Raw genomic sequence first — 57671 nt, 5'->3', positions numbered from 1 at the left:
CAGCCTGACGGCAACCTGCGCCGGGCGGCCCATGTGGCGCCGGAAACGGAGCTGGAGCGGCGCATCGCAGCGGTATGGGCTGAAGTTCTTGGCCTGGAAAACGTATCTCTTACCGACAACTTCTTCGAGCTGGGGGGCCACTCCTTGCTGGCAACCCAGGCGGTAGCACGACTGCAGATCGAACTGGGTACGAACCTGCCACTCGCGTTGTTGTTCCAGACAGAGAACCTGAAGGCCTTTGCACAAGAGGTCGGCAGTCTCGGTACCCGAAACGACGGAGACCTGGATGAGCTCCAGGACTTCATGGCAGAGCTCGAGGCGGTTTGAGATGCACATGGACAACAGAAACGCAGACCTGGTTTATCGCTTTATCCGTCTGCCCCTGGCGCAGCAGAAGCTGTTTCTCGAAAAACTGGCGTCCAAGGGCGTCACGCTCGCGCAACTGCCCATCCCGGTGGCCAGGCACGATGTCGAACGCCCTGTGCTGTCCTATGCCCAGCAACGCCAGTGGTTTCTCTGGCAGCTGGAGCCCACCGGCTCGGCCTACAACATTCCGACCGCGCTCAGGTTCAGGGGGCAGCTCGACCTGGCAGCCCTGCAGCGCAGCTTCGCGACGCTGATCCAGCGTCATGAAGCCCTGCGCACGACCATTGCCGAGGAAGATGGCCAGCTGATGCAGGTCATCCACCCGAACCAGCCTTTCCAGCTGGCCCGCCAGGCCTTGGGGGCCGTGGAGGAGCAGGTTCTGCAGGCGCAGGTCGTGCTTGAGGTCCAGCAGCCGTTCGATCTGGTCCATGGGCCGCTGCTGCGGGTAAAACTGCTGGAACTGGCGCAGGACGAGCACGTGCTGGTGCTCACCTTGCACCATATCGTCGCCGATGGCTGGTCGATGCCCTTGCTCATCGATGAGTTGGTGCAGCTTTATGAGGGCTATAGCCAAGGTCGGCAGGTGGCGCTGGCCGAACTGCCGATCCAGTACGCCGATTATGCGATCTGGCAGCGTGCCTGGATGGACGCCGGCGAGCGTGAGCGTCAGCTGGCGTACTGGATGGCGCAGCTGGGCGACGACCACCCGGTGCTGGAACTGACCACCGACAGGCCACGCCCGGCGCTGCAAAGCTACCGCGGTGAGCGGATCGACGTTGACCTGGGCGAAGCGTTGAGCCAGTCACTCAAACAGCTGGCGCAGCACCAGGGGGCGACACCCTTCATGCTGCTGCTGGCGAGTTTCCAGGTACTGTTGCACCGCTACTCCGGGCAGGCCGATGTGCGCGTGGGCGTGCCCATCGCCAACCGTAACCGCGTAGAGACCGAGCGGCTGATCGGCTTTTTCGTCAATACCCAGGTGATGCGTGCCGAGTTCGATACGCAGCTGACCTTCACCGAGCTGTTGGCGCAAGTGCGGCAACGAGCCTTGGGCGCGCAGGTGCATCAGGACCTGCCATTCGAACAGCTGGTCGATGCCTTGCAGCCTGAACGCAGCCTGAGCCACAGCCCGTTGTTCCAGGTGATGTACAACCACCAGACCCGGGGCAAGGGCGAGCGCCGCAGCTTGCCCGGCCTGGAGGTGGAGAGCCTGCAATGGAACGTGCACGCGGCGCAGTTCGACCTCACGCTGGACAGCTTCGAACATGAGCTGGGCATCAGCGCCACGCTGACCTTTGCAACCGACCTGTTCGATGCCTCGACCATACAGCAGATGGCGCGGCACTGGCTGAACCTGCTACAGGGCATCGTCGGCAACCCAGGCCAGCGAGTGGCTGAGCTGCCATTGCTGGATGACGGGGAGCGGCAGCAGATCGTGCATGGCTGGAATGCCACGCAAACCGATTACCCAGGCGAAGCCAGCATCCACCAGCTGGTCGAAGCCCAGGTACTCGCCACCCCGGATGCCCCGGCGCTGGCCTTTGGCGAGCAGACCCTGAGCTATGCCGAGCTAAACCGCCGTAGCAACCAGCTGGCGCACAAGCTGCGCGAGCAGGGCGTGGGCCCGGACGTGCTGGTGGGCATCGCCATGGAGCGCAGCCTGGAGATGGTCATCGGTTTGCTCGGCATCGTGAAGGCCGGCGGCGCTTATGTGCCGCTGGACCCGGAATACCCCCAGGATCGCCTGAGCTACATGTTCGAGGACAGCGGCATCGCCTTGCTGCTGACCCAGTCGCACCTGCACGAAGCCCTGCCGATCCCGGCCGGCCTGCGCAGCCTGGACCTGGATACCGAGAACTTCGACGGCTACAGCGATGCCAATCCGAATGTCGACGTGGCCCCGTTGAACCTCGCCTACGTGATCTACACCTCCGGCTCCACCGGTCGCCCGAAGGGCGCTGGCAACAGCCATCAGGCGCTGGTCAACCGCCTGTGGTGGATGCAGAAGGCCTACGGCCTGGACGCCAGCGACAGTGTGCTGCAGAAAACCCCGTTCAGCTTCGACGTGTCGGTGTGGGAGTTCTTCTGGCCGCTGATGACCGGCGCGCGCCTGGTCGTGGCCCAGCCGGGCGCGCACCGCGACCCGCAGCTGCTGGTCGAAACCATCAACCATTACGGCATCAGCACGCTGCACTTCGTGCCGTCGATGCTGCAGGCGTTCATGACCCACGAAGCGGTCGAAAGCTGCGTCAGCCTCAAGCGCGTGGTGTGCAGCGGTGAAGCGTTGCCGGCCGAGTTGGCCCGCCAGACCCTGCAACGCCTGCCGGCGGCGGGCCTGTACAACCTGTACGGCCCGACCGAAGCGGCGATCGACGTGACCCACTGGACCTGCCAGCCGGACGAAAGCATCAGCGTGCCGATCGGCCAGCCGATCGACAACCTCAAGACCCATATCCTCGAAGGCAGCCTGCAACCGGCGGTACGCGGCAGTGCCGGCGAGCTGTACCTCGGTGGTGTCGGCCTGGCCCGTGGTTACCACCAACGCCCGGCGCTGACCGCCGAACGCTTCGTGCCGGACCCGTTCAGCGACAACGGCGGGCGCCTGTACCGCACCGGCGACCTGGCGCGCTACCGCGCCGATGGCGTGATCGACTACGCCGGGCGCATCGACCATCAGGTGAAGATCCGCGGCCTGCGCATCGAGCTGGGCGAGATCGAGGCGCGTCTATTGGAGCTGCCGAGTGTGCAGGAAGCCGTGGTGCTGGCCCAGGACGGGCCAAGCGGCAAGCAGCTGGTGGGTTATGTGGTGCCTGCCGACAGCACGCAAGACGAAGGCGCATTGCGCGACAGCCTGCGCGAGGCGCTCAAGGCCGGTTTGCCGGATTACATGGTGCCGGCGCATCTGCTGCTGCTCGGCAAGCTGCCGGTGACGCCGAACGGCAAGCTGGACCGCAAGGCCCTGCCGCAGCCGGATGCCAGCCAGTTGCAGGGCGAGTACATCGCGCCGCAGAGTGATCTGGAGCAGCAGATCGCGGCGATCTGGGCGGATGTGTTGAAGCTGGAAAAGGTGGGCCTGACCGACAACTTCTTCGAACTGGGCGGCGATTCGATCATCTCGTTGCAGGTGGTCAGCCGTGCGCGCCAGGTGGACATACGGTTCACCCCCAAGGAGCTGCTGCAGCATCAGACCGTGCAGGGGCTGGCCTCGGTTGCCCGGCGCAGCGAAGCACAAGCGCTGGAGCAGGGCGTGGTCACCGGGCCTCTGCCACTTGTTCCGGTGCAGCACTGGTTCTTCGAGCAAGCGGTTGTAGCACGTGACCACTGGAACCAGTCGGTGTTGCTCGAGCCCGGTGAGGCACTGGATGCGCAGCTGTTGAGCATGGCGCTGGGCAACCTGCATGCCCATCACGACCTGCTGCGGCTCAATGCCTGGCAGAGTGCCGGGCGCTGGCAGGCCACGATCGGCGCGCCGGTATCGACCGAGCTGCTGTGGGTACGCGAATGCGTTGATGCCGAGGCGCTGGAACGCTTGGCCGATCAGGCCCAGCGCAGCCTGAACCTGGCTCAGGGGCCATTGTTGCGCGCCGTGCTGGCAACGCTGGCAGACGGCAGTCAGCGGCTGCTGCTGGTCATTCATCATCTGGTGGTCGATGGCGTGTCATGGCGGATCCTGCTAGAAGACTTGCAACAGGCCTACCAGGCTCTTGTCCTCGGCCAGCCGTTGAAGTTGCCGGCCAAGACCAGCGCGTTCAAGGTCTGGGCCGAACAGCTGCAGGCCTATGCCAGCAGCCAGGCACTGCAACATGAACTGCACTACTGGCGTGATCAACTACAAGGCGCCAGCGATGCTTTGCCTTGCGATCATCCCCAGGGCGAAAACCTGCAGAAGCATGCAACGTCGGTCAGCACTCGCCTGGACCCGCTCTGGACCCGCAAGCTGTTGCAGCAGGCACCGGCAGCCTATCGCACGCAGATCAACGACCTGTTGTTGACGGCATTGGCCCGTGTGGTCAGCCGTTGGACCGCTCAGCCGCAGGTACTGGTGCGCCTGGAAGGCCATGGCCGCGAGGAACTGTTCGACGGTATCGACCTGAGCCGCACGGTGGGTTGGTTCACCAGCATGTACCCGGTCAACCTCAGCCCTCAGCCCGAGCTGGCCAGCTCGATCAAGACCATCAAGGAGCAACTGCGCGCGGTGCCCCACAAGGGTCTTGGCTATGGTGTGCTGCGTTACCTGGGGGCTGGTGAAGCTCGGCAGACGTTAACGGCGCTGGCCCAGGGGGCGATCATCTTCAACTACCTGGGGCAGTTCGATGGCAGCTTCGACCAGCAGGCGAGCCTGTTCAGACCGGCCAGCGAGAATGCCGGGCTGAACCAGGATGAGGATGCGCCATTGAGCAGCCTGCTGGCGCTCAATGGCCAGGTGTACGGCGGCGAGCTGACACTGGGCTGGACGTTCAGCCGTGAAGTCTTCGATACCTCGACCATCCAGCAACTGGCCGATGCCTATGCAGAAGAACTCAAGGCCTTGATCAACCATTGCTGCCAGGATGACACCCAAGGCCTCACGCCATCGGACTTCCCCTTGGCCCGTCTGAACCAGGCGCAACTGGACGACCTGCCGGTACCTGCTGCTCAGATTGCCGATATCTACCCGCTGTCGCCGATGCAACAGGGCATGCTGTTCCATACCCTGCAGGAGAGCGACGCCGCGCTGTACATCAACCAGACTGCGGTCGATGTGCACGGCCTGGACATAGACCGCTTCGTCGCGGCCTGGAACCAGGTGATCGCCAGCCACGACATCCTGCGCACGGTCTTCCTGTCATCGGCCCGGTGGGCGGAGCCCTTGCAGGTGGTTCAGCGTCAGGCCAGCCTGCCGCTGCGCGTGCTCGACTGGCGTGGGCGTGAGGTGACCAGCGACGCCTTGCAGGCGCTGGCCGCCGAAGAGGCCGCCGAAGGCTTCGACCTGGCGTGTGCCCCCCTGATGCGCCTGACACTGGTTCGAGTGGATGAGCAACGCCTGCACCTGATCTGGTCCCGCCACCACATCCTCATGGATGGCTGGAGCAATTCACGGTTGCTGGGCGAGGTGTTGCAGGTTTATCACGGCCGGCCCGCCAGCCATGCGGGGGGGCGCTTCGGTGACTACATCCGTTGGCTCGCCGAGCAGCCGATGGGCAAGCTGGAGCAGTTCTGGAGCGAGAAGCTGCGTGCCCTGGAGGGGCCGACGCTGTTGGCCGACAGTGTTGCACCGCAGGCGGACGGCAAGCTTGTCGGGCACCATGCGCTGTACCTGCATTGGGATGCGCAGCGCACGCAACACCTGCGTGACCAGGCCCGGCGCCTGAGGGTTACGGCCAATACCCTGGTCCAGGCCACCTGGCTGTTGCTGCTGCAACGCTACACCGGCCAGGCCAGCGTGTGCTTCGGCGCCACAGTGGCCGGGCGCCCCAGCAGCCTGGCCGGTGCAGGCGAGATGCTGGGGCTGTTCATCAACACGCTACCGGTGGTGCAGGCGCCGCAACCCCAGCACATTGTCAGCGACTGGCTGCACCAGCTGCAGCACTACAACCTGGAACTGCGCGACCACGAGCATGCAGCGCTGGCCGATGTGCAACGCTGGGCCGGGCGGCCAGGGCAGGCGCTGTTCGACAGCATTGTGGTGTTCGAGAACTACCCGGTTGACGACCGCCTGCGCGAGGGCGGCGGCGGAACGTTGCGCTTTGGCGAAGTACGTAACCGCGACGTCACCAACTATGCCATGGACCTGGCCGTGCAATTGGGCGAAACCTTTTCGGTAGAGTTCCTGTACCTGCGCAACCGCTTTACCGAAGCCGCTGTCGAGTGCCTGCGCGGCAGTTTCGAAAGCCTGCTGAGCGCCATGCTGGACAATCCCCAGGCCACGCTGGGCAGCCTGGGCATGCTGACGCCGGCGCAGGCAAGGCACGCCGACCTGCGCAACCAGCTTGCGGCACCTGGGCGCGAGCAGCCGCTGCTCGCCGAGCGTGTCGCCGGGCATGCCCGTGAGCGTGGCGAGGCCATGGCGGTAGTCTGCGGCGGCCAACAGTTGACCTATGGCCAGCTGGACGCGCGCGCCAACCGCCTTGCCCACCACCTGATCGCGCAGGGCGTGCGCCCGGAAAGCTGCGTGGGTATTGCCCTGGAGCGGTCGGTGGAGGTGATCGTGGCCTTCCTGGCGGTGATGAAGACCGGCGCAGCTTATGTGCCACTGGATATCGACTACCCACAAGAGCGCCTGCAGTGGATCGTCGAGGACTCGGCAATGCACCTGCTGGTCACCAGCAGTGGCCTGCGCCAGCGCTTTACCCAGGTAGCGCGGTGCGTCGAGCTCGACCAGCAAGCGCTGGACCATCTGCCTGCTACTGCACCTGAACAGCGCGCGTGTGCGGATAACCTGGCCTATCTGATCTACACGTCTGGTTCTACCGGCAAGCCCAAAGGTGTGGCGGTGAGCCACGGCCAGATTCGCATGCACTGCCAGGCCATCGCCGGGCTGTACGAGATGGACCTGCAGACCCGCGAGCTGCTGTTCATGTCGTTCGCCTTCGACGGGGCGCAGGAACGCTGGCTGTCGACGTTGTCCTCGGGTGGTTGCCTGGTGGTGCGTGACAACCGGCTATGGACGGCAGAAGAAACCTGGCAGACCTTGCATGCCCAGCGTATCGATATCGCCTGCTTCCCGCCGGCCTACCTTCAACAGTTGGCCGAATTCGCCGATAGCCAGCAGCAGCCCGCGCCAGCGGTGCGGGTGTACTGCTTTGGCGGCGATGCGGTACCGGACGCCCTGTTCGAGCACGTCAAGCGCACGCTGCGTCCGCGCTGGTTGACCAACGGCTATGGGCCGACGGAAACCGTGGTTACGCCTCTGCTGTGGAAAGTGCCGGTGCAACGAACCTGTGAGGCTGTGTACGCGCCGATTGGCGACCGCGTGGGCGAGCGCACGCTGCACGTACTGGACCCGCACCTCAACCCGCTGCCCGATGGTGTGGCCGGTGAGCTTTACATCGGCGGAGAGGGCGTGGCGCGTGGCTATCACCAGCGGGCCGCACTCACGGCCGAGCGCTTCGTGGCCGACCCGTTTGCCCCGGGTGGCCGCCTGTACCGCACCGGTGACCGGGTGCGTCGCCGCGCCGATGGCGTCATCGACTTCCTTGGGCGCCTGGACAACCAGCTGAAGATTCGCGGATTCCGCATCGAACCGGGAGAAATCGAGGCACGCCTGCGCAACCTGGTTGGCGTGCGCGATGCCGTGGTGGTGGCGCGTGACATCAGCACGGGCAAGCAACTGATCGGTTACGTGGTGACGGACAATGCCGATACCCGCGCCGAGCAATTACGTGATGCCCTGCGCGCCGACCTGCCGGATCACATGGTGCCGGCACAGCTTGTACTGATGCCGGAGCTGCCGCTCACACCCAATGGCAAGATCGACCGCAATGGCCTGCCGGCACCCGAGTTTGCAGGCCGGGCATGGGTTGCCCCGCGTAATGCAATCGAGCAGGCGCTGGCAGCGATCTGGCAGGAAGTGCTGCAAGTCGAGCAGGTCGGTGTTGATGACAACTTCTTCGAACTGGGTGGTGACTCGCTGCGCGTGCTGAAGATGCTGTCCAAGGTCCGTGCCCGTGAGGATTTGCCGATCGAACTGAAACTGCGTGATGTGATTGCCCGGCCGACCATAGCCGAGTTGTCGGGTTATGCCCCCGACGATGCAAGCCTGGACCCGCTGTTGTTGCTGAACAGCCGAGTGAGCGCGAGTACACCGCTGTTCTGCCTGCATGCCGGGTTTGGCACGGTGTTCGATTACGAGCCATTGGCGCGCCGGCTGGAAGGCCGTTGCACGGTTTATGGCCTGCAATGCCGGATGCTGCTGGATCACGCCTGGGTGGATGATTCGCTGGAAACGATGGCTATCGATTACGCACAGTACATTCGCCAGAAGCAACCCGAAGGCCCTTATCAGCTGGCAGGTTGGTCGCTGGGCGGCACCCTGGCGGTGTTGGTGGCCAAAGAGTTGGAAAGCCAGGGGCAGCGGGTTGCGGTGCTGGCCTTGGTGGACAGCTTCGTGCCCTCGGCCAGGCAAGCCGTGCAGGAAAGTGACTGGAGCGCCGACCTGCGTGGCTTCCTGGCGGTGATTCTCGGGGTTTCGGCCGATGCACTGGTGCTGCCGGTCGTGCCGGTCGGCAGTACTCAGGATGCCCTGGAGCGCGTGATCGAAACGGCACGGGCCGCACAGGTTGCACAGTCGGCCTATGCCGAAATCGGCAACGCTGATCTGGCGCAGACCTTTGTCGTGGCCATGAAACTCAAGGCGCTTTCGCGTCAGTTGCGCCAGCTACCGTCTACCGAGGCAGCGGCAAGTTGCTGGTGGGCGGGGGAGGGCGCGCACGTGGGTGGCATCTCGGGTAGCTGCCAGGACATTGCTGTTGACGCCGGGCACTATGACATCCTTGAGCAGGTGGATGTCCTTGAGGGGGTGATTGCCAGGCTGTTGCTGGCAGATACGATCAGCCAGTAAACCTGCTCACTCTTTGCAGGAGCGGCCTTGTGTCGCGAAAGGGCCGCAACGCGGCCCCAGGGGCTCAGCAGTGATGCAGGAATTGCCGGGGCTGCCTTGCAGCCCTTTCGCGACACAAGGCCGCTCCTACAACGGACCGCGTACCGAAGCGAAGACCATGCAGGCATGAAAAAGGCGACCTCCAGGGTCGCCTTTTTTCGTTCTGCTGATCAGAAATCGTAGCGCAGGTTCAGCGTCGCGTTCCTCGGCGCGCCATAGTGGCCATAGTTGCCGGCCAGGCCTGCGTAGTATTTCTTGTCGAACAGGTTATCCACGTTCAGCGTGGCGGCCAGGTGCTCGCTGATCTTGTAGCGGGCCATCAGGCTGGCCACGGCGTAGTCTTCCTGGGTGATGCGCGTGTTGTAGCGGGTGGCCAGGGATTGCTGGGAGTTCCAGTTGACCCCACCACCAACAGTCAGGCGCTCCCATTCGCCGGGCAGGCGGTAGGTAGTCCACAGGCGGAATGTATCCAGCGGCAGTTGAGACGTCAGCCGAGTGCCATTGGCATCTTCCGTGCGGGAGTGGCTGTAACCGGTATGAACTTCAAGCCCGCGAGCCACTTCGCCGGACAGTTCAAGATCAATGCCCTTGGTTTCGGCGCCGCTGACCGCGCGGTAAGCGGTGGAGTTAGGCACGCCCGGTACGCTGAAACCGGTGTCTTCCTCTGCAAGGTTGTCGCGCTTGATGAGGTAGATCGCCGCGTTGGCGTTCAGGCGACCATCGTAGAATTCACCTTTCCAGCCCATTTCATAGTTCTGCCCGATCACAGGGTCCAGCACCTTGCCGGTACGGTCGCGGCTGGTCTGGGGCTTGAAGATATCGGTGTAGCTGGCGTACACCGATTGCTCATCGGTCAGGTCGTAGATCAGGCCGGCGTACGGTGTTACCTCTCCGTGCTCCTTAAGTTGCGTGGGGTTGCCAGTGCCAGTGGTCAATACCACCTGGTTCGAGTCCGAACGGTAGTTGGTGGTACGGGCACCGAGAATCATGTGCAGGTCGTCGGTGAAGTTGAGCCGGGTGGCAATGAAGTAACCGGTCTGGCGGATGGTCAGGTCGTAGTCCAGCAGTGGCGAATAGTTGCCAGGTTGCGGTATGCGGTTGCCCCAGGTGTAGAAGTTGAATGTGGCTTCCCCAGCTCTGCCGGTGAAGTGGTTGTTCTCGTAATCCATGTAGTCGAAGCCGGTAACCAGTTCGTGGGTCTGGCCAAACAGCTCGAAAGGCCCCTGCAGCGTGATGTTCATGCCCCGCTGAACCTGGTGGGCATCGACTTGCAGCAGGTCGGACTTGGCGTTGCCGGTGGCTTGATCGAGGGTAGATACGCCCGCACCGGTGCGGTAGAACGCCGACAGCGAGTCGCGATCGACATCCATGTAGTTGCCGGCCATCTTCAACTGCCAACCATTGCCAAGCTCCTGGTCCAGGCCGAAGGAGTAGTTCTTGGTGGTGTAGTCTTCATACATCCAGCGCGGCCCGGAACTGGTCGAGCGGGAGAAGTTGGTGGGCTGGCCATTGCTGAAGAACAGCGGCACACCTGGCGCGCCATTGGCGTCGTAGGTCTGGTAGTCCATGCCGAAGCGCACGGTGGTGGTATCGGTCAGGTCTGCTTCGAGCACGCCGTAGACCAGGTCACGGTCCTGGCTGTACCAGTCCATGTAGCTCTGGTTGCTCTGCTTGGCGGCCACCAGGCGGCCGCGCAGCTTGCCGCTTTCGATCAGTGGGCCGGACACGTCGGCCTCGGTGCGATAGTAGTCCCACGAGCCCACACCGGCCTGCACATACGACTGGAATTCACGCGTGGGGCGCTTGCGTACCATGTTGACCACACCGTTGGGCTCGCCCGCACCGGTCATCAGGCCAGTGGCACCGCGGACGATCTCGATGCGGTCGAACATGGCCATGTCCATCAGGGTGTTGGGCATGTTGCGCGTCAGGTAGTCCTGCGCGGTGTTCACGCCATCGAGCTGGTAGGTGCTGATTTCCGAGCCGCGCGAATAGATATGAAAGCGCTCGCCACCGTCCTGGGACATGGTGATGCCCGGGTTCTGCTTCAGCACGTCGGTAATGGTCGCCAGGTGCTGGTCGTCCATTTGCTGGCGGGTGATGACGCTGATGCTTTGCGGTGTTTCGCGTATCGACAGGTTCATGCGGGTGGCCGTGCTGGTCACGCCGGTGGTGTAGGAACCCGTGCCTTCGGTAGTGGCCCCCAGGCCCACGCTATTGACGTTGGTCGCCGAAAGCTCGACCTGGCCGTCCTTTGCGGCTGAACCCGCTGTTACCGTCACGGTGTTGCCGTCGATCTGATAACGCAGCCCGCTGCCGCCCAGCAGGATGCGCAGGGACGAAGCGAGGTCGTGGCGCCCTTTGAGTGCGGAGGAGCGCAGGCCACCGATATCTTCCGGGCTGTACAGCAACTGGGTATCGGTCTGCCTGGCCAGTGCCTGCAACGCCGAGTTCATCGACTGCGCGGGAATATCCAGTGTCCACTCCTGCGCCTGCACCTGGGCAACCATCGCAGCGGATATCGCCAGGCCCAGGCCGATGCGTGTGAACGCGCGCTGGGGACGAAGGGAATGACGGATCAGTAGTGCTTTGGCAAGCGGGTTGAGCGAGCCGGGGAGGGACTTGGACATCTATTGCGGTCTCGTTGGCAGAGGGGTTTTTTACTATGTCAGCTATATGACGCAGCACCTGTGAAAAACCGGAACGATTCTTATTGGCGATTTTTTTGGGCGATGCTGCGTTAACCGCGTCACAACTTCACAGTTCACGTGCTACGCGAAAGCCGAGGAAGTCACCGCGGGTGGTCTTGAGGCGGTCGTTGCGGTTGGCCGAGCGGGAGAAGATCGGCGGCTCGCCCCAGTCGTTGCCGCGCATGTGCGCGCGGATGCACTTGGGGTCCTGGATCCAGGCACTGCCGTCGGTGGGGGCGCCTTCGTAGCTGTCGTGGTAGCAGTCGGCGACCCATTCGTAGACGTTGCCGTGCATGTCGTACATGCCGAAGGCATTGGGCGGGTAGCTGCCCACCGGGGCGGTGAAGGTATGCCCGTCCTTGGGGCCATAGGTGTTGGCGTGCTTGCTGATCTCGTACTTGCCAGGTTCGTCGAAGGGGAAGGGGAACGGGCCGCTGGAACCGGCACGGGCGGCATATTCGCGTTCGGCTTCGCTGACCATGCGGTATGGCTTGCCGGTGGTTTCAGCCAGCCATCGGGTGTAGGCCTGTACTTCGTCGTAGTCGATGCATACCGCCGGCTGGCGGGGGCCTTGCTTGTAGCTGGGCTTGCTGGCTTCGCACCAGCGGCCGGGGCGGTCGTCGCCGCTCTTGATGACGGTGCCGGTGGCCTTGATATAGGCGTCCAGTTCGCCGGCGGTGACCTGATAGCGGCTCATGGCGAAGGGCTTGGCGAAGGTCACGGTGTGCAGCGGGCCCTCGTCGGGCTGGCGGCCGACTTCGTCGTCAGGGGCCCCCATCACGTAGCTGCCGGCGGGCAGCACGACCATTTCGGGGCAGTCCTTGCAATCCTTGAACACGTCGCCGGGCTTGGCGGCATGGGCGTAGGCGCTGACCAGCAGCAGGCAGGTGATCTGGGCTGGCCGGTAGAGCCAGGCGGATACGTTCATCGGTGGTCCTCGAAACGGGTGAATGCGGGCTGCGTTTCGCATTCAGACGAATCGGGGCGGTGACAAATTAGCCAACATCCAAGGTAGCGCGGTCTTCTTGTGGGAGCGGCCTTGTGTCGCGAAAGGGGCGCGCAGCGGCCCCGCACTCTCAGCTTCGCCGCAGATATTGCTGGGGCCGCTCTGCGGCCCTTTCGCGACACAAGGCCGCTCCCACAAAAGCTGTTCCCGCGAGTACCGTAGGCACTGGTTGCAAGGCATGGGGCACCGGGCTATAGTCCAGCCCACTGCATTCTTCCCGAAGACCTGTTCATGCCAGCCAGCCCATCCACCACAAGCTTTGCCATCGCGCCAGTCGCGGGCATGGTCGTGCGTGGCTGCCAGCAGCCGGCGATGATCAGTCACTATCCACCACCACCTGTCAGTGGCGTCGTAGGCGGCGTAGCTCCGCCTCCTTGCGTGGTCGTGTTGGGCTGATCGGCTTCTGGCCGCATCCCTTCGCACACGCAACCTACTGAACACGGTCGGCGACTTCCCACGCTGAAGCGCACGCCGTCCGTCTGGCTTATTCGCCTTGAATCAGGTGGCAATACATGTCTGTCTTTAGCAAAGCATCCGTGGCCTCGGCGGCCACTACCAGCCTGTTCGTCCTGCTGTGGAGCAGCGGGGCGATCGTCTCCAAGCTCGGCCTGGCGCATGCCAGCCCGTTTGCCTTCCTGCTGTTGCGCTCGGCGCTGGCCCTGGCCGGGCTGCTGTTGATCGGCCCGTTGCTGGGGTTGCGCTGGCCGCGCAGTCGCGGGGCCATCCTGCGGGCCCTGGGCACTGGCTGTGTGCTGCTCGGCGCTTACCAGATCTTCTACCTGCTGGCGCTCGATACCCATGTCACCCCCGGCATCATGGCCACGGTGATGGGGGTACAACCGATCCTGACCGTGGTGCTGATGGAGCGCCAGCGCTCCTGGAGCCGCTTGTTCGGCCTCGGGTTGGGGCTTGGCGGGTTGATCATGGTGGTCTACCAGGGCATCAACCTGGGCGGGGTATCGCTGGCGGGGATGTTGTTCGCCTTGCTGGCGCTGGGCAGCATGACCTTCGGCTCGATCCTGCAGAAGCGCATCACCGACAACCCCATGGGCACGCTGCCGCTGCAGTACCTGGCCGGCTTTGCCATGTGCGCGCTGTTCGCGCCGCTGCAGCCGCTGCATGTGGAGTGGACTGGCGGTTTCGTCGGCGCGCTGCTGTGGATGGGGCTGGTGGTCTCGCTGCTGGCGACCCTGCTGCTTTACCGGCTGATCGCCAAGGGTAACCTGGTCAATGTCACCAGCCTGTTCTACCTGGTGCCGGCAGTGACCGCGGTGATGGACCTGCTGATCTTCGGCAACCGCCTGGCGCCGCTCAGCCTGCTGGGCATGGGGCTGATCGTGGTGGGCCTGCTGTTCGTGTTCCGCAAGCCCGCCGCGCGCCTGGCCGAGGCGTAGGCCCTAGCGGAATTCTTCGGGGATGGCGTGGCGCAGTACGCCTTCCTCGAAGTCCAGCAGGCCGGCTTCGCGCTGGGTGAGCAGGTAGTAGAGCAAGGTGTCGAGCGTGCGCTGCGGCGGGACCTCGACCGCCAGCATCTTCACCGCCTGCTCGGTTTCGCAGTTGCAGCCGAAGTCGTGCAAGGCCGCGCATACCTGGTCCAGGGTTTCCGGGGGCTTGACGATCACCCGGAACACCGAGCTGCCGCTGCTGCGGCGTAGTTCGGCGAACCAGGTTTCGCCGGCTTCCTCACGGGTGCCGATCACGTCGCCCGGGGCGATGCCGTAGACATGGAAGGGAATGTTGTCGACGGCATAGCCGCCTTCCACGGCCTTGGCCCACAGGCCCTCGACCGAGGCGGGCGGGTAGCCGTTTTCGTCCTGCTCCAGGCGGAACAGGACCTTCTTGTACGCGTCGTTCATCCTGTACCCCGCTTCAGCTGCGTGCCGGGCGCAGCACCAGCCACAATGCCAGGCCAATCAGCAGGCCGCCATACAGGTGCGCCATCGACAACGGTTCGTCCAGCAGCCACGCCCCCCACAATACGCCGAATACCGGGATCAGGAAGGTCACGGTGCTGGCCTTGACCGGGCCGATCTCCTCCAGCAGGCGGAAGTACAGGATGTAGGCGAACGCTGTGCACAGCAGGCCCAGGCCGAGCAGCGACAGCCACACCTGCCAGCCGCCCCAGCTGGCGGGTGGCTGGCTCAGCGCGCTCCAAGCGAACAGCGGGCTCAGCATCAGGGTGGCGCCGAGCATGCTGCCCAGTGCCGACAGGCGGCTGTCCAGCCCGCTGACCCAGCGGCGGGCGAGGAAGCCGGCAAAGCCGTAGCAGGTGGTGGCCGCCAGGCAGGCGAGGGCGCCTTGCAGCAGGGCCAGGTCCAGGGCCACCGGGCCGGCACCGCTGAGGATGCCGACGCCGAACAGGCCCAGGAAGATGCCGCAGAGCTTGGCCAGGGTCATCGGTTCGCGGAAGAACAGCACGCCGACCAGCACACCCATCAGCGGTGTGGTGGCGTTGAAGATTGCCGAGTAGCCGGCGGGCAGCACCTGGGCGGCCACGGAGTAGAACGTGGCGGGGATACCGGAATTGATCATGCCCAGCACCAGGCAGGCCCCGAGCTTGCCCTGGAAGTCCCAACGCACGCGGGCGGCAGCGAGCAGTGCCACCAGGCCCAGGCAAGCGATGGACACGCGGAAGAACGCCGTCGGCACCGTGCCCAGTTCGGGGGCGATGATGCGCATGAACAGGAAGCTCGCCCCCCAGACGGCGGCAAGGGTCAGCAGGCGGGCTAGGGCGATGGGGCTCACAACGGTCTCCGGAGGCAGGGCAGGGGCGCGAGTGTACGCCAGGGGGGCTGGGGATTCTTGTGCTTTCTTGCGGTGTAAACCTGTGCCGGCCTCTTCGCGGGTAAACCCGCTCCCACAGGATTTCCACAGGGCCGAGCACTGCACAGAACCTGTGGGAGCGGGTTTACCCGCGAAGAGGCCGGTACAGGCGCCGTATTCCGGACAGGCAGACTAAGCTCTGTATCTCACCCCTGCACCGAGGTCTTCGCATGCCCCAGCCCTGGCCCGCTGTCGAAATCGCCCGGACGATCCTTGCCGGCTTCGACGACTACCGCGACCACTTCCAGCGCATCACCCTCGGTGCCCGCCAGCGCTTCGAGCAGGCGCGCTGGCAGGATATCCAGCGTGCCGCCGCCGCCCGTATCAATCTCTATGAAGAGAAGGTCGCCGAGGTCAACGGCTGGCTGCGCCAGAGCTTTGCCGAGGAGGTGCTGCTGGATGTGGAGCAATGGCCGTTGGTGAAGAACGCCTATATCCACCTGATCGACCCAAGGCTGGACGACGAGCTGTCCGAGACCTGGTACAACTCGCTGTTCTGCAGCCTGTTCAGCCACGACCTGATCAGCGACGGCTGCATGTTCATCCACACCACCCGACCGTCCATGCGCAGCCGTGAGCGCGCCGCGCAAACCCGTACCTATCGGCCTGACGGTGGGCTCAAGGGCCTGCTGCGAGCGGTGTTCAGCGATTACCCGTTCGATGTGCCGTACGGCGACCTGGAGGGCGACCTGGTGCGCCTGGAGGATCAACTGCGCGACTGCCTGCCGGACTGGGTATGCAAGGATCCGACCTTGGCGTTGGAGCTGTTTGTGCCGGTGCTTTACCGCAACAAGGGTGCCTACCTGGTCGGCCGTCTGTTCAACAGCGATGAGCAATGGCCGCTGGTAATCCCGCTGCTGCACCGCGAAGGGCACGGTATCGAGGCCGATGCGCTGATCACCGACGAGGCCGAGGTGTCGATCATCTTTTCCTTCACCCGCTCGTACTTCATGGTCGATGTGCCGGTGCCGGCGGAGTTCGTCAACTTCCTCAAACGCATCTTGCCGGGCAAGCACATTGCCGAGCTGTATACCTCCATCGGTTTCTACAAGCATGGCAAGTCGGAGTTCTACCGGGCGCTGATCAACCACCTGGCCAGCAGCGACGACCGCTTCGTCATGGCGCCCGGGGTGCGCGGCATGGTCATGAGCGTGTTCACCCTGCCGGGCTTCAACACCGTGTTCAAGATCATCAAGGACCGTTTTTCACCGTCGAAGACGGTCGACCGTGCCACGGTGATAGACAAGTACCGGCTGGTGAAAAGCGTCGACCGCGTCGGGCGCATGGCCGATACCCAGGAGTTCGCCGATTTTCGATTCCCGCGCAGCAAGTTCGAGCCGGAATGCCTGGCCGAACTGCTGGAGGTGGCGCCATCGACCGTGGCGCTCGAGGGTGACACGGTGCTGATCCGCCACTGCTGGACCGAGCGGCGCATGACGCCGCTGAACCTGTACCTGGAACACGCCAGCGAGGGCCAGGTGCTGGAGGCCCTGGAGGATTACGGCCTGGCCATCAAGCAGTTGGCGGCGGCGAATATCTTCCCTGGCGACATGCTGCTGAAGAACTTTGGCGTAACCCGCCATGGCCGGGTGGTGTTCTATGACTATGACGAGATCAGCTTCCTGACCGAGGTGAACTTCCGCCATATCCCGCCGCCGCGTTATCCGGAGGACGAGATGTCGGGCGAGCCGTGGTACTCGATCGGGCCGCATGACGTGTTCCCCGAGGAGTTTCCGCCGTTCCTGTTTGCCGATATCGGCCAGCGGCGCTTGTTCAGCCGCCTGCATGGGGAGTTGTACGACGCAGATTACTGGAAGGGGCTGCAGGCGGCGATTCGTGACGGGAAGGTGATCGATGTGTTTCCGTATCGGCGCAAGGGGCGGTGACTGTGCTTTAACAGGCCTGGCCCCTTCGCGGGTAAACCCGCTCCCACAGGTACGGCTCAGGATTCGAAACCAGTGGGGGCCCTGTGGGGGTTTACCCGCGAAGAGGCCAGGCCTGCTTTTCCCAGTTACCCCTTCAAACACTTCAATTCACTGAAATCGGTACGCACCTTGCCCAACCGTTCCTGCAGGTACCGCCGCTGCTGCGGGGTACTCTGGTGCACCAGGTCCACCAGCAAGCTGCGCGCCTGCTGCTCGGTATTCTGATACGCCGCCCGGTACTCCGGCGTCCACAAACTCTCCTTGCGCTGCAACAGCGTTGCCAGGCGCGGCTCGAAGCTGGCGTCGTTGCGCTGGTTCATCGCCAGCAGCAATTGCTGCTGCCAGTGCGCGCGGTTGGCGATCCATTCGCGGTTCTGGTCGCCCAGCGCCTGGGACCAGGCCTGCACGCGCTGCTTCTGTATCGCGGTCAGCTCGCCAAACCACGGCGTCAGGCGTTTCTCCATGCGTTCGGTACGGCGGGCTATCTGCTTGTCCAGCGGCGTATCCACATACTTCTTCTGCCGTTCGCTGATGTCCTCGCGGAACGCCTCGCGCATCTCCGCCACCTGGGCATCGCTCATGCCGCGCAGCAGCTCGGTGGCCGAAGGGGTGATTTCCTCGGCTACCCGGCCAATCGCCTCGCGGGCTTCGCGGGTACGCTGCTGCAGGGATTGGTCGGTCACCTGGTCGTCGGCGACCATGCCGCGTACCCGGTCCAGCCAGTCGAGGTAACCAGGCAGCTGGGTCTTGCAATGCCAGGCCAGGTGCTCCCGCAGGCGGTCGTCAAGCATGGCCTTCTGCTCGCTGTTCATGGCCAGGTAGTCGCCCAGCGACCACGGCACCAGGCGGTCGAGGTTGCGGTAGGCCAGGTCGATACGGCTGCAGGCGGCCAGGGCCAGGGCGCAGCCGATGGCGACGAGCAGGGCTTTGGACAGGCGTAGCGGCATGGGCTGCTCCTTGCGGGTGCTTGCCCGTCGGTAGACGCAAGAGGGACGCTGACGGTTCCACTGCATCAGCGGTCGGGCGGCGCGCTGGCTTCAGGTGTAGAATAGCCGCCTTGTCTTGAGGAACATCGGAAATGGCTCTGCTTGGGCGTTACAACAGTTTGCAAATCGTGAAACACGTGGACTTCGGCCTGTACCTGGACGGCGGCGCCGACGGCGAGATCCTGCTGCCCGGGCGCTACATCCCGAAAAACGCCGAAACCGAAGTGGATGACTGGCTGAACGTGTTCATCTATCTGGACAGCGAAGACCAGTTGATCGCCACCACCGAGAAGCCCAAGGTGCAGGTTGGCGAGTTCGCCAGCCTCAAGGTCAAGGATATCAACGGTGCCGGCATCTTCCTCGACTGGGGCCTGTCCAAGGACCTGCTGATGCCGTACTCGGAAGAGGCGCGGCCGCTGAAAATCGGCGACTACTGCGTGGTACACGTGTACCTCGACAAGCGCACCCGCCGCATCACCGCCACCTCACGCCTGGACCGTTATCTGGACCGCACCCCGGCGGACTACCAGGTGGGCCAGCCGGTCGAGCTGCTGGTGGCCGGCGAGACACCGATGGGCTTCAAGGCGATCATCAACAACCGCCACTGGGGCCTGATCCACAAGAACGAGGTGTTCAAGTTCTTGCGCTCGGGCATGCACGAGAAGGGCTTCATCAAGGAAGTGCGCGCGGACGGCAAGATCGCCTTGAGCCTGCAACCGGTGGGTGCTGCCCTGGCCGACAGCCTGCAGGAGCAGATCATGGCGCGCCTGGAGGCCGAAGGCGGGGTGCTGGGGGTGTGCGACAAGAGCGACCCGGCGCTGATCAGCAAGCTGTTCAACGTAAGCAAGGGCAACTTCAAGAAGGCCATTGGCGGATTGTTCAAGCAGGGCCGCATCGTCATCCATGACGATCGCATCGAAAAGGCCTGATCAGGCCTGCACGAAGGTACGGAAGTCCAGCTGCTCGCCACCCGGGCGGGTGTCGCGCAGCAGCGAGTCGCGGTCGGCGCTGAGGGCCAGGCTGATGGTCGAGCGGCGCTTGCCGGGGTTGCGCACTTCCATCTGCTCCTGGTGAGCGCGCAGGAAGTTGGTCGGCACCTTCAGGTGCTGCAGCTCGTCGCTTTCCGGGGTGTGCAGCAGCAGGTTGACCCAGTCGGGCTGGCCCTTGCGCAGCAGCGCCACCGGCACCTCGAACCACCACAGGTTGCGCTTGCGGTCGAGGATGGCGAACAGGGTGTTGCTGCTGGTCAGCACCGGGCGGGCCAGTGCTTCGTTACGCCGGGCGATGGCGGCGGGTTTGTCGAGTTTCATGCAGGTTCCTGCGGGTTGACGCTATGAAGGCCTGCATTGTGAGGGGTGGCGGGTAGCGGGGGCAAGGTTTGCCAACCGCCTTGCCGCTCGGTTCGAAGGCGAAAAAACTGTTGGAACGCTTGGCGAAGGCGTCGGGTCCACCGACTGTCGGCACGGTCCACGTGCCCCCAATTGCAGGAGTTTTGCCATGAGCGGTACCAAAGACAAAGCGAAAGGCCTGGCCAACGAAGCGATCGGCAACGTCAAGCAGGGTGTCGGCAAAGTTACCGACAACGAGCGGCTGCGGGCCGAGGGTGAAGCGCAGGAGCTCAAGGGCGAGGGGCAACAGATAAAGGGCAACGTGAAGGACGCGGTGAAAAAGCCTTGATGTGAGTGGCCTGTCCCGGCCTTTTCGCGGGCATGCCCGTTCCCACAGGTACTGAACAGATTTCAAGCACTGTGCGGTATCTGTGGGAGCGGGCGTGCCCGCGAATAGGCCGCTACTGGCGTAAGCAAATTCTTGCAGCATGGCCGGGATCAGCACAGCAGCGGCATGGTCTATTAGACTTACCCGTGGTACTCACGAATCAAGCGGCGAAAGGAGACGCTATGATTTTCCCCGACCTGCGCGGCCTGCCCCTGCACCGCGTGCTGGTACGCACCGTCAAGGAATTCCTCGACGACGAGATGTCGACCTACGCTTCCGCACTGGCCTACCAGATGCTGTTCTCGTTGTTCCCGTTCCTGCTGTTCCTGATCGCCCTGATCGGTTTCCTGCACCTGCCGGACTTCTTCTCCTGGCTGCGCCTGCAATCGGAACTGGTGCTGCCACCCCAGGCGCTGGAGCAGGTGAACCCGGTGATCGACCAGTTGCAGCAGTCCAAGGGCGGGCTGTTGTCGGTGGGTATCGTGATTGCCTTGTGGACCGCATCGGCCGGTGTGCGCCTGATGATGAGCGCGATGAACGCCGCCTACGATGTGCCCGAGGGCCGCCCGGTGTGGAAGCGCATTCCGTTGTCGATCATCTACACCGTGGGCATTGCCGGCATGTTGCTGGTGGCAGCGGCGCTGATGGTGCTGGGCCCGCAGGTGATGGAGTGGATTGCCGCCCAGGTCGGCATGCAGGAGGTGATCGTCACAGTGTGGACCATCCTGCGCTGGCCGGCGATCATTATCCTGATGATGGTGGCGGTGGCGCTGATCTACTACGTGATGCCCGATGTGAAGCAGCAGTTCCGCTTCATCACCCCGGGCTCGGTGCTGGCGGTGGTGGTGTGGATCTTGGCGTCGCTGGGCTTTGCCTACTACGTGAAGACCTTTGCCGACTACAACGCCATGTACGGCAGTATCGGTGCAATCATCGTGCTATTGCTGTATTTCTATATCTCCGCCGCCGTTTTGCTGCTGGGCGCGGAGATGAACGCAGTGATCGAGCACATGTCGAGCGAGGGCAAGAACCCTGGCGAGAAGGACGTCGATGAGCACAAACCCCGCGAAACCATTACCGTGCTAGGCCATGAGCACCCCGTTCCGAGCGAGCACCCATCTTCAGAGCCGAACCCCCGATGATCCGTGACATTCTCAAGATGGGCGACGAACGCCTGCTGCGCATCGCCCCGCCAGTGCCCGAGCACATGCTCGGCAGCGCCGAACTGCAGCAACTGATCGACGACATGTTCGAAACCATGCGCCATGTGGGTGGTGTGGGCCTGGCCGCCCCACAGATCGGTATCGACCTGCAGCTGGTGATCTTCGGCTTCGAGCGCAGCGAGCGTTACCCGGATGCCGAACCGGTGCCGCAGACTATCCTGCTCAACCCGGTCATCACGCCCACATCCAGCGAGATCGAGGACGGTTGGGAAGGCTGCCTGTCGGTGCCCGGCCTGCGCGGCGTGGTGCCGCGTTTCAAGCACATCTGCTATGAAGGCATCGACCCCCAGGGCAACCCGATCAACCGTTTTGCCGACGGCTTCCATGCGCGGGTGGTGCAGCATGAATGCGACCACCTGATCGGCCGGCTTTACCCGTCACGCATCCAGGACTTTTCCCGGTTCGGCTACACCGAGGTGCTGTTCCCCGGGCTCGACGCCAGCGACGACTGACCCCGTTGCAGTGCCACCAGGCGTTTGCTGCGCTGGTAGCGCTGCAGGCGGCCAGCCAGGGTTTCCGGCAACTGCTGGGCGATGTCGAAGCCCAAGCGCTGGTAGAAGGGCGCAAGGTCCGGGTGGCAGAACAGCCAGGTGGGCCCGCCAACCTGCGCCAGCGCCGCCTCGACCAACCGCCCGGCCACCCCTTGGCTGCGCCGCTGCGGGTCGACGAATAACCCGGTCAGCCAGAAGCCTTCGCCCACCGGGCTCAGGCTCAGGCCCGCGATGATGCCGGGACCCCGCGCCACCCATAGCTCAGCGTCGCCCGCAGCACGCATGCGTGAGCCGTGCTGGCGGTAAAAGTGGTCCAGCAGCCGGCGTTCCGGGGCCGAAAGTTTCGAACAGTACAAATTTTCAGAAATTGCGCGCCCTGCCCTGAAAGGTGGCCAGAGGCTCTGGCCCGATGTTTTGCGGTCAACTTGTCGCAGATTGTTGCATATCTGGCAAGGGTGAATGTCCGAGTTCGGGGTTCAACTATTCCAGGCCGGGAGTAGACTTTTAGCCATCCCCACTGGCAGTACGAAGCGGGATCGGTACTTCGTGCCATCTTCACCGTAGATGGCAACTTCTCCGCGCCGGGCACGGCAATAGAAGTCAATCGATCAGCTTGAATGCTCAAAAGGCAAACTCACATGAAACCATTACTGATTCTTGCATTGGTCGGTATGTCCTCGTTCGCCCTCGCCGATGAGGCCAGACCCGTCTCCAGCGAGCCCGTCGCCCAGCAGTACGACTACTCCATGAACCTGGACATCAAGCGGGTGATCAACCTGTCGACCATCCCCAACGTCTGCGAAGTGGTACCTGCGACCATGACCTACGAAGACCATCAGGGCCAGGTGCACACCATCCAGTACCGTGCCATGGGTGAGGGGTGCCAGCAGGGTTGAGCCCGCCAAGGGCCTGCCACAGCATTTTCAGCGCCTGTGAGACCGAGCGCCGCCCGCGCGGCGCTTCGCAGCACAAGGCTGCTCCTACATCTGTTTCTGGCCAGTAACGCCTGTGCCAGAGCACGCGAACGCCTTGTTTGTCCGACACGATATCGAGATGGACGCCAAGGGACCGCGCGCCTTTGCCTCAGGATTAATTGGCCCGAAACAAATGTAGGAGCAGCCTTGTGCTGCGAAGCGCCGCGCGGGCGGCGCTCGGTCTCACAGGCGCCACATCACCCAAGGCATGCACCTTGTCGCCCCGACGCAATCCCCCATATGCATTTCAAACCACAACCAACCCAGAATAATTTCCTCGACCTGTCGATTCCTCCGTCCCTCGTTCGACCATAGGTGAGAGCACGTTGCCCCCCCGTGCCCAATCACCCATGACCTGTCGGAGGAACCCCCGATGAGCACCGCAGCCGAAACCGAGATCCGCCAATTGATCGAGCGCTGGATGCAGGCCGTGCGCGATCGCGACATCCCCAACATCATCGCTCCCTATGCCGACGACATCGTCGCCTTCGATGCCATCCAGGCCCTGCAGTTCAAGGGCAAGGCAACCTACCGGGCGCACTGGGAAATGTGCATGGGCATGTGCCCCGGCCCCATGGTTTTCGAATACGCCGAACTCACCGTGCATGCCGCTGGCGACCTGGCCCTGGCCCACTGGCTTAACCGCTGTGGCCCCGCGGACAACGAAAGCCAGTGCGGCTTCATGCGCGCCACCGTGGGCTATCGTCGTCAAGGTGGTCAGTGGCGGGTAATCCACGAACACTGGTCGGCGCCATTCGACATGGAAACCCAGAAAGCCCTGTTCGATCTCAAGCCCTGAGCCGTTATCGCCAATCGCACTTTGCCAATGCCCTGGAGGCGACCATGAAATACCTGTGTCTGGTCTATTGTGACGAGGGGCTGTTGCACAGCCTGCCCGACAGCCCGGAAGACGCCGAATGCATGGCGTATGCCGAATCCATCCAAGGCTCCGGGCGAATGCTGGCGGCCGAGGCGCTGAAGCCGGTGCAGACCGCCACCACAGTGCGCATGCGCAACGGGCACATGAGCCTGACCGACGGCCCGTTCGCCGAGACCAAGGAGCAGTTGGCGGGCTTCTACCTGGTGGAAGCCCGTGACCTGAACGAGGCGCTGAACATCGCCAAGGGCATCCCCGCCGCACGGGTCGGCAGTGTCGAGGTGCGGCCGGTGCGCGAACTGCAACCCTGACAGCAATGGAGACTTCCCAGCATGAGCCTGGCACACCCCGCGCAAGTGCAACACGAGTTGTCCATCAGTCGCCTGATCGACGCACCGCCGTCCAAGGTGTTCCGCGCCTGGACCGACCCTCAGTGGCTGATGCAATGGTGGGGGCCGCACGGCATGACCACCCCGGAATGTGAGATGCAGTTGTGGATCGGTGGCCTGTTCCGCACCGTGATGCGGGCGCCGGATGGCAGCGATTACCCGAACCAGGGCGTATTCCTGGAGATTGCTGCGCCGCGACGGCTGGTGTTCACCGATGCCTTCGGCCCAGGCTGGGTGCCTTCGGACAAGGCGTTCATGACTGCCGTGATCAGCTTTGACGAGGAGCAAGGCAAAACCCGCTACACCGCCCGCGCCTGGCACTGGAATGCCGCCGACTGCCGCGCCCATGAGGAAATGGGCTTCCACCAGGGCTGGGGAGAAAGCCTGGACCGCCTGGTGGAGGTGGTGACCCAGCGGATGCCCGACTGATGACGGCACTGGCGCAGGTGCGCGCCGAGGTCGAGGCGGTCTACCGGAGCGAGTCACGGCGCATCCTGGCGACGCTGATCCGCCTGCTGGGTGATTTCGACCTGGCCGAGGAGGCCATGCACGATGCCTTCTTCATCGCCGTCGAACGCTGGCAGCGCGACGGTATCCCCGATAACCCGCGGGCGTGGCTGGTGTCCACCGGCCGCTTCAAGGCCATCGATGCGCTGCGCCGGCGCGCCCGGTTCGACCGTTCCCAGGCGGACCTGAGCATGCTGCTCGACGGCCAGGCGCAGGACCCCAGCGAAGAAGAGCTGCTGGCCGACGACCGCTTGCGGCTGATCTTCACCTGCTGCCACCCGGCCTTGTCCGCCGATGCCCAGGTGCCGCTGACCCTGCGTGAAGTCTGCGACCTGACCACCGAGCAGATCGCCCGTGCTTTCCTGCAGAGCCCGGCCACCATCGCCCAGCGTATCGTGCGCGCCAAGGCCAAGATCCGCGATGCCGGCATCCCTTACCAGGTGCCGGAACTGAACGAACTGCCCGAGCGCCTGGAGAGTGTGCTGCGGGTGATCTACCTGGTGTTCAACGAGGGCTATTCGGCGTCGTCGGGCGAGGCGCTGTTGCAGCAGGAGCTGAGCGATGAAGCCATACGCCTGGCGCGGCTGCTGGTGCAGTTGCTGCCCGACCCGGAGGCGGTCGGCCTGCTGGCCTTGATGTTGCTGCAGGCATCCCGGCAGCGGGCGCGTACCGATGGCCGGGGTAACCTGGTGTTGCTGGAGCAGCAGGACCGTAGCCTGTGGGACCGGCAACGCATTGCCGAAGGTTGCGAATTGGTGCGCCAGGCCTTGCAAAGCCGGGCGTTCGGGGCCTATACCGTGCAGGCGGCGATTGCGGCGGTGCATGCCGAGGCGGCGACGGCCGAAGCGACCGACTGGGCGGAGATCGTCGGGCTGTATGACGTGCTGCAGCGGCATTGGCCGTCAGCTGTGGTTGAACTGAACAGGGCCGTGGCGCTGGCGAAGCGGGATGGGCCGGAGGTTGGCCTGCGGGAGGTCGAAGGGATTCTGGCGCGGGGAGAGTTGCTGGACTATCACCTGGCGCATGCGACGCGGGGTGAGCTGCATTACCAGCTGGGGCATATGGAAGAGGCCCGGGCGGCCTGGCGGCAGGCGCTGGCGTTGACCCGGCAGGAGCCGGAGCGCAGGCATATCGAGCGGCGGTTGCAGGCTATTGAATGATGTTTGCTTTACTGGCCCTATCGCCGGCAAGCCAGCTCCCACAGGGTCACCACAGGCTTGAACATTGTGGTGATCCAGTGGGAGCTGGCTTGCCGGCGATAGGGCCGGTACTGCCTACATCACTTTTCAGCTAGCCACAAAATTCGGCGGCGAAACCAGCTCGACGGTCTGCTGCTTGCGCGGTGCGAGGATCTCGGCCTCACCCTGAACCACCAGCTCATCGTTCTGGTTGTAGACATTGGTGGCGATACGTACCTTGAACTTGGGCAGCTTCTCCAGGATTTCCAGGCGCACGGTCAGGGTATCGCCAATTTTCACCGGCTTCTGAAAGCTCATCTGCTGGCCCAGGTAGATGGTGCCAGGGCCAGGCAGGGTGCAGGCCACTGCAGCACTGATCAGCGCGCCGCTGAACATGCCGTGGGCAATGCGCTCGCGGAACATGCTCTTGGCAGCGAACTCGGCGTCCAGGTGTACAGGGTTGTGGTCACCGGACATCGCGGCGAACAACTGGATGTCGCGTTCTTCGACCGACTTTTTGTACTCGGCCTTCTGGCCGACTTCGAGGGCTTCGTAAGGCGTGTTGGTGACCTGGGACATCGGGGCTTCCTTAAGGGGTAGGCGAGGGCGGCTATCATTCACTGCGCACAGGGCGGCCAAGGGCCAGTGCCTGTTCAAGCCAGCCAAGGATATCGCTGGTGACCTCGTCACGGTTGGTTTCGTTGAGTACTTCGTGCCGCGCCTCAGGGTAGACGCGCAGCTGTACATGTCGATTGCCGGTCGCGCGCAGGGCGTCGGCCAGATGGGTGAGACGCTTGCCGGCACTGACCGGATCACATTCACCACCTATCACCAGCAGCGGCAGGTTAGGATCGATCTGCGCGAGGTTACTCGGCTGGCTGATCTGCGCCAAGCCTTGCAGCAGGTCGAGCCACAACTGGTTGCTGCAGCGAAAGCCGCAGAGCGGGTCGTTGACATACAGGTCGACCTGCGCCGGGTCGCGGCTGAGCCAGTCGAACGCCGTGCGGTTGGGCTTGAAAGCCTTGTTGAACGAGCCGAACGACAACCACTCTATGAGCGCGCTCTTTCCCAGCGGCCCTTGGCGCCAGGCCTCCAGCCGGGCAATCAGGCGCGCCACACGGTAGAGCGCTGCCGGCTGGTAGTTGGAACCACTAAGGATCGCCCCGTGCAGGCTGCCACTGTGGTGCAGCAGGTAGGCCTGGGCGATGTAGCTGCCCATGCTGTGGCCGAACAGGAACAGCGGCGTGCACGGGAATTGCTGACCAATGTGCTGGGCCAGCAGCCCGATGTCGTTGACCACGGCATTCCAGCCATGATGGCGGGCGAACAGGCCGAGGCTGCCCAGCTCGGCCGTGCGTCCATGGCCGCGCTGGTCGGGGGCGAACAGGGCGAAGCCGGCCTCGCTCAAGGCATGGCCCAGGTGCTGGTAGCGCCCGGCGTGCTCGGCCATGCCATGGGCCAGCAGCACCACGGCTTTTACCGGTGTGGCCGGCAACCATTGGTGCACATACAGGCTGCAGTGCTCGCTGGCGGGTAGCCAGAAGGCGTCGTGAGGCATGGCGGGTCCTTGTGCGCACAGGTACCCGAACAGTGTATGCACAACCGACCGGATTGCAGGAAGGGCACAAATAAGATTCACAATGTTAATGGCGGCACTTGGCGTATATGCCACCTGGGGCTTACCTGCTAACGTCGGATCAACGCCTTTTCGCTTTCGGGCGGGCAGGTGAAAGGATTACAGGACTCACAGCAGGTCCAGGCAGAGGAACAATAATAAATGCAAGCCGACTTCTGGAATGACAAGCGCCCGGCGGGCGTGCCTTCCACCATCGACATCAATGCCTACACCTCGGTCGTCGAGGTGTTCGAGCGCTCCTGCAAACGCTTCGCCGACCGCCCGGCCTTCAGCAATTTGGGCGTGACCCTGACCTACGCGGACCTGGAACGCCATTCGGCGGCCTTCGCCGCCTGGCTGCAGCAGCACACCGACCTCAAGCCGGGCGACCGCATCGCGGTGCAGATGCCCAATGTGCTGCAATACCCCATCGCTGTGTTCGGTGCCCTGCGCGCTGGCCTGATCGTGGTCAACACCAACCCGCTGTACACCGAGCGCGAGATGCGTCACCAGTTCAAGGACAGCGGCGCACGTGCGCTGGTGTACCTGAACATGTTCGGCAAGCGCGTGCAGGAGGTGCTGCCCGATACCGGCATCGAGTACCTGATCGAGGCGAAGATGGGCGACCTGCTACCCACCGCCAAGGGCTGGCTGGTCAACACCGTGGTCGACAAGGTCAAGAAGATGGTGCCGGCCTACCAGCTGCCCCAGGCTGTGTCGTTCAAGCAGGTGCTGCGCCAGGGCCGCGAGCTGTCGCACAAGCCGGTGCCGCTCAGCCTGGACGACACTGCCGTGCTGCAATACACCGGTGGCACCACCGGCCTGGCCAAGGGCGCCATGCTCACCCACGGCAACCTGGTGGCCAACATGCTGCAGGTGCTGGCCTGCTTCTCGCAGCACGGGCCGGACGGGCAGAAGCTGATCAAGGACGGCCAGGAGGTGATGATCGCGCCGCTGCCGCTTTACCACATCTATGCCTTTACCGCGAATTGCATGTGCATGATGGTTACTGGCAACCACAACGTGCTGATCACCAACCCGCGGGATATTTCCGGCTTCATCAAGGAGCTGGGCAAATGGCGTTTCTCCGCCTTGCTGGGGCTGAACACGCTGTTCGTCGCACTGATGGACCACCCGGGCTTCCGCCAGCTCGACTTTTCGGCGCTGAAGGTCACCAACTCCGGCGGCACCGCACTGGTCAAGGCCACCGCCGAGCGCTGGGAGGCGCTTACCGGTTGCCGCATCGTCGAAGGCTACGGCCTGACCGAAACCTCGCCGGTGGCCAGCACCAACCCCTATGGCCAGCTGGCGCGTCTGGGTACGGTGGGCATCCCGGTGGCGGGCACCGCCTTCAAGGTGATCGACGATGACGGCAACGAGCTGCCGCTGGGCGAGCGGGGCGAGCTGTGCATCAAGGGCCCGCAGGTGATGAAAGGCTACTGGCAGCAGCCCGAGGCCACGGCCCAGGCCCTGGATGCGGAGGGCTGGTTCAAGACCGGCGACATCGCGGTGATCGACCCGGACGGCTTCACCCGCATCGTCGACCGCAAGAAGGACATGATCATCGTCTCGGGTTTCAACGTGTACCCCAACGAGATCGAGGATGTGGTGATGGGCCATCCCAAGGTCGCCAACTGCGCGGCCATCGGCGTACCGGACGAGCGCTCCGGCGAGGCGGTGAAGCTGTTCGTTGTGCCGCGCGAGGGCGGGCTGAGCGTGGATGAGCTGAAGGCCTACTGCAAGGCCAACTTCACCGGCTACAAGGTGCCCAAGCACATCGTGCTGCGCGAGTCGTTGCCGATGACGCCGGTGGGCAAGATCCTGCGGCGGGAGCTGCGCGACATAGCTTGATACCGGGTTGGCTTCTTCGCGGGTGAACCCGCTCCCACAGGGGGCTTGCAGTTCTCAAGGCCTGTGCAGCACCTGTGTGGGAGCGGGTTCACCCGCGAATGCTTTCAAACCGCTCTAGCAGGCTATTTACAGCCCGATCTGCGACATTTTGGATAATTACTCTAAAAATGACCTGTATTGTTCATTGAGTCATTTTTATGACCGTGAGGCCTGTTTTGGCCTCTAGGCGACCCCAGGCAAAGCTGTTACTCTCGGCCCGCTTTCAGATGATCCGGTTTGCAACGAGCCGTCATCCCATATCAATAATAAGCGCATCGACGCGTGAATCGAACTTCGCTGTTGCTGAAGGAGTGGGCTTCCATGATCGAAAATTTTTGGAAGGATAAGTACCCAGCCGGGATTACGGCGGAAATCAATCCTGACGAATTCCCCAATATCCAGGCGGTACTCAAGCAATCCTGCCAACGCTTTGCCGACAAACCGGCCTTTAGCAACCTGGGCAAGACTATCACTTATGGCGAGCTGTATGCGCTGTCGGGAGCGTTTGCCGCCTGGTTGCAGCAGCATACCGACCTCAAGCCGGGTGACCGCATTGCCGTGCAGCTGCCTAACGTACTGCAATACCCGGTGGCGGTATTCGGTGCCATGCGTGCCGGGCTGATCGTGGTCAACACCAACCCGCTGTACACCGCACGGGAAATGGAACACCAGTTCAACGACTCCGGCGCCAAGGCCTTGGTGTGCCTGGCCAACATGGCCCACCTGGCCGAGAAGGTAGTGCCCAAGACCCAGGTCAGGCACGTCATCGTCACCGAAGTGGCCGACCTGCTGCCGCCGCTCAAGCGCCTGCTGATCAACAGCGTGATCAAGTACGTGAAGAAGATGGTGCCGGCCTACAACCTGCCGCGTGCCGTACGCTTCAACGACGCTCTGGCGCAGGGCAAGGGCCAGCCGGTGACCGAGGCCAACCCGCAGGCCAACGACGTGGCGGTGCTGCAGTACACCGGTGGTACCACCGGCGTGGCCAAGGGCGCGATGCTGACCCACCGCAACCTGGTGGCCAACATGCTGCAGTGCCGGGCGCTGATGGGCTCCAACCTGCACGAAGGCTGCGAAATCCTCATCACCCCGCTGCCGCTGTACCACATCTACGCCTTTACCTTCCATTGCATGGCAATGATGCTGATCGGCAACCACAACGTGCTGATCAGCAACCCGCGTGACCTGCCAGCCATGGTCAAGGAACTGGGCAAGTGGAAGTTCAGCGGCTTCGTCGGCCTCAACACCCTGTTCGTTGCCTTGTGCAACAACGAGGCGTTCCGTGCCCTGGACTTCTCGGCGCTGAAGATCACCCTTTCTGGCGGCATGGCCCTGCAACTGAGCGTGGCCGAGCGCTGGAAGGCCGTGACCGGCTGCGCCATCTGCGAAGGCTATGGCATGACCGAGACCAGCCCGGTGGCTGCGGTGAACCCGGCGGAGGCCAACCAGGTCGGCACCATCGGTATTCCGGTGCCGTCCACCCTGTGCAAGGTCATCGACGACAACGGCAACGAGCTGCCGCTGGGCGAGGTGGGCGAGTTGTGCGTCAAGGGCCCGCAGGTGATGAAGGGCTACTGGCAGCGTGAGGAGGCCACTGCCGAGATTCTCGACAGCGATGGCTGGCTGAAGACCGGCGACATCGCCGTGATCCAGCCAGATGGTTACATGCGCATCGTCGACCGCAAGAAGGACATGATCCTGGTCTCGGGCTTCAACGTGTACCCCAACGAGCTGGAGGATGTGCTGGCGGCGCTGCCGGGCGTGCTTCAGTGCGCGGCCATCGGCGTGCCGGACGAGAAGTCCGGTGAAGTGATCAAGGTGTTCATCGTGGTCAAGCCGGGCATGACCCTGACCAAGGAACAGGTGATGGAGCACATGCGCGCCAACGTCACCGGCTACAAGGTCCCGCGCCAGATCGAGTTCCGCGACGCGCTGCCAACTACCAACGTTGGCAAGATTCTGCGCCGTGAGCTGCGCGATGAAGAGCTGAAGAAACAGGGCTTGAAGAAGATCGCCTGACGCCCAGCCAGCGCGGTCTGTGTAGGAGCGGCCTTGTGTCGCGATCGGGTCGCGAAGCGGCCCCAGGTTTTCAGCCGTGATGCTGAAATTGCTGGGGCCGCTTCGCGGCCCGATCGCGACACGAGGCCGCTCCTACAGAGGTTGCGCAGGCCTCAGGTTCAGCGCAGTTTCTCCAGCATCTGGTAGTACCACATCCCCGCCGCCAGCAGCGGATTGCCCAGCAAGTCCCCCATCGGCACCCGCACATGCTTGCACTGGGCGAAGGTGTCGAACTTCTCCAGCGTCCCGGTCAACGCTTCGGCCATGATCTCGCCCATGATGTGGCTGGTGGCAATGCCGTGCCCCGAATAACCCTGGCAATACCAAACGTTGTCCGACAGCTTGCCCAGCTGCGGGATGCGGTTGACCACGATGCCCATGGCGCAGCTCCACTGGAATTCGATCGGCACACCTTTCAACGCCGGGAAGGTGCGCTCGATGCACGGGCGCAGTTCGCCTTCGATATCCCGTGAATCACGGCCGGAATAGTTGGCGCCACCGCCAAACAGCAGGCGCTTGTCGGCGGTCAGCCGGTAGTAATCGAGGACGAAGCGGCAGTCGTATACCGCCAGGTCCTGCGGGTTGATCTGTTCGGCCAGTTCCCCCAGCGGTGCGGTAGTGACGATGCCGCCCATGGCCGGGAAGATCTTGCCCTTGAGCTGGCGCTTTTCCAGTTTGTGGTACACATCGCCGGCCAGCATCACCTGGCGCGCCTCGACCCGCCCGTGGGCAGTGACCACCGCCGGGCGCGGGCCGTGGACGATGTCCAGCACTTCGGAGTTTTCGAAAATCAGCGCCCCCAGGCCATGGGCAGCACGGGCCTCGCCCAGGCACAGGTTGAGCGGGTGCAGGTGCAGGTTGCGCAGGTTTTTCAGCGCGCCCAGGTACAGCGGGCTTTGCAGGTGCTCGGCCACGCCATCGCGGTCCAGCAGTTGTACCTGCTCGCCCATGCCGCGCCGCCGGGCCTCGGCTTCGAATGCGCGCAGCTCGTCCATGTGCGAGGGCTTCATGGCCGCGTGCAGGTGGCCGCGCTTGAGGTCGCAGTCGATGTTGTAGCGTGCCACGCGCTGCTCGATCACCTGGTGCCCGCGCCAGCGCAAGTGCCAGATGAAGTCATCGACCTCGGTACCGAGGCGGTTGCGCATCTGCGAGCGCATGGCTTCGTCGCCCGACAGGCTGCCGGTGACCTGGCCGCCGTTGCGCCCACTGGCACCCCAGCCGATGCGGTTGGTTTCGACGATGGCCACCTTCAGGCCACGCTCGGCCAGCTCCACCGCCGTGGCCACGCCGGTAAAGCCGCCGCCGATGATCGCCACATCCACCTGTACCGTGCCCTTGAGCTGCGGGTACTCGGTGTGGTCGTTGAGGGTGGCGCTGTAGTAGGACGGCGCGCGTTGCGCCGGCCCTTTGTTCAATGCTGCATTCATGGGTGTTCCTTGTTATCCGGGGATCAGGCCTGGTGCAGGTACCAGCGCCAGTCCTGCTCACTGACTTCGGCCATGAACTGGCGGTACTCGGCGCGCTTGACCTTCAGGTACACGCCAAGGAAGTCCTCGCCCAGTGCTTCGCGAGCCCAGCTCGAATGCTGCAGGGCGTCGAGGGCAGTCAGCCAGTCGGTGGGCAGGTGTTCGGTGGCCTGGGCATAGCCATTGCCTTCCACCGGTGCCCCCGGGTCCAGCTGTTGGCGAATGCCCCAGTGGCTGGCGGCAAGGATCGCCGCAGCGGCCAGGTAGGGGTTGGCATCGGCGCCGCAGATGCGGTGCTCCACGTGCCGGCTGTTGGCTGGACCGCCCGGTATGCGCAGGCTCACGGTGCGGTTGTCGACGCCCCAGGTTGGCGCCAGCGGGGCATAGCTGTTGGCCTGGAAGCGGCGGAACGAGTTGGCGTTGGGGCAGAACAGCAGCAGCGAGTCGCGCAGGTGTCGCAGCATGCCTGCCACGGCCTGGCGCAGCAGCGGGGTACCGGCTTTGTCCTCACTGGCGAACAGGTTGTTGCCGGCGCTGTCGGCCAGGCTCAGGTGCATGTGCATGCCGGTGCCGGCCAGTTGCGCGAACGGCTTGGCCATGAAGCAGGCCTGCATGCCATGGGCATGGGCAATGCCTTTGACCAGGCGCTTGTAGCGCACGGCCTGGTCCATCGCCTGCAGGGCGTCGCCGTGCTCGAGGGTGATTTCCACCTGGCCGGGGGCGTATTCCGAAATCGCCGTGCGCGCCGGGATGCCCTGGGCCTTGCAGGCGGCGTAGAGGTCGGCAAGGAACGGCTCGATCTGCTCCAGTTCGCGCAGGCCATACACCTGGGTGGTGCGTGGGCGGCCGCCGTCATTGTCCAGTGCCGGTTGCGGGCGGCCCTGGGCATCAGGTTGCTGGTCCAGCAGGTAGAACTCCAGCTCGCAGGCCATCACCGGATGGTAGCCGTCGGCCTTCAACGCCTCGATGGTACGCAGTAGCACATGGCGCGGGTCGGCGATGCTGGCCGGCAGGCCCTCGTTCGGGTGCATGCTCACCTGCACCGCGGCGGTCGGCACCCGGCGCCAGGGCAGGCGCACCAGGCTGCCTTCAAGCGGGTAGGCGCGGCAGTCGATGTCGCCCACGTCCCACACCAGGCCGGAGTTTTCCACGTCGTCGCCGTTCAGGGTCAGGCCGAGAATGGTGCTGGGCAGCGGCCGGCCGGTCTGGTACACGGCCAACAGTTCGTCGCGGTGCAGCAGCTTGCCGCGCGGCACGCCATTGGCGTCGAGGATGAACAGTTCGAACAGTTCGATATCGGGGTTGTCGGCCAGAAAACGGCTGGCCTGCTCTACAGGTGCAAAGTGCATGATGGATTCGCTCACGGGCGCACGGGCCACCGCGCATGCTGGCGGCCCGGCTGAGTCAAACGGCCGGAAGACGGCCGGGTCTGGTCACAACGGCGTGAGCGAGAAATCCGGTGGGCGTGCGTGACGGCAGTGCCACAGGGCCCAGAAGGCGAGGATGATGTGGACCAGCGGATTCTCACCAGCACGGCGCCGGGCCTTCGCTTGCGAAGGGCGGGACGACGGTGGGGCGATGGGCTGGACGGGAGTCATGCCTTTGATACTCACATGCGGCGTAAGGTTGATTAAAGCAGTGAATGGCAACCTTTACATCGCACCTGGCTAAACATTTGTGCCGTTGCACCTGGCCTCTTCGCGGGTAAACCCGCTCCTACAGGATTGCATCAAGGCTGGGTGCTGTGCGGTCCCTGTAGGAGCGGGTTTACCCGCGAAGAGGCCGTCACAGGCAGCAGAGAACCGGCAAATCTGCGACAATCGCGCATCCTTCGAATGCCGATCATGAAAAAGCAGGCCCACCTGCATCACTAAAAAGCCCCATGACTGACCACGCCATCGACAAACTGCTGCAAAACCTCGACCACGCCATGATCGCCGACCGCCATCGCCTGCGCCGGCAATTGCACGAACTGCGCAAGCGCCCCGACGAGGCGAAGCTGGCGCAGTGGGTGGAAAAGGTCCAGGCGTCCTGCGCCCAGGTCACCGCGCGCCAGCAGAGCGTGCCGACCGTGCTCTACGACGACAGCCTGCCAATCGCTGCCAAGCGTGACGAAATCAAGAAGGCCCTGGCCGAGCACCAGGTGCTGGTTATCGCCGGCGAAACCGGCTCGGGCAAGACCACCCAGTTGCCGAAGATCTGTCTCGAACTGGGCCGTGGCAGCCATGGCCTGATCGCCCACACCCAGCCACGCCGGATCGCCGCCCGCAGCGTTGCCGCGCGGGTCGCCGAAGAGCTGGGCACGCCGCTGGGCGGGCTGGTCGGCTACCAGGTGCGTTTCGAAGACCAGAGCGACGCCAACACCCTGGTCAAGCTGATGACCGACGGCATTCTGCTGGCCGAAACCCAGCACGACCGTTTCCTCGAGCGCTACGACACGGTCATCGTCGACGAAGCCCACGAACGCAGCCTGAACATCGACTTCCTGCTCGGCTACCTGAAGACCCTGCTGCACCGCCGCCCGGACCTGAAGCTGATCATCACCTCGGCGACCATCGACCTGGAGCGCTTCTCCAAACACTTCGACGGCGCGCCGATCATCGAGGTGTCCGGGCGTACCTTCCCGGTGGAAACCTGGTACCGCCCGCTGACCAGCGAGCAGGACGAGGAGGGCAACCAGATCGAGGACGACCTCACCGTCGACCAGGCCATCCTCGCCACGCTGGATGAGTTGGCGCACCACGAGCGGAGTGAGGGCAAGGGCCCCGGCGATGTGCTGATCTTCCTGCCGGGCGAGCGCGAGATCCGTGATGCCGCCGAGATCTTGCGCAAGGCGCAACTGCGCCACACCGAGATCCTGCCGTTGTACGCGCGCCTGTCGCCGGCCGAGCAGCAGCGCATCTTCCAGCCACACACCGGGCGCCGTGTGGTGCTGGCCACCAACGTTGCGGAAACCTCGCTGACCGTGCCGGGCATCCGCTACGTGATCGATACCGGTACCGCGCGCATCAGCCGCTACAGCTACCGCGCCAAGGTGCAGCGCCTGCCGATCGAGGCCGTGTCGCAGGCCAGTGCCAACCAGCGCAAGGGCCGCTGCGGCCGGGTCGAGCCGGGTATCTGCGTGCGCCTGTACAGCGAAGAGGATTTCAACAGCCGGCCGGCGTTCACCGACCCGGAGATCCTGCGCACCAACCTGGCGGCAGTGATCCTGCAGATGCTGCACCTGCGCCTGGGCGCAATCGACGCCTTCCCGTTCATCGAGCCGCCGGATGGCAAGGCCATCAGCGATGGTTTCAACCTGCTGCAGGAGCTGTCGGCGGTCAACCGCGAAAACCAGCTGACGCCGATCGGTCGCCAACTGGCGCGCCTGCCAATCGACCCGCGGCTGGGGCGCATGCTGCTCGAAGGCGCCCGCCTGGGCAGCCTGCAGGAAGTGCTGATCGTCACCAGTGCGCTGTCGGTGCAAGACCCGCGCGAACGCCCGCCGGAGCGCCAGCAGGCCGCCGACCAGGCGCACGCGCAATGGAAGGACGTGGATTCCGACTTCGCCGCGTTGGTCAACCTGTGGCGTGGCTTCGAGGAACAGCGCCAGGCGCTGACCGCCAACCCGCTGCGCAACTGGTGCCGCAAGAACTTCCTGAACTACCTGCGCCTGCGCGAATGGCGCGATGCCCATCGCCAGCTGGCGCTGATCTGCCGTGACCTGCAGCTGACAGTGAACAAGGACCCGTCCGACTACCCGAAAATGCACAAGGCCATTCTCAGTGGCCTGCTCAGCCAGATCGGCCAGAAGACTGAAGAGGGCGACTACCAGGGCGCCCGCCAGCGGCGCTTCTGGGTGCACCCGTCGTCGGGCCTGGGGCGCAAGCGCCCACAGTGGGTAATGGCTGCCGAGCTGGTCGAAACCACCAAGCTGTACGCCCGCATGGTGGCCAGGATCGAGCCGGACTGGATCGAGCCGTTGGCCGGCCACCTGGTCAAGAAGAACCACTTCGAACCGCATTGGGAGAAGAAGCGCGGGCAGGTCGTGGCCTACGAGCAGATCACTCTGTACGGGCTGATCCTGGTCGGCCGTCGGCCTGTGCATTTCGGCCCGATCGACCCGGTCACCTCGCGCGAGCTGTTCATCCGCGAAGGCCTGGTGGGTGGCGAAATCCAGTCGCGGGCCAAGTGCCTGGCGGCCAACAAGCGCCTGCTGGAAGAGCTCGACGAGCTGGAGGCCAAGGCCCGTCGCCGTGACATCCTGGCCGACGAAGAGACGCTGTATGCCTTCTACGAAGCGCGTCTGCCGGCGGAAATCCACCAGACGGCGACCTTCGACAGCTGGTACCGCATGGGCAGCCAGAAGGACGCCAACCTGCTGATCATGCGCGAGGAAGACGTGCTGGCCCGCGAGGCCAGCGAAGTCACCGCCGCGCAGTACCCCGACAGCCTGCAGGTGGGCGAGCTGCGCCTGCCGCTGAGTTACCACTTCGAGCCCGGGCACCCCCGCGATGGCGTGACCGTGCGGGTACCGGCGCCGCTGCTGCCGAGCTTGCCGGGCGAGCGCCTGGAATGGCTTGTGCCCGGCCTGCTGGAAGCCAAGTGCGTGGCGCTGGTGCGCAACCTGCCCAAGGCGCTGCGCAAGAACTTTGTGCCGGTGCCGGACTTCGTCAAGGCCTCGCTGGCGCGCATGACCTTCGGCCAGGGCGCATTGCCGCAGGCCCTGGGCCAGGAACTGCTGCGCATGACCGGCGCCCGTGTGCCCGACGAGGCATGGGACGAGTCGGTCAACCTGGTCGAAGGCCACCTGCGCATGAACATCGAAGTGGTCGATGGCCAGGGCAAGTTCCTGGGTGAAGGCCGCGATCTGGCCGAGCTGACCGCGCGCTTCGCTGCAGCCAGCCAGGCAGCGTTGGCCGTGCCGCGTGACGCCAAGAGCGAGCAGCCGGTACAGGCCAAGGCTTTCAGCGAGGTTAAGCAGACCGCGCAGCAGAAGATCGCCGGCCTGTCGATGACCGTGTACCCGGCACTGGTGGAAGAGGGCGGCACCGTGCGCGAAGGGCGTTTCTCGACCCAGGCCGAAGCCGAATTCCAGCACCGCCGCGCGTTGCAGCGTCTGTTGCTGCAGCAGCTGGCCGAGCCGGCCAAGTACCTGCGCGGCAAGCTGCCGGGGCTGACCGAGCTGGGCCTGCTGTACCGTGAAATGGGCCGGGTCGAGGCGCTGGTCGAGGATATTCTGCTGGCCAGCCTGGACAGCTGCATCCTTGAAGGCGAACAGCCGCTGCCACGCGATGGTGCGGCCCTGGCTGGCCTGGCCGAGCGCAAGCGCGGCAGCTGGGCCGAGCATGCCGAGCGCCTGGCACGGCAGACCCTGGAAGTGCTGAAGCTGTGGCATGGGCTGCAGAAGCGCTTCAAGGGCAAGATCGACCTGAGCCAGGCAGTGGCGCTTAACGACATCAAGCAACAGCTCGGCAACCTGGTGTACCCGGGCTTCGTGCGCGAAACCCCTGGGGGCTGGTTCAAGGAGCTGCCGCGTTACCTCAAGGCGGTGGAACTGCGCCTGGAGAAGCTGGGTTCGCAGGTGCAGAAGGACCGGGTGTGGAGCGGTGAGCTGGCCAACCTGTGGGCGCAGTACAAGGCCCGTGCCGACAAGCATGCCCAGGAAGGCAAGCGCGATGAGCAACTGACGGTGTACCGCTGGTGGCTGGAGGAATATCGGGTTTCGCTGTTTGCCCAGCAGTTGGGGACAAAAGTGCCGATTTCCGACAAGCGATTGAGCAAGCAATGGAGCCAGGTGGAGGGCTAAACTTCCACAGTTGTGGCAATATTGATGCAATTTGGGGCCGCCTGGTGGCCCCTTCGCGGGTAAACCCGCTCCCACAGGTGCAGCAGTGTCCTCGGGAGCGGCGCAATCCCTGTGGGAGCGGGTTTACCCGCGAACGAGGGCGCAGCCCTCGCCCCTAAATTGGCACTAAAGTGCCATTAACCTGTCATGTTTCCCAGCCAGCGCCCCGTGGCGATGGCCTTTGACCAGAGGAACGACCGTGCATAACGTCGTGATCAGCGGCACCGGCCTGTACACCCCGGCCCAGAGCATTTCCAACGAAGAACTGGTGGCGTCCTTCAACACCTGGTCGCAGCAGTTCAACCAGGACAACGCCGCCGCCATCGAGCGCGGTGAAGTCGAGGCGGCGCCGCTGTCCGATGCCGCGTTCATCGAAAAGGCCTCGGGCATCAAGAGCCGCTTCGTCATGGACAAGGCCGGCATTCTCGACCCGCAGCGCATGAAGCCGCGCCTGCCCGAGCGCTCCAACGACGAACCGTCGGTGCTCTGCGAAATGGCCGTGGCCGCTGCCCGCCAGGCCCTGGAGCGCGCCGGTCGCACGGCGGCCGATGTCGACGGGGTGATCGTCGCCTGCTCCAACCTGCAGCGCCCGTACCCGGCCATCGCCATCGAAGTGCAGCAGGCGCTGGGCATCCAGGGCTTTGCCTTCGACATGAACGTGGCCTGCTCGTCGGCCACTTTCGGCATCCAGACCGCCGCCAACAGCGTGGCCCTGGGCCAGGCGCGCGCGGTGCTGATGGTCAACCCGGAGGTGTGCACCGGCCACCTGAACTTCCGTGACCGCGACAGCCACTTCATCTTTGGTGATGCTGCCACTGCGGTGTTGCTCGAGCGTGCTGACAAGGCCACCTCGGCGCACCAGTTCGACATCGTCAGCAGCAAGCTGTGGACCGAGTTCTCCAACAACATCCGTAACAACTTCGGCTTCCTCAACCGCGCGGCGGAAGAGGGCGAGGGCGCGGCGGACAAGCTGTTCATCCAGGAAGGCCGCAAGGTGTTCCGCGAGGTGTGCCCGAAGGTGGCCGAGCTGATCGGTGAGCACCTGCAGGAAAACGGGCTGCAACCAAGCGATGTGAAACGCTTCTGGCTGCACCAGGCCAACCTCAGCATGAACCAGCTGATCGTCAAGAAGCTGCTTGGGCGTGAAGTGGCCGAAGAGGATGCACCGGTGATTCTCGATCGCTATGCCAACACCAGTTCGGCAGGGTCGGTGATTGCCTTCCACCTGTACCAGGACGACCTGGCCAAGGGCTCGCTGGGTGTGTTGAGCTCGTTTGGTGCGGGGTATTCGATTGGTAGCGTGATCCTGCGCAAGCGCTGATTGCTTCGAAATATCGGGGCCGCTTTGCGGCCCATTCGCAGCACAAGGCTGCTCCTACAGGAAAACGCGCCGGTTGCAGGGTTCGCATTCCTCTGTAGGAGCAGCCTTGTGCTGCGAATGGGCTGCAAGGCAGCCCTCTGCAATCTCACAAAAAAAGCGGGAAACGCCGGATGGGGTCGGCATTTCCCGCTTCAGGTGAAGCGCTGCAGGGTTTTGCTTAGAACTTGGCTTCCAGGTCTACCTGCAGGGTATCTACATCGGCATCGCTGTTGGGCAACTGCGACAGGTCGGTCTTGGCCATCAGGTAGGCAGCGCCCAGGGAGAAGTTCTTGTCGATTTCATATCCGACCTTGAACTTGTGCCCGCGCGAACCGGTAAAGCCGTTGCCAAAGTCAGAGTCGGTGAACAGGCTGACCACGGCGTTACGCTGCACGTCGCGGTAGTTGTAGTCCAGGCTCCATGCCCCGACCTTGGTTTTCAGGCCCGCCAACCAGGCCTGGTCTTCGCCATCGGTGCTTTCGGTGTTTTTCACATACTGACCGTAAGCAGAGAGCGGGATGGCAAAGCCGGTGAAGTCCAGCTGGCCGAAGCCTTCCACGAGGTTGAACTCGTTGGTGGTGTTGCCGAACGACTGCAGGATGGTGGCTTCCTTGTCGTTGTCGTAGCCATAGATACTGGCACCTACGGTCAGCTTGAGCACATCGGCCGGGGCGAATTTGGCGCCCAACTGGCCGTGATAGACCTGTGCGTCATGCTTGTATTGCACGCCGTCGCCATCGACGTTGTCCTTGAGGGTGTACTGACCGGCGCTGGCGAACACTTCGGCCCCGCCCAGGTCGGTCTTGTAGGTGGCTGCCACGCCTTCCGGGTTGATGTCGCTATCCCAGATGATGTCGCCCATGCTCACCCATGGCTGCGCCATCTTGCCGCCAATCAGGTGCAGGTTGGGAACTGCAGTCGGGTGCCAGTCGAGGTAGGCCTGGTCGACCCACAGCGACTTCTTGTCGAAGTAGTTGTCGAAGCTCTGGTTGGTCGAACGGCGGTCGGCACTGCTGCCGGTGGCGATACGGATGCCCGCGTCGACCTGCGGGTTGATTTCGCTGTAGAAGCCGACACGGGCACGCACGCGCTGGCGGTCCTGGTTGCCGCTGCTGCTGTTCGGGTCGTCGACGTTGACGTCTTCGTAACGCAGGCGCAAATCACCCTTGACCTGGGTCTTGGCGGCCCATGCCACTTTCTGTTCAAAGGAGCTCATCCGTTCGGACTGAGCTTTCTGAGCGGCCTTTTCCTTGGTTTCTTGAGCCAGGTCCGCCTGCAGTTCGTTGTACTGCGCCTGGTTGATCGAGCCATTGGCGCGGAGCATTTCGAGCAGCTTGGCGTCGACAGCTGCACTGGCCGGAGTACTCAGAGCCAGCATCATGCCGGTGAGGCTCACTCCGGTAAGTGTAGAAACAAGACGCATAAGGTTCTCCCTGTTGAATAAGATGGGGAGGCTCAAGCGCCCGCCCCTGTGTTGGCATGTCTTCGGAAAGGGCCTGAATAGACAGGTTCTGGGGTTCCGGAAAACAGGCGCAAGTATTGCGGGGGCGAATGACAGATTAATGTCGAATTGGTGGCACTGCGGTTAAGTAATTGAGAATAAAAGGATCTGTCCCGGCTATCGTGATTTGAGTGGCGGGCCTTCCTTGGGGATACTGGGTACCTTGAAACAGCGAGCCGAAACCGTGACCAGCCTGTACAGCCTTGCTCATTTGCGTGATCTTCCGGCGGCCACCTGGGATGCCCTGGTGCCCGCTGGCCAACCGTTCCTGCGCCATGCGTTTCTCAGCGCCATGGAGGACAGCGGCAGCGTCGCGCGCAACACCGGCTGGGCCGCCGAGCACCTGGTGCTGGAAGGTGACGGGCGGGTACGGGCGCTGCTGCCGGCGTACCGCAAATGGCACTCGTTTGGCGAGTACGTGTTCGACCATGGCTGGGCCGATGCCTGTGAGCGGGCCGGCATTGCCTACTACCCCAAGCTGCTCGGTGCCGTGCCGTTCAGCCCGGTCAGCGGCCCGCGCCTGCTCGCCGCCGACCCAGCCGATGGCTTGCTGGTGCTGCAGGCGTTGCCGGAGTACCTGGCCAAGGGAGGGCTGTCTGGCGCGCACATCAATTTCACCGAGCCGGCGCTGGACGAGCAACTGGCAGGCCAGCCTGGCTGGATGGAGCGCCTGGGCTGCCAGTTTCATTGGCGCAACCACGGCTACCGTGACTTCCAGGATTTTCTCGACAGCCTGAGTTCGCGCAAGCGCAAGCAGATGCGCAAGGAGCGTGAACAGGTGGCCGGGCACGGTATTGAATTCCGCTGGTACCGTGGGGCTGAACTGGATGAGGCGCAGTGGGATTTCGTCTACCGCTGCTACGCCAATACCTACGCGGTGCGCCGCCGTGCGCCCTACCTGACACGCGAGTTCTTCAGCCTGCTTGCCGAGCGCATGCCCGAAGCGTTGCGCGTGGTGATGGCGCGGCAGGGTGGCCGTGATGTGGCCATGGCCCTGAGCCTGGTGGGGGGCGACAGCCTGTTTGGCCGTTATTGGGGGTGCCTGGACGAGTTCGACCGGCTGCATTTCGAAACCTGTTTCTACCAGGGCATGGACTTTGCCATTGCCGAAGGGCTGCAGCGTTTCGATGCCGGGGCACAGGGGGAGCACAAGCTGATTCGAGGGTTCGAGCCGGTGCTGACGCGGTCGTGGCACTACCTGCTGCACCCGGGGCTGCGGCGGGCGGTAGAGGATTTTCTGGCGCAGGAGCGGGAAGGGGTGCTGGCGTATGCCGAGGAGGCCAGGGGGATGTTGCCCTATCGCCGGGACTGATCCATTTGTAATGGCTATCCAGGACCTGTAGGAGCAGCCTTGTGCTGCGAAGAGGCCGGTAGGGCAAAAAATCTCCTTTGGCACTGATGGACTCTTCGCAGCACAAGGCTGCTCCTACATGGACCGCACAGGCTTCAAGGGGGCTGTGAGGCCTGAGCAGGGGTCAATCCACTCCGACAAACCCCCCGGTCTGGTGATGCCACAACCGGGCATACAAGCCTTGCTGCTCCAGCAGTTCACTGTGGCTGCCACTCTCGACAATCCGCCCCTTGTCCAGCACTACCAGCCGGTCCATCCGGGCGATGGTGGAAAGCCGGTGGGCAATCGCGATCACCGTCTTGCCCTGCATCAGCGTCTCCAGGCTTTCCTGGATTGCTGCCTCTACCTCCGAGTCCAGCGCCGAAGTGGCCTCGTCCATGATCAGGATCGGTGCATTCTTCAGCAGCACCCGGGCAATGGCGATGCGCTGGCGCTGGCCACCCGACAGCTTGACTCCGCGCTCGCCCACATGGGCATCGAAACCGGTGCGCCCCTGAGCGTCCGACAGCTGCGGGATGAACTCGTCGGCGCGGGCCCGGCGCACCGCTTCATGAAGCGCGGCCTCGCTGGCATCGGGGCGGCCATACAGCAGGTTGTCACGGATTGAGCGGTGCAGCAGCGAGGTGTCCTGGGTGATCATGCCGATCTGCGCGCGCAGGCTGGCCTGGCTCACTTCGGCAATGTCCTGGCCGTCGATGAGGATGCGCCCGCCCTGCACGTCATACAGCCGCAGCAGCAGGTTCACCAGGGTCGACTTGCCTGCCCCCGACGGGCCGATCAGGCCGATCTTCTCGCCCGGGCGTATGTCCAGGCTGAGCCCTTCGATCACGTTGGCGGCCTTGCCGTAATGGAAGTCCACATCATCGAAACGCACCGCACCGCGGCTGACCTTGAGCGCTGGTGCGTTGGGCCGGTCGGTGACGGTGACCGGCTGGGCGATGGTCTGCAGGCCGTCCTGGACCATGCCGATGTTCTCGAAGATGCCGTTGACCACCCACATGATCCAGCCCGACATGTTGACGATGCGGATCACCAGGCCGGTGGCCAGGGCGATGGCGCCGACGGTGATCAGCGACTGGCTCCACAGCCACAGCGCCAGGCCTGTGGTGGCGACCACCAGCAAGCCATTGAGGGTGGTTATGACCACGTCCATGCTGGTGACCACACGTGCGGCCAGCTGGGTTTTCTCTGTCTGTTCGCGGATCGCTTCGCGCGCGTACTGCTGTTCGAAGTCGGTGTGGGCGAACAGCTTGAGGGTGGCGATGTTGGTGTAGCCGTCGACGATGCGGCCCATCAGCTTGGAGCGGGCGTCGGAGGAAATCACCGAACGCTCCTTCACCCGGGGGACGAAGTAGAACAGCGCGGCGATGTAGCCTGCGATCCATAGCAGCAGCGGCAACATAAGGCGCCAGTCGGCCTCGGCGAACAGCACCAGCGAGGTGATGGCGTAGATCAGCACGTGCCATAGCGCATCCACCGCCTGCACCGCAGAGTCTCGCAGTGAGTTGCCGGTCTGCATGATGCGCTGGGCGATGCGCCCGGCGAAGTCGCTCTGGAAGAAGTTCAGGCTCTGCTTGAGTACATAGGTGTGGTTCTGCCAGCGGATCAGGCTGGTCATGCCGGGGTTGATGGTCTGATGCACGAGCAGGTCGTGCAGGCCGAAGAACACCGGGCGCAGCAGCAGGATCACCACCAGCATCCAGATCAGTTCGCCGCTGTGTTCGCTGAAGAAACTGGCATTGGGCGTGCCCTGTGCCAGGTCGATGATGCGGCTGAGGTAGCTGAACATCGCCACCTCGATCAGCGAGGCGACCAGGCCCACCACCAGCAGGGCGACAAAGCTCGGCCACACCTGGCGCAGGTAGTACAGGTAGAACGGCCAGACCTGGCCGGGTGGCGACTCGCTGGGCGCGTCGCGGAAGATGTCGATCAGTTGCTCGAAACGGCGGTACAGCATGGGTGACGACACTCCTGTTTCATCCGACCCTCAGGCGGTTTCACGTCCCTGTGAAGCCTGCGGTCAGTCGATGCGTTTGGCCGACTTGATGTAGACCGGATCGGCCGGCACATCGCGCATGCCTTTCTTGACGGTGGTCGGTGAATTGACGATCTGGTCTACCACCTCCATGCCTTTGGTCACTTTGCCGAATACGGCATAGCCACGGTCACGCCCAGGGTTGAGGAAGTCGTTGTCGGCCACGTTGATGAAGAACTGGCTGGTGGCCGAGTTCGGGTCCTGGGTACGGGCCATGGACAGCGTGCCACGGGTGTTCTGCAGGCCGTTGCCGGCTTCGTTGGTGATCGGGGCTCGGGTGTTCTTCTGCACCATCTGGTCGGTGAAGCCTCCGCCCTGGACCATGAAGCCCGGAATTACACGGTGGAAGATGGTGTTGTTGTAGAAGCCGCTGTCGACGTATTCGAGGAAGTTCTTGGTACTGATCGGTGCCTTCTCGGCGTTCAGCTCGATTTCGACCTGGCCGAAGCTGGTGTCCAGCAGTACGTGCGGGGTCTTGTCGGAGGCCATGACGCTGGTGGCGAAGGCGACCGAGCAGGCGGTGAGCAGGAGTTTTTTCAGCATGGGCTCAAAGATCCTTGAGAGGTGGAAGCGGCTGCAAGGAACTGCAGCAGGGTCTGGTTGAAGACCTCGGGTTGGTCGAGGGGTGTAGCGTGCCGGGAATCGTCGATGACCACCAGCCTGGCGTGGGGCATCAGGGCGACGTAGCGTTCTTTCAGTTGTATCGGGGTGTAATCGTGGTCGGCGGCGATCACCAGGGTAGGACAGTGGATCTGGCCGATGCGTTCCTGCACGCCCCAGTCGACGATGGCGTCGAAACTCTTAAGGTAGGCGCGCTTGTCGTTGCGTGCCCAGCGCTGGGCCATCTTGTGCCGCAGTTCGGCCTGCTGCGGTTTGGGAAACAGCCGCTCAGCCAGGCCCTTGCCGACGGTTTCGACACTGAGCAGGCGCGCCAGGCCCCAGCGCTTGAGCCACCATGCCCAGTCACTGCGGGTGCGGCGCTTGACCTCGGGGGCGCTGTTGACGATGCACAGGCTGCGCAGCCACTGCGGGTGGTCGACAGCGAACTGGAAGGCGACCATGCCACCCATGGACAGGCCGACGATGTGCACGGGGCCGGTGTGCAGGTGTTCGAGCAGGGCCAGCAGGTCGGCACTGAAAGTGGCAATCTGGTAGCCGTCGCGTGGCTTGTCGGAGCGGCCGTGGCCGCGGATGTCCATGAGGATTACCCGGTAGTGGCGGCTGAGCACCGGCACCTGCAGCTCCCAGTCCTGGCAGCTGGAGCCCAGGCCATGCAGCAATACCAGGGGTTCGCCCTGGCCGTATTCCTCGTAATGCAGTGTGCATCCTTCGTGTTCGAAATAGGCCATGGGCGCGGTCCTCTCAGGCTTGCGGGGGGGCTGCGAAGGGCACGTCCAGTGGCGCGGTGTCGAAATTGCGCAGCAGGTCGATGAGAATCTGCGTAGCCGGGCCCAAGGTCTTCTCTTTGCTCGAATAAAGGTAGAACAGTGGGTGGCGGCTGCCACCCTGATCCAGCGGCAACGGCTTGAGCACGCCTTCGCGCAGCTCGCGCTCGATCATGTGGCGGGGCAGCCAGGCAAAGCCCAGGCCACTGCTGACAAAGGTAGCGGCGGTGCCCAGGCTGCCGACGGTCCAGCGTTGCTCGGCACCCAGCCAGCCGACATCGCGCGGCTGGGCGCGGCCGGAGTCGCGGATTACCACCTGCAACTGGCTCTCCAGGTCCTGGAAGGTCAGTTCGCGGCCCAGGCGGTGCAGGCTGTGTTCGGGGTGGGCGACAGCGACGAACTCCACCGCGCTCAGTTCGGCGCCCAGGTAGCCGCCGATGCTGTAGCTGCTGATGGCCAGGTCGGCGATGCCTTCGTGCATCACTTCCTCGACGCCAGACAGCACTTCTTCACGCAGGCGCACCCGGCAGCCACGGCTCTGCGGCATGAATGCGGCCAGGGCGCGGACCAGGCGGGCGCTGGGATAGGCGGCATCGACCACCAGGCGTACCTCGGCCTCCCAGCCCTGTTCCATGTGGTGGGCAAGGTCTTCGAGCTGGCTGGCCTGCTTGACCAGGTGGCGCGAACGGCGCAGCAGCACACTGCCGGCCTCGGTGAGCACCGCCTTGCGGCCGTCGATGCGCAGCAGCGGCACGCCCAGTTGCTCCTGCATGCGGGCCACGGTGTAGCTGACCGATGACTGCGAGCGGTGCAGTGCCTCGGCGGCCTGGGCAAACCCACCGTGATCGACCACTGCCTGCAGGGTTCGCCACTGGTCAAGGGTTACGCGCGGCGCTTTCATCTTTCGCTCCTGTTGTCCTAAGCTGCGCTCTTTCAAGGAGAGCGGCCCATGAAGAAATGTTGTGCGGCAATACTGATGTGCCTGCCCCTCGGGGCCATGGCTTATCCCATCGACGTTGAGAAGGAACTGACCGGGGTAAAGCTCGATTACACCGCCTATGACACGGCCTATGACATTGGCGCCATCACCCTCAACAACTATGGGCAGGTACCGGCCGCGTGCAAGGTGACTTTCCGCAATGGCCCCGAGGCACCACGGGTGCGCCGGGTGAGCGTACCGGCCGGTAAAAGCGTCGATGTCACTGCCAAGTTCAACCGGCAGATCATCAAATTACGGATCGCCTTGAACTGTAGTGCAGAATAAACTGATAAATCGATAGATTGAACCCATTTTTTACGCTTTTTTATCGATAGGTCAACCCGTAATCTCACCTCCATCGAATCGCAACCCTTTTTGCCGATGGAGGCACCCCATGTCCCGCGTACTGATCATCGAAAGCAGCGCCCGCCAGCAGGATTCCGTTTCCCGTCAGCTGACCCGTGATTTCATCCAGCAGTGGCAGGCCGCCCACCCGGCCGATCAGATCAGTGTGCGCGACCTGGCCGTGAACCCGGTGCCCCACCTGGACGCCAACCTGCTGGGTGGCTGGATGAAGCCCGAAGAACAGCGCAGTGCTGCCGAACTGGACGCCTTGGCCCGCTCCAACGAACTGACCGATGAACTGCTCGCCGCCGACGTGCTGGTGATGGCTGCGCCGATGTACAACTTCACCATCCCCAGCACCCTGAAGGCCTGGCTGGACCATGTGCTGCGTGCCGGCATCACCTTCAAGTACACCCCCACCGGCCCGCAGGGCTTGCTGACCGGCAAGCGCGCCATCGTCCTGACTGCCCGTGGCGGCATCCACGCCGGTGCCACCAGCGACCACCAGGAACCGTACCTGCGCCAGGTCATGGCCTTCATCGGCATTCACGATGTCGACTTCATCCATGCCGAAGGCCTGAACATGAGCGCTGACTTCCACGAGAAGGGCGTGAACCAGGCCAAGGCCAAGCTGGCGGCGGTGGCCTGAGGCTTAGCGAATTCCCAACCCTGACACCTGTTTTTGCTCCTTTGGGTGTACCTGCCCGGCCTGCATGGCCGGGCTTTTTTTTATGCCTGGAATTTCATGGGTGCCTGTGCCGGCCTCTTCGCGGGTAAACCCGCTCCCACAGGGATATCACGGCACCTGAGGCCTGTGGTGTCCCTGTGGGAGCGGGTTTACCCGCGAAGAGGCCGGCACAGCCCTTACATTCCTCATGGTTGAACTCATTTGCCGCAACCCGCTAAGGTCGCGGCCTTGATCCACGAGAGGCAACCATGGGCTACCTGATAATCGTCGCGCTGATCCAGGCGTTTTCCTTCAGCCTGATCGGCGAGTACCTGGCCGGGCACGTCGACAGCTACTTTGCCGTGCTCGCGCGCGTGGTGCTGGCTGGCCTGGTGTTCCTGCCGCTGACCCGCTGGCGCCAGGTCGAGCCGCGCTTCATGCGCTCGATGCTGCTGATCGGCGCGCTGCAGTACGGCATCACCTACGTCTGCCTGTACCTGAGCTTTCGCGTGCTCACCGTGCCGGAGGTGCTGCTGTTCACCATTCTCACGCCGTTGCACGTGACGCTGATCGAAGACGCCATGAACCGGCGCTTCAACCCGTGGGCCCTGCTGGCAGCGCTGGTGGCGGTGGCCGGCGCGGCGGTGATCCGCTTCGACACCATCAGCGGCGAGTTCTTCATCGGCTTCCTGCTGCTGCAACTGGCCAACTTCACCTACGCCGCCGGCCAGGTGCTGTACCGCCATCTGGTTGCACGCCACCCGAGTGACCTGCCGCACTACAAGCGCTTTGGCTACTTCTACCTGGGCGCGTTGATCGTGGTATTGCCGGCCTTCCTGCTGTTTGGCAACGCCCAGCACCTGCCGACCACTGATGTGCAGTGGCTGGTGCTGCTGTTCCTGGGCCTGTGCCCGACGGCGCTGGGGCTGTACTGGTGGAACAAGGGCGCCTGCATGGTTTCGGGCGGGACGCTGGCGGTGATGAACAACCTGCATGTGCCGGTAGGGTTGCTGCTCAATTTGCTGATCTGGAACCAGGACGAGCCATTGGGCAGGCTGTTCATCGGCGCGGCGGTGATCCTGGCGTCGGTGTGGATGAGCCGCCTGGGTACCCTGACGTTATCAAGCAAGCCATGGCGCAGTCAGCTATGACACGTTCGTTACTGAACCCAAATTCCGCCGGTCCCTACCCGATAATCAGGAAAACAAAATCGGGAGACCGGCGTGAAGCTAGAAACGCGAAGTATCGAATTTGTCCCACACGCAGAGCGTTATGGCACGCCTAAACGATTGTTCACTATCTGGTTCAGCTCCAACTTCCAGATAACCGCGCTGATGGTCGGCACCCTGGGCATTGCATCGGGGCTAAGCCTAGGCTGGACCTTGTTGGGCCTGTTGGTCGGCAACCTCATCGGTACCGTGTTCATGGCCGCGCACTCTGCCCAGGGGCCTCACCTGGGCGTGCCACAGATGATCCAGAGCCGGGCCCAGTTCGGTGTCCATGGTGCCGCGCTCCCTCTGCTGGTGATGGTCACGGCCGCAGTCCTGTTCCTCGCCGCCAGCGGCGTGCTGATGCGCAGTGCCTTGCAGGCGCTGGTGCCCATGAGCGATGACCAGGCGATCGTGGTGGTCGGCTTGCTGACCTTTGTCATCGGCTTTGTCGGCTACGAGCTGATCCACCGCCTGGGCGCGTGGATGAGCCTGTTGTCCACACTGGTTTTTGCCGGCGCCCTGGTGCTGATCCTGCTGCACCCCGGCGACATGGCAACCACAACGGCAGTGAGTACCGGCTTCTCGTTCACCGCCTTCAACCTGATCGTGGCACAGTCGGCCTCCTGGACGCTGGGGTATGGCCCCTATGTAGCCGATTACTCGCGCTACCTGCCGGCCAACGTCAACCCACGCGCCACGTTCTGGGCCACCTATTGCGGTTGTGCGCTGGGCTCCTTCGCCATGATGGCACTGGGCGCGTTGGTGGCGGTGGAATTGCCCTCGGCACTGGGGCATGACCCGGCCACAGCCATTGCCGCGTTGTTCGGCCCGTGCGCGCCGTTGGCGCTGGCAGTGATAGCGCTGGGGGTGATCCAGTACAACGTGCTGTGCCTGTACAGCGCCTACATGTCGTCGGTCACGATCTTTGGTGCCTTCAAGTCCATCCGGCGCGTGACCGCGACGGCCAAGGCCTTGGTAATGGCTGGGCTGACCGCAGCGGCAACGGTGATCGCCATCGCCACCCAGTACAATTTCGATACGTTCTTTGCCGACATCCTGATCGGCCAGCTGTACCTGTTGATCCCATGGAGCGCGATCAACCTGGTGGATTACTACTGGGTATGCCGAGGCCACTATGATGTGGGGGCGCTGTATGACTCCAAGGGGCGTTATGGCTGCTTCAATCGTCGAAGCCTGGCGGTGTACGCCGTGTCGATCATCGGTACCATCCCGTTCATGAAGCTGTCGTTCTACACGGGCTTCGTGGCCGAGTGGCTGGGGGCGGACATCAGTTGGGCGATGGGGTTGATCCTGGCCGGTGCGCTGTATTGCATGGTCCATGGGCGCGGGAGCAACCGGCTTTCGACAACCATGAATGCGCACCCCTGACTCGGCCCTTACACGAAAAGGGCTGCTTAAACACCACCCTCGTAATGCCTGTCAGTCAAACAATTTGGGGCCGCTTTGCGGCCCATCGTCGGCAAGCCAGCTCTCATCGAACTGCACATAACTCATTGAATTAGCAGGGGCCCTGTGGGAGCGGCTTTAGCCGCGAACACCGGCGCAGCCGGTGCCATGCACCGCGTTGGATTCTTCGCGGCTAAAGCCGCTCCCACAGATACAACGAAGATCTCACGATCTGCGTGAGCTCTGTGGGAGCTGGCTTGCAGGCGATGGGCTGCGAAGCAGCCCCGGCAATATCAAGCCTCGCTCATGTCTTCCAGCCGACGCGGCACAGGCTCTTGCGATACACGCCCGCTCAACCCCGCCCGCATGTCGTTGCCACTCGGCTGCTGATACAGGCTCAAGCCAAACTCCGGCAACACCGCCAGCAGGTAGTCGAAGATATCCCCCTGAATCCGCTCGTAATCCGCCCACACCGTGGTGGTGGTAAAGCAGTAGATCTCCAGCGGCACGCCCTCGGCGGTGGTCTGCATCTGCCGCACCATGCAGGTCATGTTCGGGTGCACGTTGGGGTGGTTTTTCAGGTAGGCCAGGGCAAACGCCCGGAAGGTGCCGATGTTGGTCAGCTTGCGGCGGTTGGCCGACAGCTCGGCCACCGGCCCCATGGCCTCGTTCCAGCGCTGCAGCTCCTGGCGCTTGCCGGCCAGGTAGTCGGCCAGCAAGTGCACCTGGCTCAGCCGCTGTTCTTCCTCGCGAGTCAGGAACCGCACGCCGGCCGCGTCGATGAACAGGCTGCGCTTGATGCGTCGGCCACCGGACTGCTGCATGCCGCGGTAGTTGCGGAACGACTCGCTCATCAGGCGCCAGGTGGGGATGGAGACAATGGTCTTGTCGAAGTTTTGCACTTTCACGGTGTGCAGGGTGATGTCCACCACATCGCCATCGGCGCCCACCTGGGGCATTTCGATCCAGTCGCCCACGTGCAGCATGTCGTTGCTGGTCAGCTGCACACTGGCGACGAACGACAGCAGGGTGTCCTTGTACACCAACAGCAGCACCGCCGACATGGCACCCAGACCCGACAGCAGCAACAGTGGCGAGCGGTCAATCAGGGTGGCGACGATGACGATGGAGGCGAAGATCCACAGCATCATCTTGGCCAGTTGCACGTAACCCTTGATCGAGCGGGTGCGGGCGTGTTCGGTGCGGGCGTAGATGTCGAGCAGGGCATCCAGCAGGCACGACAGCGCCATGGTCATGAACAGCAGGGTAAAGGCCAGGGCGACATTGCCGAGGAAGTGCTGGGCGGTGTCGGACAGCTCGGGCACCAGTTTCAGGCCGAACTGCAGCACCAGTGACGGCGTGGTCTGTGCCAGGCGGTGGAACACCTTGTTGTTGCGCAGGTCGTCCAGCCACTTCAGCGCTGGCTGGCGGGCCAGCAGGCGGGCGCCGTGCAACACCAGGAAGCGTGCCAGGCGGCCGATGACCAGGGAAACCAGCAGCAGCACCGCCAGGCCGATGGCCGCGTGCAGCATCGGATGTTGGTCAAGGGTGCCCCACAGGTCGAGGGAGTCGCGCCAGATTCGTTGGATATCCATGGGCTTGCGTACAGTCTTGTTGCCAAACGAAGCGCCATTAGAGCGCGGATGGCGACAAAGTTGCCAAAAGAAATTCGGCTAAGGCGGCAGAAAACGTTACCCTATGCAACTGAATTTTCCGCACTTGCCTGAGGTTACCTCCGTGTTCTCCCAATTCGCCCTGCATGAACGCCTGCTTAAAGCCGTGGCCGAGCTTAACTTTGTCGAGCCAACCCCGGTGCAGGCCGCGGCCATCCCCCTGGCCCTGCAAGGGCGTGACCTGCGCGTGACCGCGCAGACCGGCAGCGGCAAGACCGCGGCCTTCGTGCTGCCGTTGCTCAACCGCCTGGTCGACCTGCGCGAACGCCGCGTCGAGATCCGCGCGCTGATCCTGCTGCCGACCCGTGAACTGGCCCAGCAGACCCTCAAGCAGGTACAGCTGTTCTCGCAGTTCACCTACATCAAGTCGGGCCTGGTTACCGGCGGTGAAGACTTCAAGGAACAGGCCGCCATGCTGCGCAAGGTGCCGGATGTGCTGATCGGCACCCCGGGCCGCCTGCTCGAGCAGCTCAATGCGGGCAACCTCGACCTGTCCCACGTGCAGGTGCTGATCCTCGACGAAGCCGACCGCATGCTCGACATGGGCTTTGCCGAAGACATGGAGCGCCTGTGCAAGGAGTGCGAGAACCGCCAGCAGACCCTGCTGTTCTCCGCCACCACCGGTGGTGCGGCTTTGCGCGACATCATCGGCAAGGTGCTGAAAGACCCAGAGCACCTGATGCTCAACAGTGTCTCGCAGCTGGCCGAAGGCACTCGCCAGCAGATCATCACCGCCGACCACGACCAGCACAAAGAGCAGATCGTGCAGTGGCTGCTGGCCAACGAAACCTTCGACAAGGCGATCATCTTCACCAACACCCGCGCCCTGGCCGACCGCATCTACGGCCACCTGGTGGCCAAGGACGTGAAGGCCTTCGTGCTGCACGGCGAGAAGGACCAGAAGGACCGCAAGCTGGCCCTGGACCGCTTCAAGCAGGGCAGCTCCAAGGTGCTGGTGGCTACCGACGTTGCGGCCCGTGGCCTGGACATCGACGGCCTGGACCTGGTGATCAACTTCGACATGCCGCGCAGCGGTGACGAATACGTGCACCGCGTGGGCCGTACCGGTCGTGCCGGTGGCGAAGGCCTGGCGATCTCGCTGATCACCCACAACGACTGGAACCTGATGTCGAGCATCGAGCGCTACCTCAAGCAGCAGTTCGAGCGCCGGGTGATCAAGGAAGTGAAGGGCACCTACAACGGGCCTAAGAAGGTCAAGGCCTCGGGCAAGGCGGCTGGCAGCAAGAAGAAAAAGGTCGAGAAGAAGACCGGTGACAAGAAGGTGGCCGCCAAGCGCAAGCCAACCGCCAAGCCGAAGGCCAATGCACCGCTGGCCAGTGCTGACGGCCTGGCGCCGCTGAAGAAGCGCAAGCCTGCGGCTGAGTAACGCTCGGTAACGGTGTTAGTTTCTTCGCGGGTGAACCCGCTCCCACAGCGACCCCACAGGCTTCCAGGCCTGTGCGATCCCTGTGGGAGCGGGTTTACCCGCGAAGAGGCCAGCACAGGCGACAACTATTCAGCCTTTTTCTCCGCCTCTTTCAACTCCTTGATCCGCTTGTCGATCAGCTGACACTTGTCGGGCAAATCCTTGCTCGCCGTCCCAAGCTCCATCCCTTGAAGCTCGTCATTGATCTCCTTGGCCTTCTGCGGGTTCTGCTCGGTCAACTGGGTGACCAACCCGGCCAGCTCTTCGCGTTTCTGCGTTGCTTCTTCCGGTGTGCAGGCCCAGGCGGGCAGGGCGCAGGACAGGGCAGTAGCACAGGCAATGGGCAGCAGCAGTTTCATCCTTCCTACCTCCGGCGGTGGTGATGCCCGGTGGAGGCATGTGCCTGGCCGTTAGTTCAGCGCCTTCGACCGGTGGCACTTCATGGTCAGCCTGTCCCCAGCTGGGCATCTGACCTAGCCTCGATTCCGATGTCCTCGCCTGGTTCAAAGAGCAGGGTAGCGGCTACCAGACCCGGATCAACCAGTTGCTGCGTCAGTACATGCAAGCGCAAAAACGCCAGCGCTGAGATATTTCGGAACGCCGGGCAACCTCGGCAGGTCCCAACCTGTGTACCCCTTCCGTCCACAGCAGGAGCCCGTAGCCATGAGCATCGCCTACGACTGGGACCTGATCGAGCGTTTGCTGCACGAGGTGCAGAACGGCGCCGGTCACAGCTTCACGCCACGCCCCTATGCCGAGCAGCACGCTGCGGCACTGGCTGCCAAGGGGGAGCCGGTGGGCGACCTGGACCACCTGAAAACCCGTGCCTGCGAATACGAGAAGCTGTTGTTCGAGCGTGGTTTCATCGAAACCCGACCCGAAGAAGATGGCGGTAATGGCGAGAATTTCGTGCTGACCGAACGAGGCTCGCGGTTGATGAGCCTGATCGACAGCAGCATCCCCGGCTTCGAGCACCCGCGCCAGGTGCTGGACGAGCAGGAGGATGCGCTGGATGAAACCACCTTCGAGCAGGTGTCGGCGAAGGCACAGATCGCCTGAGGTCGTTTTGAGGCTGGCAAGGGCGGCCATGGAAACCCGATAATCGGTAGTTCCTGAATAACTGCCGAGCCCTCGCCCATGCCAATGACCATCGCAGAGGCCCGCTCATGAGCGCGGCCCGCAAGAACCCTGATGCCTTTGCCTTCCAGGTGATGCTGGGGCTGTGCCTGATCTGGGGCTGCCAGCAGGTCCTGATCAAGACTGCCGCCATTGATATCGCGCCGGTGATGCAGGCGGCCTTGCGCAACGGTATCGCCGCCGTGCTGGTGGGCCTGATGCTGTGCTGGCGCGGGGGTTGGGAGCAGGTCGGCAGCACCTGGCGTGCCGGGGTGGTGGCGGGCGGATTGTTCGGCCTGGAGTTCCTGTTCATTGCCGAGGGGCTGAAGCTGACGTCGGCGGCGCACATGTCGGTGTTCCTCTATACAGCGCCGGTGTTTACCGCGTTGGGCCTGCATTTCAGGCTGCCCAGCGAACGCCTGCGGCTGCTGCAATGGCTTGGGATCCTGCTGGCGTTCGGCGGCATTGCCATGGCGTTTGCCGGCGGTATGTCGTTCGAGCACATGGATGGCCGCACTCTGCTGGGGGATGCCTTTGGCGTGATCGCCGGGCTGGCCTGGGGAGCGACTACGGTGGTGGTGCGCTGCTCGCGGCTGTCGGAAGCACCGGCGACCCTGACCCTGTTCTATCAGCTGGCGGTGGGCTTTGCCGGGTTGCTGCTGATTGCCTTGCTCAGCGGCCAGATCGGCGCGGTGACGCTGACCCCGCTGGCGATGGGCAGCGTGCTGTTCCAGGGGATTGTGGTGTCGTTCATCAGCTACCTGACCTGGTTTTGGTTGCTGCGCAAATACCTGGCGTCGAACCTGGCAGTGTTCTCGTTCATCACCCCGCTGTTCGGGGTGACCTTCGGCGTGTTGTTGCTGGATGAGCCGCTGAGCCTGAACTTTGTGGTTGGCGCGTTGATGGTGCTGCTGGGGGTGGTTCTGGTGAGTGCCGAGCCTTGGGTTAAGCAGCAGTTGCGTAAGTTTGTGGGGTGAGGTTTAGCCTGTTACGGCCTCTTCGCGGGTTTACCCGCGAAGAGGCCGGCACAGGCAACCATGATTCAGGATGCTGCCTTGGCCTGACAGGCGCTGCCCTGCTGTGCAGCGCTGCCAAACAGCACCAGCCCCCCAGCCACCACCAACCCACCCGCAGCCACCATCAGCGCCGGCTGCAGCCCGCCGCTGTAATGGCTGCTGACCGCAGCCAGCAGCGGCCCACTCAACTGCCCCAGGGCAAAACAGGCTGTCAGCAGCCCGGCATTGCGCTGCGTGGCATGCGGCGCCAGCTCCCGCGAACGTTGCATCACCAGTTGCATGCAGGCCAGGAACGGCCCGCCACACAGCACCACGCCCAACGCCAGCCCGACACCTCCGCCCATCAGGCAGGCCAGCACACCCAGCCCCTGCAGCCACAGGGTGGCGGTGAGCCAGGTCGCGGTTCGGCCGCCACGCCGCAGGCTCACGAGCAGAACCCCCAGCGCCGCCGCCAGGCCGAATGCCGGCCAGAACAGGTCTGCGAGCCACTGCCCGTGGAACTGCTGGTTGGCCATCTGCGACAGGAAGGTGGCCGGCAGGATGTAACCTACGCCATACAGCGCATATACCAGCCCCAGGCGACCGATGCCGACACTGCGGGTCGGGCCCAGGTGTATAGCGGGCGATACCGGCGCGGCTTGCAGCGCCCTGGGCAGCCAAGGCCGCACCGCCAGCAGCATCACCAGCGCGGCCATGGCATAGATCAGCCACAGCGCTGCCGAGCCGAGCCCCCACAAATGCGCCACCAGCGCCAGCAAACCAGTCAGCGCAATGCCCAGGCCGGGCCCCGCGAACACCAGGGCACCCAGGCGCTGGCGGTTGTCGGCATTGGCCACCTGTTGGCTGAGGCTGGTGATCATCACCAGCACCCAGGCGCTGGCCACGCCGGTGCCGAAGCGCAGCAGCAGGTGGCTCCAGAACCCGTCTGCGGCCCATGAGGCCAGAGTCAGCAGTACGCACAGCCACAGCCCACCGTGCAGGCGCAGGCGCACCTGGCCCGGCGAGCGGGCGAACATGGCATCGACCGCGCCGATGAAGTAACCCAGGTAGTTGGCCGCGGCCACCAGCCCGGCGACCGTCAGGTCGAACTGGCCTTCGGCGATCAGTTGCGGCAGCTGCGGGGTCAGGGCGAAACGGCCGATGCCCATGGCCATCATCAGCGCCACGGCGCTGGCCAGCAGTTGAATGAGTGGCGACATGACAAGTCTCCTGCACGGATGTAAGCGATGGCTGGCAGGTTAGGGCGGTTTCTTTTTCAATAAAATTGAATAATGATGATCAAGTTGTTCTGTTTTGGAGAATGCCGTGGAATTCAGCCAACTGCGTATCTTCCAGGCCGTGGCCGAGGAAGGTTCGGTCACCCGCGCCGCAGAGCGCCTGCATCGGGTGCCGTCGAACCTGTCGACGCGCTTGCGCCAGCTCGAAGAGCAACTGGGTGTCGAGCTGTTCCTGCGCGAGCGCCAGCGCCTGCAGCTGTCGCCCGCGGGCAAGGTGCTGCTGGATTACGCCAACCGCATGTCAGCCTTGCGCGACGAGGCGCTGGCCGCCGTGCGGGGCGGCCAACCGGCCGGGGACTTCGTGCTGGGGACCATGTACAGCACGGCGGCGACCCAT

At 63.6% G+C, this 57671-nt stretch carries 45 protein-coding genes and 1 pseudogene (2 of these 46 cut by a window edge); 27 read left to right on the top strand and 19 right to left on the bottom strand.

Going from position 1 to position 57671, the window contains the following annotated elements:
* Positions 1 to 327, top strand: partial view of a non-ribosomal peptide synthetase gene (locus M1D87_RS19740; RefSeq protein ID WP_461241461.1) — the 3' end only. Its footprint begins 12000 nt before the window's first position; only the last 327 of its 12327 coding nucleotides appear in the window; its start codon lies off the left edge, out of view; its stop codon occupies positions 325 to 327.
* A gap of 28 nt (positions 328 to 355) precedes the next feature.
* On the top strand, positions 356 to 8905 hold the full coding sequence (locus M1D87_RS19735) for an amino acid adenylation domain-containing protein (protein WP_409201687.1): 8550 nt from the start codon (positions 356 to 358) through the stop codon (positions 8903 to 8905).
* 209 nt (positions 8906 to 9114) lie between these two features.
* Here M1D87_RS19735 and M1D87_RS19730 read toward each other — a convergent pair whose 3' ends face one another.
* Entirely contained in the window at positions 9115 to 11574 is a 2460-nt protein-coding gene (locus M1D87_RS19730; protein ID WP_123083782.1) for a TonB-dependent siderophore receptor, read from the bottom strand.
* A gap of 127 nt (positions 11575 to 11701) precedes the next feature.
* The gene (pvdO, locus tag M1D87_RS19725; protein WP_183596500.1) at positions 11702 to 12562 is read right to left on the bottom strand and encodes a dihydropyoverdine dehydrogenase; all 861 of its coding nucleotides are present in this window, start codon (positions 12560 to 12562) and stop codon (positions 11702 to 11704) included.
* A 590-nt stretch (positions 12563 to 13152) separates the two neighbouring features.
* Between pvdO and M1D87_RS19720 the strand changes: the two genes are divergently transcribed.
* On the top strand, positions 13153 to 14034 hold the full coding sequence (locus M1D87_RS19720) for a DMT family transporter (protein ID WP_038410080.1): 882 nt from the start codon (positions 13153 to 13155) through the stop codon (positions 14032 to 14034).
* Between the two features lie 3 nt (positions 14035 to 14037).
* Here the strand turns inward: M1D87_RS19720 and M1D87_RS19715 are convergent, their stop codons facing one another.
* On the bottom strand, positions 14038 to 14496 hold the full coding sequence (locus M1D87_RS19715; protein ID WP_421091808.1) for a DUF4265 domain-containing protein: 459 nt from the start codon (positions 14494 to 14496) through the stop codon (positions 14038 to 14040).
* Between the two features lie 13 nt (positions 14497 to 14509).
* Positions 14510 to 15385 (bottom strand): DMT family transporter, encoded by an 876-nt coding sequence (locus M1D87_RS19710; protein WP_046614694.1) that lies wholly within the window; start codon positions 15383 to 15385, stop codon positions 14510 to 14512.
* Between the two features lie 248 nt (positions 15386 to 15633).
* On the opposite strand from M1D87_RS19710, the gene aceK reads away from it, so the two are divergent.
* Entirely contained in the window at positions 15634 to 17349 is a 1716-nt protein-coding gene (gene aceK / locus M1D87_RS19705) for a bifunctional isocitrate dehydrogenase kinase/phosphatase (protein ID WP_123083779.1), read from the top strand.
* Between the two features lie 125 nt (positions 17350 to 17474).
* Here the strand turns inward: aceK and M1D87_RS19700 are convergent, their stop codons facing one another.
* Positions 17475 to 18335, bottom strand: a complete 861-nt coding sequence (locus tag M1D87_RS19700) for a DUF6279 family lipoprotein (RefSeq protein ID WP_123083778.1) — start codon at positions 18333 to 18335, stop codon at positions 17475 to 17477.
* 131 nt (positions 18336 to 18466) lie between these two features.
* Between M1D87_RS19700 and M1D87_RS19695 the strand changes: the two genes are divergently transcribed.
* Complete coding sequence (locus M1D87_RS19695) at positions 18467 to 19303, top strand: CvfB family protein (RefSeq protein ID WP_013973728.1); 837 nt, start codon at positions 18467 to 18469, stop codon at positions 19301 to 19303.
* On the opposite strand, the gene M1D87_RS19690 is transcribed toward M1D87_RS19695, so the two are convergent.
* A complete protein-coding gene (locus M1D87_RS19690) occupies positions 19304 to 19684 on the bottom strand; it encodes a hypothetical protein (protein WP_013973727.1) in 381 nt (126 codons plus the stop codon). It abuts the gene before it with no gap.
* 187 nt (positions 19685 to 19871) lie between these two features.
* Here M1D87_RS19690 and M1D87_RS19685 point away from each other — a divergent pair, with 187 nt between their 5' ends.
* The 3 genes from M1D87_RS19685 to def all read left to right on the top strand — a co-directional run bounded on the left by M1D87_RS19685 (position 19872) and on the right by def (position 21765).
* On the top strand, positions 19872 to 20051 hold the full coding sequence (locus tag M1D87_RS19685; RefSeq protein WP_015271319.1) for a CsbD family protein: 180 nt from the start codon (positions 19872 to 19874) through the stop codon (positions 20049 to 20051).
* 221 nt (positions 20052 to 20272) lie between these two features.
* Complete coding sequence (locus M1D87_RS19680) at positions 20273 to 21232, top strand: YihY/virulence factor BrkB family protein (protein ID WP_061552646.1); 960 nt, start codon at positions 20273 to 20275, stop codon at positions 21230 to 21232.
* A complete protein-coding gene (gene def / locus M1D87_RS19675) occupies positions 21229 to 21765 on the top strand; it encodes a peptide deformylase (protein ID WP_013973724.1) in 537 nt (178 codons plus the stop codon). The genes M1D87_RS19680 and def overlap by 4 nt, the downstream gene beginning before the upstream one ends.
* On the opposite strand, the gene M1D87_RS19670 is transcribed toward def, so the two are convergent.
* Positions 21720 to 22088, bottom strand: coding sequence for a GNAT family N-acetyltransferase (locus M1D87_RS19670; RefSeq protein ID WP_039612575.1), 369 nt, complete (start codon positions 22086 to 22088; stop codon positions 21720 to 21722). The genes def and M1D87_RS19670 overlap by 46 nt on opposite strands.
* A gap of 354 nt (positions 22089 to 22442) precedes the next feature.
* On the opposite strand from M1D87_RS19670, the gene M1D87_RS19665 reads away from it, so the two are divergent.
* From M1D87_RS19665 to M1D87_RS19645, 5 genes are all read left to right on the top strand, one after another.
* On the top strand, positions 22443 to 22700 hold the full coding sequence (locus tag M1D87_RS19665; RefSeq protein WP_004375752.1) for a DUF2790 domain-containing protein: 258 nt from the start codon (positions 22443 to 22445) through the stop codon (positions 22698 to 22700).
* Between the two features lie 451 nt (positions 22701 to 23151).
* Positions 23152 to 23577, top strand: a complete 426-nt coding sequence (locus tag M1D87_RS19660) for a YybH family protein (protein WP_123083777.1) — start codon at positions 23152 to 23154, stop codon at positions 23575 to 23577.
* A 44-nt stretch (positions 23578 to 23621) separates the two neighbouring features.
* Complete coding sequence (locus M1D87_RS19655) at positions 23622 to 23966, top strand: YciI family protein (RefSeq protein ID WP_013973721.1); 345 nt, start codon at positions 23622 to 23624, stop codon at positions 23964 to 23966.
* Between the two features lie 21 nt (positions 23967 to 23987).
* A complete protein-coding gene (locus M1D87_RS19650) occupies positions 23988 to 24473 on the top strand; it encodes an SRPBCC family protein (protein WP_013973720.1) in 486 nt (161 codons plus the stop codon).
* Complete coding sequence (locus tag M1D87_RS19645; protein WP_038410076.1) at positions 24473 to 25711, top strand: RNA polymerase sigma factor; 1239 nt, start codon at positions 24473 to 24475, stop codon at positions 25709 to 25711. Before M1D87_RS19650 ends, M1D87_RS19645 begins: the two co-directional genes overlap by 1 nt.
* Before the next feature lie 126 nt (positions 25712 to 25837).
* Here M1D87_RS19645 and M1D87_RS19640 read toward each other — a convergent pair whose 3' ends face one another.
* Positions 25838 to 26308: a MaoC family dehydratase gene (locus tag M1D87_RS19640; RefSeq protein WP_012273633.1), complete on the bottom strand. Its 471-nt coding sequence runs from the start codon at positions 26306 to 26308 to the stop codon at positions 25838 to 25840.
* A gap of 34 nt (positions 26309 to 26342) precedes the next feature.
* Positions 26343 to 27287, bottom strand: a complete 945-nt coding sequence (locus tag M1D87_RS19635) for an alpha/beta hydrolase (protein WP_004375746.1) — start codon at positions 27285 to 27287, stop codon at positions 26343 to 26345.
* Positions 27288 to 27506: 219 nt separating this feature from the next.
* Here M1D87_RS19635 and fadD2 point away from each other — a divergent pair, with 219 nt between their 5' ends.
* Positions 27507 to 29195: a long-chain-fatty-acid--CoA ligase FadD2 gene (gene fadD2, locus M1D87_RS19630; RefSeq protein ID WP_123083776.1), complete on the top strand. Its 1689-nt coding sequence runs from the start codon at positions 27507 to 27509 to the stop codon at positions 29193 to 29195.
* Between the two features lie 360 nt (positions 29196 to 29555).
* Positions 29556 to 31253 (top strand): long-chain-fatty-acid--CoA ligase FadD1, encoded by a 1698-nt coding sequence (fadD1, locus tag M1D87_RS19625; RefSeq protein WP_023663600.1) that lies wholly within the window; start codon positions 29556 to 29558, stop codon positions 31251 to 31253.
* Between the two features lie 158 nt (positions 31254 to 31411).
* On the opposite strand, the gene M1D87_RS19620 is transcribed toward fadD1, so the two are convergent.
* Complete coding sequence (locus tag M1D87_RS19620; protein WP_015271308.1) at positions 31412 to 32719, bottom strand: NAD(P)/FAD-dependent oxidoreductase; 1308 nt, start codon at positions 32717 to 32719, stop codon at positions 31412 to 31414.
* Positions 32720 to 32742: 23 nt separating this feature from the next.
* On the bottom strand, positions 32743 to 34107 hold the full coding sequence (locus M1D87_RS19615; RefSeq protein ID WP_024087557.1) for a glutamine synthetase family protein: 1365 nt from the start codon (positions 34105 to 34107) through the stop codon (positions 32743 to 32745).
* A gap of 533 nt (positions 34108 to 34640) precedes the next feature.
* Here M1D87_RS19615 and hrpA point away from each other — a divergent pair.
* A complete protein-coding gene (hrpA, locus tag M1D87_RS19610) occupies positions 34641 to 38546 on the top strand; it encodes an ATP-dependent RNA helicase HrpA (RefSeq protein WP_123083775.1) in 3906 nt (1301 codons plus the stop codon).
* A gap of 238 nt (positions 38547 to 38784) precedes the next feature.
* Positions 38785 to 39906, top strand: coding sequence for a beta-ketoacyl-ACP synthase III (locus M1D87_RS19605; protein WP_123083774.1), 1122 nt, complete (start codon positions 38785 to 38787; stop codon positions 39904 to 39906).
* A 217-nt stretch (positions 39907 to 40123) separates the two neighbouring features.
* Here the strand turns inward: M1D87_RS19605 and M1D87_RS19600 are convergent, their stop codons facing one another.
* Complete coding sequence (locus M1D87_RS19600; protein WP_023660852.1) at positions 40124 to 41368, bottom strand: putative porin; 1245 nt, start codon at positions 41366 to 41368, stop codon at positions 40124 to 40126.
* Between the two features lie 262 nt (positions 41369 to 41630).
* On the opposite strand from M1D87_RS19600, the gene M1D87_RS19595 reads away from it, so the two are divergent.
* Positions 41631 to 42758 carry a GNAT family N-acetyltransferase gene (locus M1D87_RS19595; protein WP_123083856.1) on the top strand — a complete coding sequence of 376 codons (1128 nt, stop codon included), beginning with the start codon at positions 41631 to 41633 and terminating at the stop codon, positions 42756 to 42758.
* A 163-nt stretch (positions 42759 to 42921) separates the two neighbouring features.
* On the opposite strand, the gene M1D87_RS19590 is transcribed toward M1D87_RS19595, so the two are convergent.
* From M1D87_RS19590 to M1D87_RS19575, 4 genes are all read right to left on the bottom strand, one after another.
* Positions 42922 to 44754, bottom strand: a complete 1833-nt coding sequence (locus M1D87_RS19590) for an ABC transporter ATP-binding protein (RefSeq protein ID WP_015271302.1) — start codon at positions 44752 to 44754, stop codon at positions 42922 to 42924.
* A 63-nt stretch (positions 44755 to 44817) separates the two neighbouring features.
* A complete protein-coding gene (locus M1D87_RS19585) occupies positions 44818 to 45375 on the bottom strand; it encodes a peptidylprolyl isomerase (protein WP_123083772.1) in 558 nt (185 codons plus the stop codon).
* Positions 45369 to 46181, bottom strand: a complete 813-nt coding sequence (locus tag M1D87_RS19580; RefSeq protein WP_123083771.1) for an alpha/beta fold hydrolase — start codon at positions 46179 to 46181, stop codon at positions 45369 to 45371. The genes M1D87_RS19585 and M1D87_RS19580 overlap by 7 nt, the downstream gene beginning before the upstream one ends.
* A gap of 13 nt (positions 46182 to 46194) precedes the next feature.
* Positions 46195 to 47118 (bottom strand): LysR family transcriptional regulator, encoded by a 924-nt coding sequence (locus M1D87_RS19575; protein ID WP_009683100.1) that lies wholly within the window; start codon positions 47116 to 47118, stop codon positions 46195 to 46197.
* A gap of 48 nt (positions 47119 to 47166) precedes the next feature.
* On the opposite strand from M1D87_RS19575, the gene M1D87_RS19570 reads away from it, so the two are divergent.
* From M1D87_RS19570 to M1D87_RS19555, 4 genes are all read left to right on the top strand, one after another.
* A complete protein-coding gene (locus tag M1D87_RS19570; RefSeq protein ID WP_123083770.1) occupies positions 47167 to 47481 on the top strand; it encodes a 3-phosphoglycerate kinase in 315 nt (104 codons plus the stop codon).
* Positions 47482 to 47590: 109 nt separating this feature from the next.
* Positions 47591 to 48190, top strand: a complete 600-nt coding sequence (locus M1D87_RS19565) for an FMN-dependent NADH-azoreductase (protein WP_013973705.1) — start codon at positions 47591 to 47593, stop codon at positions 48188 to 48190.
* Positions 48191 to 48477: 287 nt separating this feature from the next.
* Entirely contained in the window at positions 48478 to 49359 is an 882-nt protein-coding gene (locus M1D87_RS19560) for a carboxylate/amino acid/amine transporter (RefSeq protein ID WP_085589145.1), read from the top strand.
* A gap of 72 nt (positions 49360 to 49431) precedes the next feature.
* Positions 49432 to 50808: a purine-cytosine permease family protein gene (locus M1D87_RS19555; RefSeq protein WP_123083769.1), complete on the top strand. Its 1377-nt coding sequence runs from the start codon at positions 49432 to 49434 to the stop codon at positions 50806 to 50808.
* Positions 50809 to 51119: 311 nt separating this feature from the next.
* Here the strand turns inward: M1D87_RS19555 and M1D87_RS19550 are convergent, their stop codons facing one another.
* Positions 51120 to 52421 (bottom strand): mechanosensitive ion channel family protein, encoded by a 1302-nt coding sequence (locus tag M1D87_RS19550; protein ID WP_023660848.1) that lies wholly within the window; start codon positions 52419 to 52421, stop codon positions 51120 to 51122.
* Between the two features lie 103 nt (positions 52422 to 52524).
* On the opposite strand from M1D87_RS19550, the gene M1D87_RS19545 reads away from it, so the two are divergent.
* Positions 52525 to 53886, top strand: coding sequence for a DEAD/DEAH box helicase (locus tag M1D87_RS19545; protein WP_123083768.1), 1362 nt, complete (start codon positions 52525 to 52527; stop codon positions 53884 to 53886).
* 125 nt (positions 53887 to 54011) lie between these two features.
* On the opposite strand, the gene M1D87_RS19540 is transcribed toward M1D87_RS19545, so the two are convergent.
* A complete protein-coding gene (locus tag M1D87_RS19540) occupies positions 54012 to 54284 on the bottom strand; it encodes a hypothetical protein (protein ID WP_013973700.1) in 273 nt (90 codons plus the stop codon).
* 119 nt (positions 54285 to 54403) lie between these two features.
* Here M1D87_RS19540 and M1D87_RS19535 point away from each other — a divergent pair.
* The 3 genes and pseudogenes from M1D87_RS19535 to M1D87_RS19525 all read left to right on the top strand — a co-directional run.
* A pseudogene (locus M1D87_RS19535) lies at positions 54404 to 54511 on the top strand (BrnA antitoxin family protein); the annotation flags it as partial.
* A 77-nt stretch (positions 54512 to 54588) separates the two neighbouring features.
* On the top strand, positions 54589 to 54984 hold the full coding sequence (locus tag M1D87_RS19530; RefSeq protein WP_003259068.1) for a hypothetical protein: 396 nt from the start codon (positions 54589 to 54591) through the stop codon (positions 54982 to 54984).
* 107 nt (positions 54985 to 55091) lie between these two features.
* Positions 55092 to 56018, top strand: a complete 927-nt coding sequence (locus M1D87_RS19525; protein ID WP_013973697.1) for a DMT family transporter — start codon at positions 55092 to 55094, stop codon at positions 56016 to 56018.
* Positions 56019 to 56083: 65 nt separating this feature from the next.
* Here M1D87_RS19525 and M1D87_RS19520 read toward each other — a convergent pair whose 3' ends face one another.
* Complete coding sequence (locus M1D87_RS19520) at positions 56084 to 57256, bottom strand: MFS transporter (RefSeq protein WP_123083767.1); 1173 nt, start codon at positions 57254 to 57256, stop codon at positions 56084 to 56086.
* Between the two features lie 106 nt (positions 57257 to 57362).
* Between M1D87_RS19520 and ptrR the strand changes: the two genes are divergently transcribed.
* On the top strand, positions 57363 to 57671 hold the start of the coding sequence (gene ptrR, locus M1D87_RS19515) for a putrescine utilization regulator PtrR (RefSeq protein ID WP_015271294.1). 585 nt of this gene lie beyond the right edge of the window; only the first 309 of its 894 coding nucleotides appear in the window; it begins with the start codon at positions 57363 to 57365; the stop codon falls past the right edge of the window.

The organism is Pseudomonas sp. SA233 (assembly GCF_054792385.1).
Note: the sequence above shows the minus strand (reverse complement) of the source record. Positions and strands in the feature narration are given on the sequence as shown.

What these genes read in the sequence shown, in the direction of transcription:
- M1D87_RS19730 (WP_123083782.1), bottom strand. Translation starts at nt 11,574, where the DNA reads ATGTCCAAGTCCCTCCCCGGCTCGCTCAACCCGCTTGCCAAAGCACTA.
- pvdO (WP_183596500.1), bottom strand. Translation starts at nt 12,562, where the DNA reads ATGAACGTATCCGCCTGGCTCTACCGGCCAGCCCAGATCACCTGCCTG.
- M1D87_RS19720 (WP_038410080.1), top strand. Translation starts at nt 13,153, where the DNA reads ATGTCTGTCTTTAGCAAAGCATCCGTGGCCTCGGCGGCCACTACCAGC.
- M1D87_RS19715 (WP_421091808.1), bottom strand. Translation starts at nt 14,496, where the DNA reads ATGAACGACGCGTACAAGAAGGTCCTGTTCCGCCTGGAGCAGGACGAA.
- aceK (WP_123083779.1), top strand. Translation starts at nt 15,634, where the DNA reads ATGCCCCAGCCCTGGCCCGCTGTCGAAATCGCCCGGACGATCCTTGCC.
- M1D87_RS19700 (WP_123083778.1), bottom strand. Translation starts at nt 18,335, where the DNA reads ATGCCGCTACGCCTGTCCAAAGCCCTGCTCGTCGCCATCGGCTGCGCC.
- M1D87_RS19695 (WP_013973728.1), top strand. Translation starts at nt 18,467, where the DNA reads ATGGCTCTGCTTGGGCGTTACAACAGTTTGCAAATCGTGAAACACGTG.
- M1D87_RS19690 (WP_013973727.1), bottom strand. Translation starts at nt 19,684, where the DNA reads ATGAAACTCGACAAACCCGCCGCCATCGCCCGGCGTAACGAAGCACTG.
- M1D87_RS19685 (WP_015271319.1), top strand. Translation starts at nt 19,872, where the DNA reads ATGAGCGGTACCAAAGACAAAGCGAAAGGCCTGGCCAACGAAGCGATC.
- M1D87_RS19680 (WP_061552646.1), top strand. Translation starts at nt 20,273, where the DNA reads ATGATTTTCCCCGACCTGCGCGGCCTGCCCCTGCACCGCGTGCTGGTA.
- def (WP_013973724.1), top strand. Translation starts at nt 21,229, where the DNA reads ATGATCCGTGACATTCTCAAGATGGGCGACGAACGCCTGCTGCGCATC.
- M1D87_RS19670 (WP_039612575.1), bottom strand. Translation starts at nt 22,088, where the DNA reads ATGCGTGCTGCGGGCGACGCTGAGCTATGGGTGGCGCGGGGTCCCGGC.
- M1D87_RS19665 (WP_004375752.1), top strand. Translation starts at nt 22,443, where the DNA reads ATGAAACCATTACTGATTCTTGCATTGGTCGGTATGTCCTCGTTCGCC.
- M1D87_RS19660 (WP_123083777.1), top strand. Translation starts at nt 23,152, where the DNA reads ATGAGCACCGCAGCCGAAACCGAGATCCGCCAATTGATCGAGCGCTGG.
- M1D87_RS19655 (WP_013973721.1), top strand. Translation starts at nt 23,622, where the DNA reads ATGAAATACCTGTGTCTGGTCTATTGTGACGAGGGGCTGTTGCACAGC.
- M1D87_RS19650 (WP_013973720.1), top strand. Translation starts at nt 23,988, where the DNA reads ATGAGCCTGGCACACCCCGCGCAAGTGCAACACGAGTTGTCCATCAGT.
- M1D87_RS19645 (WP_038410076.1), top strand. Translation starts at nt 24,473, where the DNA reads ATGACGGCACTGGCGCAGGTGCGCGCCGAGGTCGAGGCGGTCTACCGG.
- M1D87_RS19640 (WP_012273633.1), bottom strand. Translation starts at nt 26,308, where the DNA reads ATGTCCCAGGTCACCAACACGCCTTACGAAGCCCTCGAAGTCGGCCAG.
- M1D87_RS19635 (WP_004375746.1), bottom strand. Translation starts at nt 27,287, where the DNA reads ATGCCTCACGACGCCTTCTGGCTACCCGCCAGCGAGCACTGCAGCCTG.
- fadD2 (WP_123083776.1), top strand. Translation starts at nt 27,507, where the DNA reads ATGCAAGCCGACTTCTGGAATGACAAGCGCCCGGCGGGCGTGCCTTCC.
- fadD1 (WP_023663600.1), top strand. Translation starts at nt 29,556, where the DNA reads ATGATCGAAAATTTTTGGAAGGATAAGTACCCAGCCGGGATTACGGCG.
- M1D87_RS19620 (WP_015271308.1), bottom strand. Translation starts at nt 32,719, where the DNA reads ATGAATGCAGCATTGAACAAAGGGCCGGCGCAACGCGCGCCGTCCTAC.
- M1D87_RS19615 (WP_024087557.1), bottom strand. Translation starts at nt 34,107, where the DNA reads ATGCACTTTGCACCTGTAGAGCAGGCCAGCCGTTTTCTGGCCGACAAC.
- hrpA (WP_123083775.1), top strand. Translation starts at nt 34,641, where the DNA reads ATGACTGACCACGCCATCGACAAACTGCTGCAAAACCTCGACCACGCC.
- M1D87_RS19600 (WP_023660852.1), bottom strand. Translation starts at nt 41,368, where the DNA reads ATGCGTCTTGTTTCTACACTTACCGGAGTGAGCCTCACCGGCATGATG.
- M1D87_RS19590 (WP_015271302.1), bottom strand. Translation starts at nt 44,754, where the DNA reads ATGCTGTACCGCCGTTTCGAGCAACTGATCGACATCTTCCGCGACGCG.
- M1D87_RS19585 (WP_123083772.1), bottom strand. Translation starts at nt 45,375, where the DNA reads ATGCTGAAAAAACTCCTGCTCACCGCCTGCTCGGTCGCCTTCGCCACC.
- M1D87_RS19580 (WP_123083771.1), bottom strand. Translation starts at nt 46,181, where the DNA reads ATGGCCTATTTCGAACACGAAGGATGCACACTGCATTACGAGGAATAC.
- M1D87_RS19575 (WP_009683100.1), bottom strand. Translation starts at nt 47,118, where the DNA reads ATGAAAGCGCCGCGCGTAACCCTTGACCAGTGGCGAACCCTGCAGGCA.
- M1D87_RS19570 (WP_123083770.1), top strand. Translation starts at nt 47,167, where the DNA reads ATGAAGAAATGTTGTGCGGCAATACTGATGTGCCTGCCCCTCGGGGCC.
- M1D87_RS19565 (WP_013973705.1), top strand. Translation starts at nt 47,591, where the DNA reads ATGTCCCGCGTACTGATCATCGAAAGCAGCGCCCGCCAGCAGGATTCC.
- M1D87_RS19560 (WP_085589145.1), top strand. Translation starts at nt 48,478, where the DNA reads ATGGGCTACCTGATAATCGTCGCGCTGATCCAGGCGTTTTCCTTCAGC.
- M1D87_RS19550 (WP_023660848.1), bottom strand. Translation starts at nt 52,421, where the DNA reads ATGGATATCCAACGAATCTGGCGCGACTCCCTCGACCTGTGGGGCACC.
- M1D87_RS19545 (WP_123083768.1), top strand. Translation starts at nt 52,525, where the DNA reads ATGCAACTGAATTTTCCGCACTTGCCTGAGGTTACCTCCGTGTTCTCC.
- M1D87_RS19540 (WP_013973700.1), bottom strand. Translation starts at nt 54,284, where the DNA reads ATGAAACTGCTGCTGCCCATTGCCTGTGCTACTGCCCTGTCCTGCGCC.
- M1D87_RS19530 (WP_003259068.1), top strand. Translation starts at nt 54,589, where the DNA reads ATGAGCATCGCCTACGACTGGGACCTGATCGAGCGTTTGCTGCACGAG.
- M1D87_RS19525 (WP_013973697.1), top strand. Translation starts at nt 55,092, where the DNA reads ATGAGCGCGGCCCGCAAGAACCCTGATGCCTTTGCCTTCCAGGTGATG.
- M1D87_RS19520 (WP_123083767.1), bottom strand. Translation starts at nt 57,256, where the DNA reads ATGTCGCCACTCATTCAACTGCTGGCCAGCGCCGTGGCGCTGATGATG.